Origin of the sequence: Mesorhizobium sophorae (genome assembly GCF_002270415.1) — a bacterium.
In the GTDB taxonomy this organism is placed as follows: domain Bacteria; phylum Pseudomonadota; class Alphaproteobacteria; order Rhizobiales; family Rhizobiaceae; genus Mesorhizobium; species Mesorhizobium sophorae.
Window position 1 is genome coordinate 114,944 of the sequence record NZ_NNRI01000007.1, and the last position, 57,671, is coordinate 172,614.

General features: G+C 62.2%; 51 protein-coding genes, 1 tRNA gene and 1 riboswitch (2 of these 53 running past the window's edge). Of the genes, 32 read left to right on the top strand and 20 right to left on the bottom strand.

The window, feature by feature from the left end:
• From CGZ66_RS05025 to CGZ66_RS05050, 5 genes are all read right to left on the bottom strand, one after another.
• On the bottom strand, positions 1–149 hold the start of the coding sequence (locus CGZ66_RS05025; protein ID WP_095082164.1) for an urea amidolyase associated protein UAAP1. 673 nt of this gene lie to the left of the window's left edge; only the first 149 of its 822 coding nucleotides appear in the window; it begins with the start codon at positions 147–149; the stop codon falls past the left edge of the window.
• Positions 136–969 carry an ABC transporter ATP-binding protein gene (locus CGZ66_RS05030; RefSeq protein ID WP_095082166.1) on the bottom strand — a complete coding sequence of 278 codons (834 nt, stop codon included), beginning with the start codon at positions 967–969 and terminating at the stop codon, positions 136–138. Before CGZ66_RS05030 ends, CGZ66_RS05025 begins: the two co-directional genes overlap by 14 nt.
• The gene (locus CGZ66_RS05035) at positions 966–1,784 is read right to left on the bottom strand and encodes an ABC transporter permease (protein WP_095082168.1); all 819 of its coding nucleotides are present in this window, start codon (positions 1,782–1,784) and stop codon (positions 966–968) included. Before CGZ66_RS05035 ends, CGZ66_RS05030 begins: the two co-directional genes overlap by 4 nt.
• A gap of 67 nt (positions 1,785–1,851) precedes the next feature.
• Complete coding sequence (locus CGZ66_RS05040; protein WP_095082171.1) at positions 1,852–2,925, bottom strand: putative urea ABC transporter substrate-binding protein; 1,074 nt, start codon at positions 2,923–2,925, stop codon at positions 1,852–1,854.
• Between the two features lie 75 nt (positions 2,926–3,000).
• Positions 3,001–3,110, bottom strand: a riboswitch (guanidine-I (ykkC/yxkD leader).
• 687 nt (positions 3,111–3,797) lie between these two features.
• Positions 3,798–4,778 (bottom strand): GlxA family transcriptional regulator, encoded by a 981-nt coding sequence (locus tag CGZ66_RS05050; RefSeq protein WP_095082173.1) that lies wholly within the window; start codon positions 4,776–4,778, stop codon positions 3,798–3,800.
• A 205-nt stretch (positions 4,779–4,983) separates the two neighbouring features.
• Between CGZ66_RS05050 and CGZ66_RS05055 the strand changes: the two genes are divergently transcribed.
• The 11 genes from CGZ66_RS05055 (at position 4,984) to CGZ66_RS05105 (ending at position 17,454) form a co-directional block, all read left to right on the top strand.
• Positions 4,984–5,670: a GntR family transcriptional regulator gene (locus tag CGZ66_RS05055; RefSeq protein WP_095082175.1), complete on the top strand. Its 687-nt coding sequence runs from the start codon at positions 4,984–4,986 to the stop codon at positions 5,668–5,670.
• Entirely contained in the window at positions 5,657–6,115 is a 459-nt protein-coding gene (locus CGZ66_RS05060; RefSeq protein ID WP_143748681.1) for a helix-turn-helix domain-containing protein, read from the top strand. Before CGZ66_RS05055 ends, CGZ66_RS05060 begins: the two co-directional genes overlap by 14 nt.
• Before the next feature lie 480 nt (positions 6,116–6,595).
• Positions 6,596–7,507, top strand: a complete 912-nt coding sequence (locus tag CGZ66_RS05065) for a dihydrodipicolinate synthase family protein (protein WP_095082179.1) — start codon at positions 6,596–6,598, stop codon at positions 7,505–7,507.
• Complete coding sequence (locus CGZ66_RS05070) at positions 7,500–9,017, top strand: aldehyde dehydrogenase (protein ID WP_095082181.1); 1,518 nt, start codon at positions 7,500–7,502, stop codon at positions 9,015–9,017. The genes CGZ66_RS05065 and CGZ66_RS05070 overlap by 8 nt, the downstream gene beginning before the upstream one ends.
• On the top strand, positions 9,014–10,345 hold the full coding sequence (locus tag CGZ66_RS05075) for an NAD(P)/FAD-dependent oxidoreductase (protein WP_095082183.1): 1,332 nt from the start codon (positions 9,014–9,016) through the stop codon (positions 10,343–10,345). The genes CGZ66_RS05070 and CGZ66_RS05075 overlap by 4 nt, the downstream gene beginning before the upstream one ends.
• Before the next feature lie 81 nt (positions 10,346–10,426).
• Complete coding sequence (locus CGZ66_RS05080) at positions 10,427–11,278, top strand: glycine betaine ABC transporter substrate-binding protein (RefSeq protein ID WP_095082185.1); 852 nt, start codon at positions 10,427–10,429, stop codon at positions 11,276–11,278.
• A gap of 91 nt (positions 11,279–11,369) precedes the next feature.
• Positions 11,370–12,449, top strand: a complete 1,080-nt coding sequence (locus tag CGZ66_RS05085; RefSeq protein ID WP_095082187.1) for a quaternary amine ABC transporter ATP-binding protein — start codon at positions 11,370–11,372, stop codon at positions 12,447–12,449.
• A gap of 16 nt (positions 12,450–12,465) precedes the next feature.
• Positions 12,466–13,314 (top strand): ABC transporter permease, encoded by an 849-nt coding sequence (locus CGZ66_RS05090; RefSeq protein WP_095082189.1) that lies wholly within the window; start codon positions 12,466–12,468, stop codon positions 13,312–13,314.
• On the top strand, positions 13,311–14,171 hold the full coding sequence (locus CGZ66_RS05095) for an ABC transporter permease (protein ID WP_095082191.1): 861 nt from the start codon (positions 13,311–13,313) through the stop codon (positions 14,169–14,171). The genes CGZ66_RS05090 and CGZ66_RS05095 overlap by 4 nt, the downstream gene beginning before the upstream one ends.
• 18 nt (positions 14,172–14,189) lie before the next feature.
• The gene (locus CGZ66_RS05100; protein WP_095082193.1) at positions 14,190–15,188 is read left to right on the top strand and encodes a 4-hydroxyproline epimerase; all 999 of its coding nucleotides are present in this window, start codon (positions 14,190–14,192) and stop codon (positions 15,186–15,188) included.
• Positions 15,189–15,618: 430 nt separating this feature from the next.
• Positions 15,619–17,454 carry a patatin-like phospholipase family protein gene (locus tag CGZ66_RS05105; protein WP_167392005.1) on the top strand — a complete coding sequence of 612 codons (1,836 nt, stop codon included), beginning with the start codon at positions 15,619–15,621 and terminating at the stop codon, positions 17,452–17,454.
• Between the two features lie 175 nt (positions 17,455–17,629).
• Here the strand turns inward: CGZ66_RS05105 and CGZ66_RS05110 are convergent, their stop codons facing one another.
• On the bottom strand, positions 17,630–17,950 hold the full coding sequence (locus CGZ66_RS05110) for a hypothetical protein (RefSeq protein WP_095082198.1): 321 nt from the start codon (positions 17,948–17,950) through the stop codon (positions 17,630–17,632).
• Between the two features lie 790 nt (positions 17,951–18,740).
• Here CGZ66_RS05110 and CGZ66_RS05120 point away from each other — a divergent pair.
• Positions 18,741–19,178: a hypothetical protein gene (locus CGZ66_RS05120; RefSeq protein ID WP_095082202.1), complete on the top strand. Its 438-nt coding sequence runs from the start codon at positions 18,741–18,743 to the stop codon at positions 19,176–19,178.
• Positions 19,179–19,772: 594 nt separating this feature from the next.
• Positions 19,773–20,027, top strand: a complete 255-nt coding sequence (locus CGZ66_RS41520) for a hypothetical protein (protein ID WP_206073701.1) — start codon at positions 19,773–19,775, stop codon at positions 20,025–20,027.
• 24 nt (positions 20,028–20,051) lie between these two features.
• On the opposite strand, the gene ggt is transcribed toward CGZ66_RS41520, so the two are convergent.
• The 3 genes from ggt to CGZ66_RS05140 all read right to left on the bottom strand — a co-directional run bounded on the left by ggt (position 20,052) and on the right by CGZ66_RS05140 (position 25,393).
• Positions 20,052–21,791 (bottom strand): gamma-glutamyltransferase, encoded by a 1,740-nt coding sequence (ggt, locus tag CGZ66_RS05130; RefSeq protein ID WP_095082206.1) that lies wholly within the window; start codon positions 21,789–21,791, stop codon positions 20,052–20,054.
• Positions 21,792–21,883: 92 nt separating this feature from the next.
• The gene (rhaI, locus tag CGZ66_RS05135; RefSeq protein ID WP_095082208.1) at positions 21,884–23,176 is read right to left on the bottom strand and encodes an L-rhamnose catabolism isomerase; all 1,293 of its coding nucleotides are present in this window, start codon (positions 23,174–23,176) and stop codon (positions 21,884–21,886) included.
• A 114-nt stretch (positions 23,177–23,290) separates the two neighbouring features.
• Positions 23,291–25,393, bottom strand: a complete 2,103-nt coding sequence (locus CGZ66_RS05140) for a bifunctional rhamnulose-1-phosphate aldolase/short-chain dehydrogenase (RefSeq protein ID WP_095082210.1) — start codon at positions 25,391–25,393, stop codon at positions 23,291–23,293.
• 185 nt (positions 25,394–25,578) lie between these two features.
• Between CGZ66_RS05140 and CGZ66_RS05145 the strand changes: the two genes are divergently transcribed.
• From CGZ66_RS05145 to CGZ66_RS05175, 7 genes are all read left to right on the top strand, one after another.
• Positions 25,579–26,388, top strand: a complete 810-nt coding sequence (locus CGZ66_RS05145; RefSeq protein ID WP_095082212.1) for a DeoR/GlpR family DNA-binding transcription regulator — start codon at positions 25,579–25,581, stop codon at positions 26,386–26,388.
• Positions 26,389–26,443: 55 nt separating this feature from the next.
• Positions 26,444–27,439 carry a rhamnose ABC transporter substrate-binding protein gene (rhaS, locus tag CGZ66_RS05150; protein WP_095082213.1) on the top strand — a complete coding sequence of 332 codons (996 nt, stop codon included), beginning with the start codon at positions 26,444–26,446 and terminating at the stop codon, positions 27,437–27,439.
• A gap of 114 nt (positions 27,440–27,553) precedes the next feature.
• Complete coding sequence (locus CGZ66_RS05155; RefSeq protein ID WP_245331026.1) at positions 27,554–29,110, top strand: sugar ABC transporter ATP-binding protein; 1,557 nt, start codon at positions 27,554–27,556, stop codon at positions 29,108–29,110.
• A complete protein-coding gene (locus CGZ66_RS05160; protein WP_095082215.1) occupies positions 29,107–30,087 on the top strand; it encodes an ABC transporter permease in 981 nt (326 codons plus the stop codon). Before CGZ66_RS05155 ends, CGZ66_RS05160 begins: the two co-directional genes overlap by 4 nt.
• The gene (locus CGZ66_RS05165) at positions 30,084–31,079 is read left to right on the top strand and encodes an ABC transporter permease (RefSeq protein WP_095082217.1); all 996 of its coding nucleotides are present in this window, start codon (positions 30,084–30,086) and stop codon (positions 31,077–31,079) included. Before CGZ66_RS05160 ends, CGZ66_RS05165 begins: the two co-directional genes overlap by 4 nt.
• On the top strand, positions 31,079–31,396 hold the full coding sequence (rhaM, locus tag CGZ66_RS05170) for an L-rhamnose mutarotase (RefSeq protein WP_095084255.1): 318 nt from the start codon (positions 31,079–31,081) through the stop codon (positions 31,394–31,396). Before CGZ66_RS05165 ends, rhaM begins: the two co-directional genes overlap by 1 nt.
• On the top strand, positions 31,393–32,769 hold the full coding sequence (locus CGZ66_RS05175) for an FGGY-family carbohydrate kinase (protein ID WP_095082219.1): 1,377 nt from the start codon (positions 31,393–31,395) through the stop codon (positions 32,767–32,769). Before rhaM ends, CGZ66_RS05175 begins: the two co-directional genes overlap by 4 nt.
• Here CGZ66_RS05175 and CGZ66_RS05180 read toward each other — a convergent pair whose 3' ends face one another.
• The 3 genes from CGZ66_RS05180 to galE form a co-directional block, all read right to left on the bottom strand.
• Positions 32,770–34,596 carry an alanine racemase gene (locus CGZ66_RS05180; RefSeq protein WP_095082221.1) on the bottom strand — a complete coding sequence of 609 codons (1,827 nt, stop codon included), beginning with the start codon at positions 34,594–34,596 and terminating at the stop codon, positions 32,770–32,772.
• Between the two features lie 2 nt (positions 34,597–34,598).
• Positions 34,599–35,849: a D-amino acid dehydrogenase gene (locus CGZ66_RS05185; protein ID WP_095082223.1), complete on the bottom strand. Its 1,251-nt coding sequence runs from the start codon at positions 35,847–35,849 to the stop codon at positions 34,599–34,601.
• 96 nt (positions 35,850–35,945) lie between these two features.
• The gene (gene galE / locus CGZ66_RS05190) at positions 35,946–36,941 is read right to left on the bottom strand and encodes a UDP-glucose 4-epimerase GalE (protein WP_095082225.1); all 996 of its coding nucleotides are present in this window, start codon (positions 36,939–36,941) and stop codon (positions 35,946–35,948) included.
• Positions 36,942–37,207: 266 nt separating this feature from the next.
• On the opposite strand from galE, the gene hemA reads away from it, so the two are divergent.
• Positions 37,208–38,485 (top strand): 5-aminolevulinate synthase, encoded by a 1,278-nt coding sequence (gene hemA / locus CGZ66_RS05195; protein WP_095084256.1) that lies wholly within the window; start codon positions 37,208–37,210, stop codon positions 38,483–38,485.
• Between the two features lie 30 nt (positions 38,486–38,515).
• On the opposite strand, the gene CGZ66_RS05200 is transcribed toward hemA, so the two are convergent.
• Positions 38,516–39,682, bottom strand: a complete 1,167-nt coding sequence (locus tag CGZ66_RS05200; RefSeq protein WP_095082227.1) for a pyridoxal phosphate-dependent aminotransferase — start codon at positions 39,680–39,682, stop codon at positions 38,516–38,518.
• A 112-nt stretch (positions 39,683–39,794) separates the two neighbouring features.
• On the bottom strand, positions 39,795–40,217 hold the full coding sequence (gene mscL, locus CGZ66_RS05205; RefSeq protein ID WP_095084257.1) for a large conductance mechanosensitive channel protein MscL: 423 nt from the start codon (positions 40,215–40,217) through the stop codon (positions 39,795–39,797).
• A gap of 281 nt (positions 40,218–40,498) precedes the next feature.
• Here mscL and CGZ66_RS05210 point away from each other — a divergent pair, with 281 nt between their 5' ends.
• The gene (locus tag CGZ66_RS05210) at positions 40,499–44,008 is read left to right on the top strand and encodes a PAS domain-containing hybrid sensor histidine kinase/response regulator (protein WP_095084258.1); all 3,510 of its coding nucleotides are present in this window, start codon (positions 40,499–40,501) and stop codon (positions 44,006–44,008) included.
• Between the two features lie 22 nt (positions 44,009–44,030).
• Here CGZ66_RS05210 and CGZ66_RS05215 read toward each other — a convergent pair whose 3' ends face one another.
• Together CGZ66_RS05215 and CGZ66_RS05220 are read right to left on the bottom strand one after the other, a co-directional pair.
• Positions 44,031–44,690 carry a response regulator transcription factor gene (locus CGZ66_RS05215; protein ID WP_095082229.1) on the bottom strand — a complete coding sequence of 220 codons (660 nt, stop codon included), beginning with the start codon at positions 44,688–44,690 and terminating at the stop codon, positions 44,031–44,033.
• A 122-nt stretch (positions 44,691–44,812) separates the two neighbouring features.
• A complete protein-coding gene (locus CGZ66_RS05220; RefSeq protein ID WP_095084259.1) occupies positions 44,813–45,241 on the bottom strand; it encodes a hypothetical protein in 429 nt (142 codons plus the stop codon).
• Between the two features lie 107 nt (positions 45,242–45,348).
• Here CGZ66_RS05220 and CGZ66_RS05225 point away from each other — a divergent pair, with 107 nt between their 5' ends.
• Entirely contained in the window at positions 45,349–45,699 is a 351-nt protein-coding gene (locus CGZ66_RS05225; protein ID WP_095082231.1) for a DUF952 domain-containing protein, read from the top strand.
• Positions 45,696–46,775 carry a quinone-dependent dihydroorotate dehydrogenase gene (locus CGZ66_RS05230; RefSeq protein ID WP_095082233.1) on the top strand — a complete coding sequence of 360 codons (1,080 nt, stop codon included), beginning with the start codon at positions 45,696–45,698 and terminating at the stop codon, positions 46,773–46,775. The genes CGZ66_RS05225 and CGZ66_RS05230 overlap by 4 nt, the downstream gene beginning before the upstream one ends.
• Here the strand turns inward: CGZ66_RS05230 and CGZ66_RS05235 are convergent.
• Positions 46,768–48,108 (bottom strand): MATE family efflux transporter, encoded by a 1,341-nt coding sequence (locus CGZ66_RS05235; RefSeq protein ID WP_095084260.1) that lies wholly within the window; start codon positions 48,106–48,108, stop codon positions 46,768–46,770. The genes CGZ66_RS05230 and CGZ66_RS05235 overlap by 8 nt on opposite strands.
• A 132-nt stretch (positions 48,109–48,240) precedes the next feature.
• On the opposite strand from CGZ66_RS05235, the gene CGZ66_RS05240 reads away from it, so the two are divergent.
• Positions 48,241–49,146 (top strand): histone deacetylase family protein, encoded by a 906-nt coding sequence (locus CGZ66_RS05240; RefSeq protein WP_095084261.1) that lies wholly within the window; start codon positions 48,241–48,243, stop codon positions 49,144–49,146.
• A gap of 55 nt (positions 49,147–49,201) precedes the next feature.
• Here CGZ66_RS05240 and CGZ66_RS05245 read toward each other — a convergent pair whose 3' ends face one another.
• Entirely contained in the window at positions 49,202–49,465 is a 264-nt protein-coding gene (locus CGZ66_RS05245) for a DUF6460 domain-containing protein (RefSeq protein WP_095082235.1), read from the bottom strand.
• Between the two features lie 592 nt (positions 49,466–50,057).
• Here CGZ66_RS05245 and CGZ66_RS05255 point away from each other — a divergent pair.
• The 7 genes from CGZ66_RS05255 (at position 50,058) to CGZ66_RS05285 (ending at position 56,533) form a co-directional block, all read left to right on the top strand.
• Entirely contained in the window at positions 50,058–50,459 is a 402-nt protein-coding gene (locus CGZ66_RS05255; RefSeq protein WP_245331027.1) for a sensor histidine kinase, read from the top strand.
• A gap of 121 nt (positions 50,460–50,580) precedes the next feature.
• On the top strand, positions 50,581–51,597 hold the full coding sequence (locus CGZ66_RS05260) for a glycosyltransferase family 2 protein (protein ID WP_206073702.1): 1,017 nt from the start codon (positions 50,581–50,583) through the stop codon (positions 51,595–51,597).
• Positions 51,590–52,291, top strand: coding sequence for a class I SAM-dependent methyltransferase (locus CGZ66_RS05265; RefSeq protein ID WP_095082237.1), 702 nt, complete (start codon positions 51,590–51,592; stop codon positions 52,289–52,291). Before CGZ66_RS05260 ends, CGZ66_RS05265 begins: the two co-directional genes overlap by 8 nt.
• A 10-nt stretch (positions 52,292–52,301) precedes the next feature.
• Positions 52,302–52,745, top strand: coding sequence for a GtrA family protein (locus CGZ66_RS05270; protein WP_280952789.1), 444 nt, complete (start codon positions 52,302–52,304; stop codon positions 52,743–52,745).
• Positions 52,746–52,783: 38 nt separating this feature from the next.
• Positions 52,784–54,265 carry a hypothetical protein gene (locus CGZ66_RS05275; protein WP_095084263.1) on the top strand — a complete coding sequence of 494 codons (1,482 nt, stop codon included), beginning with the start codon at positions 52,784–52,786 and terminating at the stop codon, positions 54,263–54,265.
• A 211-nt stretch (positions 54,266–54,476) separates the two neighbouring features.
• On the top strand, positions 54,477–56,366 hold the full coding sequence (locus CGZ66_RS05280) for an acyltransferase family protein (RefSeq protein WP_095082246.1): 1,890 nt from the start codon (positions 54,477–54,479) through the stop codon (positions 56,364–56,366).
• Positions 56,367–56,459: 93 nt separating this feature from the next.
• A tRNA-Gly gene (locus CGZ66_RS05285) sits at positions 56,460–56,533 on the top strand.
• Here CGZ66_RS05285 and CGZ66_RS05290 read toward each other — a convergent pair.
• Both CGZ66_RS05290 and CGZ66_RS05295 read right to left on the bottom strand, forming a co-directional pair.
• On the bottom strand, positions 56,522–56,773 hold the full coding sequence (locus tag CGZ66_RS05290; protein WP_095082249.1) for a hypothetical protein: 252 nt from the start codon (positions 56,771–56,773) through the stop codon (positions 56,522–56,524). The two genes, CGZ66_RS05285 and CGZ66_RS05290, sit on opposite strands and share 12 nt — an antisense overlap.
• Before the next feature lie 138 nt (positions 56,774–56,911).
• Positions 56,912–57,671, bottom strand: partial view of a LysR family transcriptional regulator gene (locus CGZ66_RS05295; protein WP_095084264.1) — the 3' portion only. 230 nt of this gene lie beyond the right edge of the window; only the last 760 of its 990 coding nucleotides appear in the window; its start codon lies off the right edge, out of view — the gene reads right to left on this strand; it ends in the stop codon at positions 56,912–56,914.

Consider the following 57,671-nt stretch of genomic DNA (forward strand, 5'->3'; position numbering starts at 1 on the left):
ATGATGACGGCCGGATCGATCGGAGGCGCGGGCATGGGGCTCGGCACGGGCAATGCCTTCGGTGCGAATTCAAGCCCTTTCTTCTGACGCTCTTCGTAGCGCTGCCGATTGACGGCGATTTCCTCTGGCGAACGTCTAATGTGCTGCATTGCTTTCTCCTGACAATGCCAAGTCGTCCCGGCGATGCCCCAGGAAAGCGACCGGGCCGTCCCGGTCGGGGCTGAAGATCGAAGGCACGCCCGCTTGCCGCGGCGGCCAGATGGAGATGTCGTTGGTGATCGTCGCGCCGTAGCGCTGCTTTTCCTCGGGGCGGTCGCGTCGCCGCTCGAAGGCAACGATGCGGCTGGCAAGAGTGAAAGCCTCGCGCATATCGTGCGTGACCATGACGATGGTCATTTGCGTTTCATGCCAAAGCCGCTTCATCAGCGTGTGGATCTCGGCGCGGATGCCGGGATCAAGCGCACCGAACGGTTCATCGAGCAGGAGGACTTTCGGCTTCATGATCAGTGCCTGGGCGAGCGCCAGACGCTGCTGCATGCCGCCTGAAAGTTGCACAGGGTATTTTTGTTCGGTACCCGAGAGACCGACTTCCGTTATGAGGTCGCGAGCCTCTTCGACAGCATTGCGTCGCGCGGCTCCGAAGAGCTTCGCCTTGTGGCGTGATTTGGAAAATTCTTTTCCAAGCAGGACGTTGCCCAGCACCGTCAGATGCGGAAACACGGAATAACGCTGAAAGACGATACCTCGATCCGGTCCCGGTTCCGCGGGCATCGGTTGGCCATCAATAAGGATAGTGCCCCTGGTCGGCTTTTCCTGGCCAAGCAACATGCGCAGGAACGTCGACTTGCCACAGCCCGATGCCCCAACAAGGGCGACGAAGGCGCGGGATGCGACTGTCAGCGACACATTCTCGAGGACGATCTGGTCGCCATACTCCTTCCAGACGTTCTGGATGACGAGTTCGCTCATCCCTGCGTCTCCAACTCCGACCACGGGAAGGCGACGATGCGGATCCGGTCGAGGGCGTAGTTGGTAACAACGGCAAGCAACGTGATCCAGACGACATAGGGAAAGATGACGTCCATCGACAGGTAGCGGCGGACCAGGAAGATGCGGTAGCCAAGTCCGGAGTCGGACGATATCGCCTCGGCGGCGATGAGAAACAGCCAGGCGGGACCGATCTGCAGCCTGAGGCACGTGATAAGCCGCGGCAGTATTTGCGGCAGCAGGACGCGTAGTGCGATCTGCCATGACGATCCACCAAGCGTCTCGGCTTTGATGATCTGCTCGCGGGGCAATTCCAGCACTCTGAGAGCAAGGTCGCGGATCATCGTTGGTGCTATGCCGATGACGATAAGCGCGATCTTGGAGGTCTCGCCCAATCCCATGACGATGAAGAGGATCGGAAGCAGCGCAAGGGGCGGAACCATGGAGATGACGGCGACAAAGGGGGAAAGCAACGCCCGCAAATAGGGCAGCATGCCGATAGCCATGCCGATCAGAAGCGCGATGACGGTGGAGATGCCGAGGCCGGCGAAAAGGCGGACGAGGCTCGCCCGTGTGTCCGACCAGAGCAGATAGTCGCCAGTGCGCTGATCGGCGACGAAGGCCATGCGGTCGATCGCATCGGCAAAGCCGGCCAGGCTCGGCAGAAGTTTGTCATTGGCGTTTTCCGCCAGGCGAGCGGCGGATCCGAAACCGTAAGCGACGGCCAGCAGCAGAAAGGGGAACAACATCAAGGCAAGCTGCGTGCCCCGGCCCGGTCTCGTGTTGATCCAGCGCATGAACAAAGCTCCGCTGATGAGGGGATGAGGCGGCGGCTTTCAACGCCGCCACCCGGTCAAGCGGTGCCTAGAGCGAGCCTTCGGCCGCGGCCTTCATATAGGCCCCGGTGAAGCGCAGCTTGACGTTGCCGCTGTCACCAAGAACCTTGCCGTCCGGCATTTCGATGCCGATGATGTCTGCAGACGGTGCCCCGTTGCCCAGCAGGCCCTTCGCGAAGAGGAAGTTGCGTACCAGGTCCATGGTCTTCGGCAGGCTTGGCGAAACGGTGAAGGCGACGGCATCCACGGGCTTGTCGAAGAGCTTGGTTGCCGCGAGCTGGCCTTCGAATCCCTTGAGATCGGTACCCGATGCGACGCCCATCGCTTCGCGAGCCGCCTTCCCCTCGTCGGTCTGGGCCGTCAGCAACGCCGCCGTCTCATACCAGATGCCGGCCAGCGCCTTGCCGAAATTGGGATTGTCCGTCAGCACCTTGGTGTTGGCGGCCATCAGGTCGATGATTTCGCCCGGAATCTGCGAGCTGTCGAAGACCTTCTTGGCGCTTGGATCTTCGAGAACGGTCGAAACCAGAGGGTTCCAGGTGACGACCGCGGTGACATCGGCGGTCTTGTAGGCGGCGACCATGTCGGCGTCGGAGGTGTTGACCACCTTCACATCGCGCTCGGTCGAGCCGATGCTTTCGAGCGCGCGGGTCAGCAGGTAATGCGACACGGAATATTCGACGAGATTGACGTTCTGGCCTTTGATGTCCGCAAGATTGCTCTTGTTCTTGAGGATGACGGCATCGTTGCCGTTCGAGAAGTCGCCGACAAGGACCGCTGTCGTATCAACGCCGCCGGCAGCAGGGATGGAGAGGCCGTCCATGTTGGTGAGCGTCACCGCATCGAAGGCGCCCGCCGTGTATTGGTTCATCGACTCGACATAATCGTTGAACTGTGTGACCTCGATCTTGAGGCCATATTTGTCCGCCCATTTCTTGACGATGCCATGATCGGCGGCATAACCCCACGGCATCCAGCCGACATAGATCGACCAGGCTACTTTGAAGTCAGTCTTCGGTGCGGCCGTGGCAATGGACGTCGCTCCAAACGCCAGCAAGGCGGCTAGTGCAGCAGTCGAGAGCATTCTTGAAAAAGTCTGCATAGAAATTCCCCTTTTTGCGTCTCTCAAAAAGGGATCGGCATGGACCATCGCGCCGCCAATCCCTTGGCTAACGAGGTCTCCCGGGCTTTTGTCCCGCCGTGCACCCGGTGGGATGTCTCCCGCACCGGTGGCAGCTCTCGGACCAGCACGCTCAAACGAACGCCGGAACCCTAGCCACCAACTCTAATTTTGATAAAGCAATGTCCGTGCCAATTCCCAACCCTATGTTTCGGATCAGAAAAAATTCGGCCGCAGTCCCACATGCCCAAAAAAGTGTGCGCACTGTGCAAAAGAATTGAGCATTGCGTCGCTCCCCTGTTGCGTTTTTTCGAACCCACCAACAGAGACAGAGGCGAACCTCATAGCACATGCCCTTGTAGGCAACTCGCTGCAATTCAGCGATGTGGCCTACCTCGGAGCTGAGGCTGTGGTCCTGGCTGCGCTCGGCCGAAGCAACGAAGCCGGAATTGGTAGTTCGATGAGTGTGGAGAAAGGCGGTAGCGGTCTCCCGCTACCTCCATTCCCCCACTCCTTTGACACCGTGGGGAAGGCACCCTCGCCCAAGAGTGCCGTTAGCCGCCCAGCGATTTCGACTTCCATCCCGCCGATCCTCGGTGGATCTCGAAACACCGTGACGGTTTCGATCAAGTCCCGCATCGCCTCTGCAGATTCGGAATCGCCAAAAGCAATGCCCTTGGCAAGCCCTGTCTGAAGCTGGTTCAATTGTTCCTCATAGCGTGCCAGCACCGCAGGATGCAGCGCGATCACTCCGGTCGCGGCGGGCACCAGATGCATCCAGGGCGGCACCAACCGCTTTGGGTCCGGCATAGGGATTTGCAAACTGCACGTTCCCAGCAGCGATGGGCTTGAAATTATGCGTCGACAGGCCTGCTGACCGATCGGCTCGGATGCCTGAGGTGCGTCGGCGTGATGCCAGTGTGCTGGCGGAAGACACGGCTGAAATGCCCAGCATTTTCGAAGCCGCATCTGTAGGCGATGTCGCCTATCTGCAGGTCGCTGCCTTCCAGCAGCGACTTCGCGTAATGCACCCTGAGGGCGAGATAGGCGGCCATCGGGCTGGTGCTCAGCTCCGTCGCGAACAGGCGCTCGAGCTGGCGCCGCGAGCAATTCAATCGGCTTGCGATCTCGGTGATCGATACCTTCTCCTGGAGATTGCTCTCCATCAGGAGCAAGGCGCGCTTGACCGCGCGGCTCGCGGCTTCGGGAAACAGGTCGCCGACAGGCTGCACGTCCCTGATGTTGCGGATTCGATCGAGAACAAGGATCTTGGCTGCCTTTTCCGCCGCCTTCTGGCCGATGAACTGGGATACGAAATAGCCGGCGAGATCAGCCGCACCCGTGCCGCCGGCGCATGTCGAGCGACCACGGTCGACGGAAAACAGGCTGTCGGCATGGGCGTTGACATCAGGAAACTGGCTGCGGAAGTCCTTGATGTGGAACCAGCTTACGGCGGCACTGTAGCCATCGAGCAGGCCGTAGCGCGCCAGCACGAAGCTTCCCGTGCAAAGTGCTGTCAGCGGCACCCCCTTCTCGGCGGCCCGCAATAGAAACGCTTCCTTATCCGAGCTGAGATTGCGGTTGGTGTCGAGCAGGCCGCCTACCACGACGATGTTGTCGAAATCCTCCGGATTGCCGATCCCCCTGGTCGGCAGCAATTCGACGCCGCAACTCGCCCGGATCGGCAGGCCGCGTTCGCCGACGATCTCCCAATCAAACTCAATCCTTCGGCTGCGGTCGCCCTCATCGCCGGCGAGTCGCAACGTGTCGATAAACAGCGACAGCGGCGACAGCGTAAAATCGCGCACCAGGAGAAACGCAAACTTCTTGGCCATTCGTTTCCCGAATTGTCCCCTCGCGTTATCCGAAGCTCGCTGAGACAGGATCGTCTTCCTGCCTCTCATGTGGCGGGCCATCGATCATCTGCTCATACATTGTGTACCATGAAAATACAATCCGTTGACTCACCTGCGGGCGCATGCAACTCTTCCAGTTGTGCCAGGTATGGTCGATTGGCAGAGATGATTCCGAAGGTGCGCTATGAAGGGAAGCAAAGGTAATCTTTACGACGATCTGAAGCGTCGCATCCTGACGATGGAGCTCGATCCTGACGAGGACCTGGACGAGGTGGCGCTGAGCGAGCGCTATGGCCTGTCGCGGACACCGGTCAGGGAAATCTTTCGCCGGCTGGAAGGCGAAGGCTACATCGAAATTCGCGCGAACCGTGGGGCCAGGGTTGTGCCGATGAACCATTCGACCCTTCGGCAATTCTTCCTGGTCGCCCCGATGGTATACGCCGCCATCGGCCGACTGGCGGTTCAGAATTTCAAGCCTTCACAGATGTCGGACTTGAAGGACACCCAGGAGCGTTTCCGCGCCGCGAGCAAATCGGGCGACGCGCTTTCCATGGTGGTCGAAAACAACAGGTTTCACGAGATCATCGGCGAGATGTCTGCGAACGCCTATCTTCAACCGAGTCTCGGCCGTTTGCTGATCGATCACGCCCGTATCGGCCATACCTTCTTCCGGCCGCGCAACGACGACATGCGCAAGCGGCTCCAGACGGCGGTCGAACACCATGACGGCTTCATCTCGGCCATCGGTGCGCATAACGAGGATACCGTTGTCGACCTGGTGTTCGAGCACTGGGAGCTGTCGCGCGAGAATATCGAGATGTTCATCGCGCCCCAGGGAATGAAAGCGGACGCCCTGGTTGGCGATTCCTAACAGCCGCACCCGGGCCATCCGGGAGGCGCTGGCGGCCAAGACAAGGGAAGCGCCTGAATCCCGGGCCAGTGGCGGCCCCGAAATTCCTTCTGAAGAGGAAACTCCGCAGCCACCGCTCGTCCGTGGGCTTATGCAATGTCGCCCAAAAGTGCGCGGCGGTTTCGGAGAACGACATGCATCAAAACAAAGGCTTAATGCGCGTCGCCTGAATCCGTTTAAAGCGCGCCTGAGCCGAGCCTTCCTGGCAAACATCCAATCCGCGCCAGCCGTGTTCTGGCGGCGGATACGTCTCCTCGCCGCGCGTGAACTCTTGGCCAGCCGGCAGCGCGGCGCCACCGAGATTGCCTATGAAACCGGATTCAGCGACAGCGCACATTTCTGCAGCACATTCAAGAAGCACTTTTCGATGACGCCCAAGCAGTTCAGACGAATTGGAAAGCGGTGATGCGGCTCGTCTGCCGTTGAGCCAGGCGGCGACCTGAGCAGGCGTTTGCCCCACATCGAACCTGTCGGTCCGCTACGGCAGCGCCTTGCTGACTGAGACCTGTCCCACAATCGTAGTGGCGCGCGCCAGGCATAGAGTGGCCTAATTCCCCTCTCGCCACTGATCCGCCACGCCGCTCCGATCGCGCACTGCCGCTGTTGCTGGCAGTTTCGCCGTCGACAGGGCGCCTGTCGCATTTGCGCTGCCGGACGACGCTTCGGTGCATGGCCTTTGGGGCGGGTGTGTTTTATGCGTATAAAATTTGTGTACTCAGATAATACAATCTGTTGACTCCGGCCCGCCGGTGTGCAATTTTCCGTGCCATCAAATCCGACCGACTGGTTCCGGCACTGAGAATTCTCGCACGAGAGTTCGCGGAGGGTCCCCTTTGGCCGGATGACCAGATGGTCGAAACGGCCACTCCAGGGACGGAGAACTGTCTTGAAATTCGAGGGCATCTCCACGCCGGCGGTCACACCGCTCGACCCGGACGGCCAGATCGACAACGCCGCTTTCGCGGACGTTCTCGAGTCACTCATTGAAGCCAAGGTGCACGGCATCATCGTCGGCGGATCGACGGGTGAATATTACGCCCAGAGCGCCCAGGAGCGCTTTGATCTCGGCGCCCTCGCCAAGCAGGTGATCGGCACTCGCCTGCCCCTCATCATCGGCACGGGCGCCACCAGGACCGAAGATTCGGTCGAATACGCCAAGGCGGCGAAAGCGATCGGCGCCGACGCGATCCTTGTCTCGTCGCCGCCATACGCCTTGCCGACCGAGCGCGAGAATGCGGTTCACGCGCTGACGATCGACCGCGCGGCGAACCTTCCGATCATGCTCTACAACTATCCGGCCCGGATGGGAGTGACGATGAGAGAGGACTATTTCTCCCGCGTCGGCAAATCCCGCAACGTCGTCGCCATCAAGGAGAGCTCCGGCGAGATGGGCAACCTCCATCTGCTGGCGCGGAAGTTCCCTCACATCGCGCTGTCCTGCGGCTGGGACGACCAGGCGCTCGAATTCTTTGCTTGGGGCGCCAGGAGCTGGGTCTGCGCCGGTTCCAATTTTCTGCCACGCGAACATGTCGCGCTCTACGAAGCCTGCGTGCTCGAAAGGAATTTCGACAAGGGCCGCGCCATCATGACCGCGATGCTGCCGCTCATGGATTTCCTCGAATGCGGGAAGTTCGTTCAGTCGATCAAGCACGGATGTGAGCTGATCGGCCTGAAGGCAGGCTCGGTGCGGGCGCCGCTGCGTCCGCTCAATTCCGAAGAAAAGCGAACTCTTCAGACTGTCGTCGCCACCTTGAAGCGCACGGTCGCCCAGATCACGTCGGGAGCAAACCATGCATGAACCTTTGACTGCTGCCGAATACAAGGCGATTGCCGCAGGCCTTCAATTTACGACAAATGCCTTCATTGACGGGGCGTTCCGTCCGGCGAATTCCGGCAAGACGTTCAAGACGACCAATCCGGCGACGGGCGACACACTTGCCGAGATCGCGGCATGCGACGCCAGCGATGTCGATTTCGCCGTGGCCAAGGCCAGACAAGCCTTCGACGACGGCCGCTGGCATCTCCGCTCGCCCGGCGAGCGCAAGGCCGTGCTCATCAAGTTCGCCAAGCTTCTGGAGGACAACCGCCACGAGCTTGCTGTCATGGAGAGCCTCGACAGCGGCAAGCCGGTCCGCGAATGCCAGACCGTCGATGTTCCGGACACGATCCATACCATCCGCTGGCATGCCGAGCTGATCGACAAGCTCTATGACAACACCGCACCCGTGGGCTCGAACGCGCTGACCATGGTCGTGCGCGAACCGGTCGGTGTCGTCGGCTGCGTCCTGCCCTGGAACTTTCCGCTGCTGATGCTGGCCTGGAAAATCGGTCCGGCGCTCGCCGCCGGATGCTCGGTGATCGTGAAGCCCGCCCAGGAGACAACGCTGACCACGCTTCGCGCCGCCGAACTCGCGCATGAGGCGGGTATCCCGGCTGGCGTCTTCAACGTCGTCACCGGCGGCGGCAAGGAGGTCGGCGAACCGATCGGCATGCATATGGGCGTCGACATGGTGGCGTTCACCGGATCAACGCCGACAGGCCGCCGCTTCCTGCGCTACGCGGCCGACTCCAACCTCAAGCGCGTCGTCCTCGAATGCGGCGGCAAGAACCCGGCGGTGGTTCTCGATGATGCCGAAGATCTCGACCTTGTCGCCGAACAGGTGGTCAACGGTGCGTTCTGGAACATGGGCGAGAACTGCTCGGCCACGTCACGGCTCATCGTCCACGCCAGCATCAAGGACGAGTTGCTGCAGCGCATCGGCGCCTACATGCGCGAGTGGAAGACGGGCGATCCGCTCGACCCGGAAAATCGCATCGGCGCGCTGGTCAGCAAGAACCATTTCGAGAAGGTGAAATCCTTCCTCGGCGACGTGAAGACCGAAAAGCTCACCATCGCCCACGGCGGCGGCACGCGTAAGGGTATCTACATCGAGCCGACCGTCGTCGACGGTGTTACGCCTTCGAGCCGTCTCTTTCAGGAGGAGATTTTCGGACCGATCCTTTCGGTCACGACGTTCAATTCGCTTGCCGAGGCGATCGCTCTCGCCAACGACACGAACTACGGCCTGACTGCGTCCGTCTACACCGGAAGCCTGCGCAAGGCGATCAAGCTTTCACGCGAGATCCGAGCCGGCGTCGTCACCGTCAACTGCTTCGGCGAAGGCGACGCGACGACACCATTCGGCGGCTACAAGGAATCCGGTTTCGGAGGTCGCGACAAGTCGGTCTTCGCGCATGACAACTACTGCGAATTGAAGACTGTCTGGATCGACGTCTCGGATCGTTCGGTCGACGAGACCATCCGGTGAACGAAATCGTCGTCAAGCGCCTTCCGGCGGAATCCGGAACCTCGGGTTGGGAGGCGATCAGCAGACGCGGCTTCCCCGTCCGGACGCTCGACGGCGACATATCGGCCGACTGGCTGATCATCGGTGCCGGCTTCGCCGGCCTCTCCGCCGCGCGGCGGCTGTCGCAACTGCGGCCCGGCGACAAGATCGTTGTGCTTGAAGCGGGAGAGATCGCCAAGGGCACCGCAGGCCGGAACTCCGGCTACATGATCGACGTCCCGCACAATCTGTCATCGGGCGAATATTCCGTGGCCAGCGAGGCCGCGACAAAGACGGAGATCGCCCAGAACCGTTTTGCCATCTCTTTCGCCGCCGACGCCGCGGCGGAATACGGAATGTCCGTGCGCACCTTCGATCCGTCGGGCAAGATCAATGCCGCGGCGACCGGGCGCGGCATGAAGCTCAATGCAAGCTATGGCCGCTCGCTCGCCGGCATCGGTGAGAAGCATCGCTTTGTGGATGCGGGCGAGATGCGGGAGATCACCGGATCGTCCTACTATCTGGGAGGCCTCTACACGCCGGGCGCGGTGTTGATCCAGCCCGCCGACTATATCCGCGGCTTCGCCGCCGGGCTGGCGTCGAAGGTCGACTTATTCGAGCACTCGCCGGTGCTTAAACTTGAGCGTCTAGGCCGGATGTGGAAGGCCCTGTCGCGCGGCGGCAGCGTGACTGCTCCGAAAGTCATCCTGGGCGTCAACGGCCACGTCGAGGATTTCGGCCACTTCCGCGGCCGTCTGATGCACATCTTCACCTATGCATCGATAACCGCGCCCTTCACGTCGAGGTCCACGGGCAAGGACAGGTGGGCGTTGCTCCCTGCCGATCCAATGGGTGCGACCGTGAGGAAGATCACCACCGATGGGTCCTCGCGTATCGTGATCCGGACCCGCTTCACCTACGACTGGAGCATCCAGGTCGGCGCGAAACGCCTGGCCGGGATCGCCGCTGAGCAGCGCACTTCCCTGGACGCCAGGTTTCCGGACCTCAAGGACGTGCCGTTCGAGCATGTCTGGGCCGGGCGACTTTGCCTTAGCCGCAACCACGTGCCCGCCTTCGGCGAAATCGAAGAGGGCCTCTACTCGGCGTGCTGCGAGAACGGCCTTGGGACCGTGAAAAGCACGCTCGCGGGGGTCATGGCCGCCGATCTGGCGACCGGCACCCGCTCGGACATGCTCGACGAATTCTCGGATCAGCCAGAGCCCGCGAGGCTCCCTCCGGAGCCGCTCGCATGGCTCGGCGTCAACACCGTGATCCGATTGCAGGAATTGCGTGCAGGCCGCGAGGGATGAGCCCTCGCCGCGCAATATGAGGACTGAGCCGACCGCAAGGTCTTCAGATGAGAATGGGAACAACAATAAGGAGTGAGTAAAATGAAGACGTTGTGGAAAGCGCTCTGCGCTGCCGCGATGGTCGGTATGACCATGCTGTCCGCTCAGGCGGAAGAAAAGACCATTACCGTGGGCACGATGTCCTGGGAGGACCTCACCCCCATCACCGGCATCACCAAGAAGGTGCTCGAAGATTCCGGCTACACCGTGAAGGTGGTACCCTTCTCCGAATGGGGCATCGCCTACGCCGCGCTGACCAAGGGCGACATCCAGATCCTTGCCTCGCAGACGGACTACGTCGCCCAGGACTATTGGGACAAGAACAAGAAGAAGCTCGAGAAGATCTCGCCGGTTTCGCATGGCCTGTTCCAGGGCGTGGCGGTGCCGAAATACGTGACGATCGACTCCATGGACCAGCTGAATGACAACGCCGACAAGTTCGGCGGCAAGATCGTCGGCATCGAGCCCGGTTCGGGTCTCATGCGCGATACGGCAAACTCGGTGAAGGCATACGACCTGAAACTGCAGCTCGTTGATGGTAGCACCGCCGCCATGACCGCAGCGCTCAAGTCGGCAACCGACCGCAAGGAATGGATAGCCGTCACGATGTGGGAACCGTCGTGGATGATGCAGAAGTACGACGTCAAGTTCCTCAAGGACCCGAAGGCTGTCTTCCCGCCGCCGCAGAGCTACTACTGGATCGGGAAGAAGGGCTTCTCCGCCGACAATCCGCATGCACGCGAAGTCATCGCCAGTGTCTACGTGCCGCTTGCCGACATCACAGCAATCAATTCTGCCGTCAACGAAGGCAAGTCGATGGATGACGCCATCAAGGCATGGACCGACAGCCATGCCGACCTCCTGAAGCGCTGGGAGAACATCAAGACCCAGTAGTCGTCGAAACGGCGGGCCGGCGACATCGGCGGCCCGTCCCGGAGCAACGAAAACATGAAGGCCGCCGCCAAGCCGGCCCGTGGGGAACGCGATGAACACTGCGATGAACGGTACCAACGAAGTGCTGGTCGACTGCCAGTCGGTATGGAAGATCTTCGGCGCGCGCGCCCAGGCCGCTGTCAAGGCCATCTCCGAACGTGGACTATCCAAGAAGCAGGTGCTGCAGGATTTCGACTGCGTTGTCGGTGTCTCCGACGCCAGCCTGCAGGTCCGCCGCGGCGAGATTTTCTGCATCATGGGGCTCTCGGGTAGCGGCAAGTCGACGCTGATCCGTCTCCTCAACCGCCTGATCGAACCGAGCCTCGGCAAGATCACGGTCAAGGGAAAGGAAATCGCCAGGCTCAATCCCGGCGAGCTGCGCGAAATGCGCTCCCGCAACATCGGCATGGTGTTCCAGAGCGTGGCGCTTCTCCCCAACCGGACGGTTCTCGAGAACGCCGGCTTCGGCCTCGAGGTGCGCGGCGTCGCCAAAGACGAGCGCAACAGGACTGCCCGCGCTGCGCTCGAAAAGGTCGGACTTGGCGACTGGACCTCGCGCTATCCGAAAGAGCTGTCCGGCGGCATGCAGCAGCGCGTCGGCCTCGCCCGGGCGCTGGCGGCAGACCCCGAAATCATCCTCATGGACGAGCCGTTCAGCGCCCTCGATCCGCTGATCCGGCGCCAGCTGCAGGACGAATTCCGACAGCTGACGAAGTCGCTGGGCAAGTCGGCCGTCTTCATCACCCACGACCTCGAGGAGGCCATCCGCATCGGCGACCGCATCGCCATCATGAAGGACGGTGTCATCGTCCAGGTCGGGACGGCGGAGGAGATCGTAACCAGACCCGCCGATGATTACGTCTCCGATTTTGTGGCGGGCATCTCACGGATCCATCTGGTCAAGGCACACTCCGTCATGCGCCCTGTTGCCGAATTCAAGGCGGCGGAGCCGCATTGCGACGTGAACGCGCTTCTTCGCACGTCGCCAGAGGCCGATATCGCTGCGCTCATCGATCTCACCATGCAGTCCGATCGCGATGCGATATCGGTCGTCGAGAATGGGGCCGTCATTGGTGTCGTGACCATTCGTGGCTTGCTCCGGGGCGTCGCCGGCACGCCAACCGCCGCCTAGGCTCGGGAGAAGCGCAATGGACATCTCGACCATCACGGATACTTTTGACAGCTGGACGGACAATGCACTTGGCTGGATCAGCGACAACGGCGAGTGGCTATTTGACTCTGTCAGGGCCGTGCTCGAAGGCACCTATGACGGCGTCCTCTGGCTTCTTCAGCTCGCACCGTTTTACGTGATCGCGATGATCGCAACCCTGCTTGGATGGCGCTTGATCGGCGCCTTCGCCGGGATCCTGGCGGGGCTCGCCATGATCTTCTGCGCGGTCATGGGACTTTGGAGCGAAACCATGAGCACATTGGCCCTGGTGATCACTGCCACGATCCTCGCTCTTCTTTTCGGCATTCCAATTGGAATCGTTGCTGGCTTCGTCAGGGCGTTTGACCGCTTTCTCGAGCCGATACTCGATCTGATCCAGACCATGCCGCCCTACATTTATCTGCTTCCGGCGATCGCGCTGCTCGGCTACGGCGCTGCGACCGCGCTCGTCGCCACCTTTATCGTCGCGATGCCTCCCGCCATCCGGCTCACCTCTTTGGGCATCCGGATGACGCCGCACGAATTCATAGAGCTTGGCCAGGCAAGCGGCCTGACACCGTGGCAGATGTTCACCAAGATCAGGCTCCCTTTCGCCATCCCGAGCATGATGGCCGGGGTCAATCAATGCCTGATGATGGCTTTCGGCATGGTCGTCATCGCCGGCATCGTCGGATCTGGCGGTCTGGGTGAGACAATCTATTCGGCGGTGCGCACGCTCGACATCGCCACGTCGATCAACGCCGCGATCGCGATCGTCATCCTGACCATGGTGCTCGACAGGCTCACGCAGAGCGTGGCACGCCGCACCGAGGGAGACGCACGATGAATCCCGATATCCTCAAGTTTTCGCCGGGCGCTTACCTCGCCCCTGCCGTGGATTGGCTGAACAAGAACTTCCATCCGTTCTTCGACGCGGTGACCAAGCTGATCGAGGCGGTGCTGGGCGCCATCGAAACCGCCCTGCTCTACCCGCCGCCCTACGCAACGATCGTCATTGCAGTCCTTCTCGCCGGGTTCTTCGTTAGTGTCAGGGTCGCTGTGGTGACGGCCATTGCACTCACCTTCTGCCTGCTGGCGGGTTTCTGGGCGGCTTCGATGCAGACGCTGGCGCTGGTGACCGTGGCGGTGATCATTTCCGTCGCGGTTGCGTTCCCGCTTGGCGTCCTGGCATCACGCTACCGCAAGTTCGAGGCCACGATCCGACCCGTGCTGGACATCATGCAGACGGTGCCGCCATGGGTCTATCTCATTCCCGCCGTGATGATCTTCAGCCTCGGCCGCGTTCCGGCGATCATCGCCACGATCGTCTACGGCATCCCGCCGATGTTGCGCCTGACAACGCTCGCCTTCAACCAGGTACCGAAAGACCTGCTGGAGCTCGGCCAGGCCACCGGCGCCTCGCCGCGGTCGATCCTGTTCAAGATCGAAATCCCTTCGGCCACCCCGACACTGCTGGTCGGTCTCAACCAGTGTATCCTGCTGTCGCTGGCCATGGTCGTCCTGGCCGGCCTCGTCGGAGCAGGCGGTCTTGGCGCCGAGGTGACGCGGGGATTGACGCGGATGGAGATGGGCCTGGGCCTCAGGGCCGGCCTGTCGATCGTCGCAGTCGCCATCCTCCTCGACCGGGTTTCCAGAGGCGTGCTGCAGCGCAGCCAGGCGCCTGGCACAGCAAAGCCCGCGTGAATCGCAAAAGGAATTCCCATGCGCCGCAGTTTCTTCTGCATCGACTCCCACACCTGCGGCAATCCGGTGCGGCTGGTCGCCGGAGGCGGCCCCCTGCTGCCTCATATTCCCATCGCCGAGCGACGCGACCTGTTCGTACGCGACCATGACTGGGTCCGGCAGGCGCTGATGTTCGAACCGCGCGGACACGACATCATGTCGGGCGCGATCATCTATCCCGCCTACCGCCAGGACTGTGATTTCGCCGTGATCTTCATCGAAGTCAGCGGCTGCCTGCCAATGTGCGGTGCCGGCACGATCGGCCTCGTGACGGCGGCAATCGAGGAAGGCCTGGTAACGCCCCGGGTTCCGGGCGAACTCTCGATCGAGACTCCGGCCGGCAGGGTTGATATTGAATACGAAAAGCCGGGCGAGTTCGTGGACTCCGTGCGGATGTTCAACGTTGCCAGCTATCTGCATGCCGCCGACGTCGCCGTCGATGTGCCCGGTCTCGGTCGGCTCGTCGTCGACATCGCCTATGGCGGCAACTACTACGCCGTCGTCGAGCCGCAACAGTCATGGCCGGGCCTGGACGGCATGTCCGCGAGCGACATCGTCGACCTCAGCCGTGGTCTGCGCGAAGCGCTCAAACCTGTCTGCGATCCAATTCATCCCGAAGACGAAAGGATACGCGGCGTGGACCACGCCATCTGGTGCGACACGCCCTTAAGCAGCGATGCTGACGGCCGTGGCGCGGTCTTCTACGGCGACAAGGCCATCGACCGCTCGCCTGGCGGGACCGGAACGTCGGCTCGTATGGCGCAACTCCATGGCAAGGGGCGGCTGAAGCTCGGCGACAGCTTCCGCCAGGAAAGCCTGATCGGCACAGTGTTCGAGGGCCGTGTCGAGGCCGAGACCGACATAGGCAACTTCAAGGGCATCAAGCCCAGTGTCGGCGGCTGGGCGCGGATCATCGGCCACAATACAATTTTCGTCGACGATCGCGATCCGTTGGCCCACGGGTTCCAAGTGCGGTAACGACAGCGGCTATGCCAGGAATTCCCCGCGGGCCAATACGCTGACCTACAGCTCTTCCATGGGATGACGTCTGGTTTTAAGCGGCGGCCAAGATACTCTGCTGTGGGCATCGGCTTGGTGGCTTTCGCAATGTTCGGGCTGTGGCTGCACGGCTGGCTGTTCGGAGTCTCGCCCTTCGCTTGAACGTCCGCAGCGACGGCGCGCCTTCAAAATGGCCTGGCGAATCCCACCAGTTGCCGCGGATCGAGCGCCTCGCAGACGCCACAGTGAACCAATGCTTGGCATAAGGTTGGCACATCAGAATTTTGATCCATAGACGGACTCCAGCCGGCAACGTTGCGGTTCGGCTCGGATCGAGCCTTGTGACGCTGCAAACACGAGCGGTACAGGATACAATCACCGGAGCGAACGTGTCCCCGGGATGGCTCAAATGTCCTCCGTCGATTCTCTCGCCGCGAGAATATTGTCGGCGACATTGATGTTCGATCGGGCGTCGTTGCTGGCGCTCGAGGCTTTGGCTGCCGAATCCGACCGTCGGGTCCTGAGGCGCGGTGAGGTCTTGGTTCGCGAAGGCGATCCATCGGACAGGTTCTTCGTCGTGCTGTCCGGTCGCTTTACGGTACACAAAGGAGATCCGATTGGCTCGGTCGCCGAGATCGCACAGGGCGAACTAGTCGGCGAAATTGGTTTCTTTGCAGGACTGCCACGTACGGCCACTGTCCTTGCAGCGCGCGATTCGATCGTCCTTGAAATCAGTCGTAATCATTTCGAGAAGGCGGCAGAGGCTTTGCCGAACCTGAGAGAGGCGGTCACAATATTTCTGGCGCGCCGGTTCGCCACGCAATCTCCGATTTTGTCACGTCCCCAGAATCCTGCCAAGATCCGAACGCTTGCCATCATTGCAGCCGGCGGAAGTCGCATCTCACCGGTTTTCATCGGGCACCTACAGCAAGAGTTCGGCGCGGTCACGCGCGCTCAGTTCGTTTCCCGGCTTGACGTCCACGCGAAGTTCGCAGGTCGTCCGATCGACGGCCAGCCGGTCCTTAACTGGTTGAACGAACTGGAGGCGCAAGCTGAATTCGTTGTCTACGTCGCCGATGAAGAACCTAATGAATGGACCCGAGTCTGCATTCGCCAGGCCGATACCGTCCTGTTGCTGGCGAACGCGTCCTCCTCGCCTCGCTTGAACGCGTCCGAGGAATTGGCGCTATCGGTCCATCCACCAGCGACCGGTCGGCTTGTCCTAATTCACGACAATCGCTCGGCTGCGGTCTCCGGCACCTCTGCGTGGCTCGATGAGCGTCCCTATGTCGGCCAGCATCATCATGTTGCGCTGGAGGACGGGGCTGATATCCAGCGCCTGGTTCGATTTATTTCCTGCAAGGCACGTGGCTTCGTGGCGGCGGGGGGTGGGTCCCTGGGCAGCGCCCATTTGGGCGTCTACAAGGCCTTCTTCCAGGCGGGCGGGCGCTTCGACTATCTCGGCGGGACGAGTTCCGGAGCGGCGATGATGGCCGGCTTCGCAAGAGGATTGGACGCGGAGCAGATCGACCGCGGCACGCACAACATATTTGTCAAGAGTCGGGCGTTTCGGCGCCCCACCTTGCCGCGTTTCGCGCTTCTAGATCACAAAACCTTCGATCGAGCCCTTCGGGCGGAATACGGCGACGTTCTGATCGAAGATCTTTGGCTTCCGTTCTTTGCACTTTCGACCAATCTGAGCAGCCGTCAGCCCCATGTCCACCGTCGTGGAAAACTCTGGCAAGCCGTTCGGGCATCCGGCTCGATCCCGGGTGTCCTGCCGCCGTTCTTTACGGCTGACGGCGATATGCTTGTAGACGGCGCCATCATGAACAATTTGCCGCTGGAACAGATGAGGGAACTCAAGACCGGCCCCAATGTCGTCGTGAGCTTTGGGTCCAGTGGACCGCAAAAATACCCCATCGACTATGACCGTATCCCCGGAAGATCGGAACTTGCGGTCGCCCTGCTGAACCCTTTCGGCCGTGCCCGCTTGCCGCAGGTTCCGAGCATGCTTCAGGTTATTACCGCGAGTATGCTGACACACGGGCCGCAGGACATTGCCGTCGGCGACGAGGATGTCTTGGTCTGTCCGCAGGTTTCGAGCACGATCAGCTTCATGGATTGGAGTCGGCATTCCGAGTTGTTTTCGGACGCCTACGACCGCACGGCCCAATGGATAGAGGAACGTCTCCGCCAGAACGACTCAGGGCTCCGGGCGGTGCTCGGTAACGCACATACTTAGCGCATCACAGCCTGACTTGACCAGGTCGTGACCAGGTCTGATTTCGGCGGGCGGACTTTCGCCAAGGCACGCGTGGCCCGCCAAATGTGCCGCATCTAGGCAAAGGCGGATCGGCGAGACCGCGAACACAAATCTTCGGTGTCTTCGTTACAAGTAACCCGGCATCGGGGGAGACCTATTGGGCGGCCTTGGTTGACGCGGACGGTTCCGCGCCGCAGTCCTTACGTGCCGCCGCCGCCAGGATCTTCTCCAGCGGGATCGTCACGGTCTTGTGGCTTTCCATCTGGTTGAACAGGTCGGTGAATCCATCGGCCGGAGTATTCGCGTCCTTGGGGGTCACCAGCTTCGCCAGAATGCACTGGGAATAGGGCTCATTACCCTGGGTATGGGCACGCAAGGCCTGCATTCCCAAAGCCATGCTGAGGACGCGCGCTTCGGCAAGGCTGTCGGGAATGAGCGTAAAAAACTCATTGATCGGCGTAAAGTTTTGAACCACAGGCGCCGTTGTCGCGTTTTGAGCGCTGCTGGCGCTGCATTTGGCATTAATGGCCGCCCGATCCCATGAAATTCCCCGACGCTTTTTGAATTTACGGCAATGATCGTCGCATTGATGGATATGGTACCGATTTGCCAGCCATGGCCTGCTAAGAGTACGCGAAAACAGATCAATAAATCTCTACCCCCCACTACTACCTTTAGACATGATGTCCCACCTCCCAATATCCGTTAAATTCAAGTACGCCGCAGCGTTGCTTGGCATTCAAGCTTCCGCTGGACTAAAGGGGCGCGTTATGCACCAAGTCAAAGTCGTTTGCCCTAATTGCCGGATGCAGGGCGCTGGACCCCTGAGGATGAACTGCACAAAATGCGGCGGAACCGGCTTTGTCTACGAGTCGAGAATGGATCCCGGTCCAGCTAGGGGCTTCCTCCGGCTGGTTGTTATCGGCGCCGCTATCATGCTGACCTATTGGTACGTTACCGGCATCACCTACCATGGGTATTAAACCGCCAAGCCGCCTTCCGCCTGTGCGCTATCGCCCTTGACGGTCGGGGTGCGTTTCCCCTCATGCGCGCGATCCCAGACTGACGCGCGAAAAATCCGCCTGACTTGGGCGGGTTCGCGGCCCATCTCTACACTTTAACGGAGACGCGGAAGCCTGCCCGTGACGTCATAGCACGTCGTCGAGTGAAACAACTTTGCGCTCGGCGGCCTACCAGCGGATTTGATTTGCTTGGTGATCCCCCAACCTTAGGGCAAACTGCGTGTCGGGGCTCCAGGAGGAGAAATGAGAGCACGCGCTGCAACGCTCGGGGATCTCGAGGATGTCTTTCGCGGCCTGTCGAAGCGGATGTCGGATGAATACGTCGCTGCCGGCAAGGACAGCAAGATCGCTTACGACAATTTGATGATGAACTTGAAGGAAGGCCGTGCGCATGCGCTTGTCGAGGGCGACAAGACCGTGGCGATCATCGCCTGGCATGAGAACAGCGACGCTGCCAATACGCTGTTCGCCGCACAAGAGGATTTCTTCCGTGCCGCGACCATTCGCTTCTGCAAACGGCATATCAGGCACATCCAGGCACTCGCCGGCAACCTGCCCATCCACTCGCGCAGCTGGCTGCAGGGGTCGGATGTCGCAAGATGGTTTCACCTAATCGGCTATGTCGAGCGCGGCCAGGAGAACGGCGCCACTGTCTTCGAGCTGCCGCCGGCTCGCGGATAGAAATCGCGGTGTCGGGACAGAAGTTTGGCCGCATGCCTTGGCGATCAATGGATACGTTCACATTTCGTCATCCTGGGTCGGAGCAACGAGCAAAGCGACGCGGCGCAGGCCATCAGCGGCTTGAAACGCGCCGCATGAAACTGTGGCGATGCGAAGTCCCGAGCGATCAGACTGTCGGCGAGCGACGGCAAGGCGATTCGGCCACGCTACGCACAGTGCGACGTCACGTCCCACCGAAAATCGCCGCACGGATGACCAATCCATGTTCAGTATCATTTTTCCTCCACTAATTCGTTCCATGACAGGATGGTCCACGGCAGCCTTCGGGCAGGTGTGCCCAGGATTATCCGAGATCAAAGACGGCCAAGGGCACGAATCAAAAAAGTCGGCGGCACGCTGCGGCGGAAAGGTGTAGAAGACCGTGGCGAACGCATCGAGGGCAGTGCGATCGGGTTGCGCTCGGCAAGGCTTGATGATTTGTTGCCGCTATACGGAGAACGAGTAATGCGTGAGCCTGCCGGTCAAGACGAATATGGGTCTACCAATCCCTTCGACCCGGACGATCTGCCGACGTTGAATGCGATAGGTCCAAGCATGGGAAGCGGCAACGACTTCGAGAAATATGCGGTTGCCGTGATCATCGTGTTCGGCGCGCTGATCATTGGTGGGTTGATGGCCGCGTCGATGACCTTCGGGCACCGCAATGGGTTCCTCTTTGCACTTGGCGGCGCCACATCGGCCTGGATATCGGGAAACGCGCTGCTGCTCGACCGGCCGCGCATCTACGCGCTGTTTGTCGGCATCGCCGCCTTGTTGCTGATAGCGTCGACCGTCACGCTGATTTCGTGACGGTCCGGCTTGTGAAATAAGACATCAATATCCGAGCGCTTCGCCCGATGCGGCACGGCTGTCGATAGCGCCATTGTAGCGCGCGCCGCCGCCCTTCTCGATCTCCGCCAGGCTCTTGCCACCGACCAGGATGCCCGCAGCCTGGCCCCAGGTCTTATCACCCAGATCGAGGTGGTAGCCCATGCCGGCCAGCAGTTTTTCGGTATCCGGCGACAGGCCGAACGGCTCGATGTAAACCGTGTCGGGGAGCCATTGGTGGTGGATGCGCGGCGCGTCGATTGCCTCCTGGATGTTCATGCCATGGTCGACGACGTTGACGATGGCTTCCAGCGTGATGGTGATGATGCGCGAACCGCCCGGGCTGCCGATGACCATGAACGGCTTGCCGTCCTTGGCCACGACGGTCGGGCTCATCGACGACAGCGGCGTCTTCTTCGGCTGGATGGCGTTGGCCTCGCCCTGGACCAGACCATAGAGGTTGGGCACGCCGGGTTTCTGGGTGAAATCGTCCATCTCGTTGTTGAGCAGGATACCGGTGCCGTCGGCGACGACGCCGGCGCCGAACGAGCCATTCAGCGTATAGGTAACGGCGACCGCATTGCCGTCATTGTCGATGATCGAATAATGCGTCGTCTCCTTGCTCTCGCCAAAGCCCTTCGGCATCAGGTCCTGCGACACGCCGGCCCGGAACGGATCGATCTTGTCGCGAATGTCCTTGGCATAGGCCTTGTCCAACAGTTTCGAGACCGGGTTGTCGACGAAATCGGGATCGCCGAGTGCTGAATTGCGGTCGACATAGGCATAGCGCATCGCCTCGACCATGACATGGACCGTCTCGGCGGAACCGGCGCCAAGGTAAGACAACGGATAACCTTCCAGCACGTTGAGGATTTCGCAGATGATGACGCCGCCGGAGCTTGGCGGTGGCGACGATGTGATCTCATAGCCGCGATAGGTACAGGTCACCGGCTTCAGTTCGCGAACCGCATATTGCTCGAAGTCCGGCTTGGCCAGGATGCCGCCCTTGGCGCCGCTTGCCTTGACGATGGCGTCGGCAATGGCACCTTTGTAGAAGGCATCAGCGCCTTTCTCGGAAATGGCGGCCAGCGAGGCGGCAAGGTCCGGCTGGATCAGGCGCTCGCCGATGCCATAGGGCTTGCCATCGGGTTTCAGGAAGATGGCGGCAGCCGCCGGGTCTTTCGCCAGCCTGTCGGCGCTGCCGGCAAAGGAGGCGGCGTCGCCCTGATTGAGGACGAATCCGTCCTTGGCATAGCTGACCGCCGGCGCCATCAGATCCTGTCTGGACAAGGTACCGTATTTTTCGCGTGCCATCTCGAAGCCGGCGACGGAACCAGGCACGCCGACCGCGAGGTAGCCATCGAGGCTGGCGCCCTTCACCGGATTGCCGTCCTTGTCGAGATACATGGTCTTGGTCGCCGCCAGCGGCGCCCGCTCGCGAAAGTCGAGGAAGGTCGATTTGCCGTCCTTGAAGCGGATGGTCATGAAGCCGCCGCCGCCGATATTGCCGGCATTGGGGTAGACGACGGCGAGCGCATAGCCGACGGCGACTGCCGCATCGACCGCATTGCCGCCCTTCTTCAGGATCTCGACACCGATTTCCGACGCCAGATGCTGGGCTGTCACCACCATGCCGTGCTCGCCCTTGGCCGGCGCGGGTGACGCGGCGAAGGCGTTCGTCAAGGGCGCCAGGACGAAGGTGATGGAAAGACTGGCGGCGATCAGTGTTCGACGGTTGAGAGGCATGGCGGTTCTCCGGGCGGGGGGACGCCTAGAAGAACCCGTTGGGATCGCCGAGTCCACCCGTCAATGATGGACCAGACGGATCAATTGAGATGTCAGACAATGCCACCCGAGCCGCCGGCGACAGCCGGGCGTTCCGCGGCCACCTTGGCGCGGTAGCCTGCCGCCCGGTAGGCGGCGACCGGATCGATGGCGCCACCGGTCTTCAACCGCGCCATGGCGAGGATAGGCTCGACATCGGTGCGGTAGGCGGCTTTCAGCGTCTGCGTCGCCATCAGCGCGTCATTGCCGTCCTGATAGACTTCCAGCGCCCTGCGGTCGACCAGCAGCGCCTGCGCATAGGCGCGCTGGACCTCGACCGCCGACAGCATCAGGCTTTCGATCGGATCGGTGACGTTGTGGCTCTGGTCGAGCATATGGGCCGGGTCAAAACCCTCGGCGCTTGAAAGCTCGGCATCGACCAGTTCGTTGAAGACGAGGAACAGCCGGTAGGGATCGATCGAACCGGCATCGAGGTCGTCGTCGCCATATTTCGAATCGTTGAAATGGAAGCCGCCGAGCTTCTTGAACTGGATCAGCCGCGACACGATCATCTCGATGTTGACGTTGGGCGCGTGGTGACCAAGGTCGACGAGGCAGAACGCCTTGTCGCCCAATTCCTTGGCGATCATGTAGTTGGTGCCCCAATCCTGCACGACGGTGGAGTAGAAAGCCGGTTCGTACATCTTGTGCTCGGTGAACAGCTTCCAGCCGTCCGGCAGTCCGGCATAGACCTCTTTCATGGCGTCGAGATAGCGCTCGAAGGCTTTGGCGAAATTGACCTGGCCGGGGAAGTTCGAACCGTCGCCGATCCACACCGTCAGCGCCCTGGAGCCAAGCGTCTTGCCGATCTCGATGCATTCGAGATTGTGCTCGACCGCTTGCCGGCGCGTGCCGGCATCGGCGTGCGACAGCGAGCCGAATTTGTAGGAAAGCGCCTGGTCCTTCGCATCGGAGAAGGTGTTGGAATTCATGGCGTCGAAGCCGAGGCCGAAGCGCGAGGCCGCCTGCTTCAGCCGGTTCGGGTCGGCCTTGTCCCACGGAATGTGCAGGGACACCGTCGGCGTCGCCTGCGTCAATTGCCTGATGACGGCGCAGTCCTCGATCTTGTCGAAAATGTCACGCGGTTCGCCGGCACCAGGGAAACGAGCAAAGCGGGTGCCGCCGGTGCCGACGCCCCAGGACGGGATCGCCACGGCGAATTTCTCGACCTTGTCGCGGATGGCGTCGATGGCGATGCCGCGACGGTCGAGGCGTTCGCCGAGCGAGGCGTAGTCACGCTCGAGATCGGCCTTGCGCGCGGTGTTGTCCTTGTCGACGAGGTTGGCGGAGATGATGGATTCGGACACTGTTGTTTCCTCCCAAATGCGTTCGGTAGGCGCTGCCCCTCATCCGCCTGCCGGCACCTTCTCCCCGTATAGAGACGGGGAGAAGGGAAGCGCTCCGGCACCGACTTCAAACGATTATCGCGTAAAGCTTTGGGCGTTGCCGGCGTCGACATTGATGATGTTGCCGGTCGACTTGGCCGACATGTCGGAGGCGAAGAAATAGATGGCTTCGGCGATGTCCTCGGGAAACACCGAGCGCTTCAGCATCGAGCGCGAGCGGTAATGCTCCTCCAGGTCGTCGGTCGACATCTTGTAGGCGGCGGCGCGCTGTTCCTTCCACTCGCCGGTCCAGATTTTCGAGCCGCGCAGCACGGCGTCCGGGTTGACGACATTGACCCTGATCTGCGCTTCCGCGCCTTCAAGAGCCAGGCAGCGCGCCAGGTGGATCTCGGCAGCCTTGGCCGTGCAGTAGGCTGCGGCATTGGGCGAGGCGGCAAGGCCGTTCTTGGAGGCGACGAACACGACGTTGCCGCCGATCTTCTGCATCCTGAACAGCCGGAATGCCTCCCGCGAGACCAGGAAATAACCGGTCGACAGGATGTCCATGTTTTTGTTCCACAGCGCCAGTGTCGTCTCCTCGATCGGCGCCGAGGACGCCAGGCCGGCATTCGACACCAGAATGTCGATGCCGCCGAATTCGACCGCGGTCTCGGCGAAGCCCGCGATCACTTGATCCTCCGAGGTGACATTGATCAGCACCGGCCGGACGAAATCCTTGCCGTAGGCCTTGGCCAGTTCGTCATTGGCGCTGGCGAGCGCTGTCTCGTCGATGTCGGCCAGCACGACGCAGGCGCCTTCGCGCAGCAGCCGGTTGGCGGTCGCACGGCCGATGCCGCCGGCGCCACCGGTGACCAGCGCGATGTGGCCAGCGAGCGCCTTGGGCTTCGGCATGCGCTGCAGCTTCAGGTCCTCGAGCAGCCAGTATTCTATATCGAAGGCTTCCTGTGCCGGCAGGCCGACATAGGACGAGACCGTCGAGGCGCCGCGCATGACATTTATGGCGTTGACGTAGAATTCGCCCGAAATGCGAGCCGTCGCCTTGTCGCCGGCGAAGGTGAACATGCCGACACCAGGCATCAGGTAGACCACCGCATTGGGATCGCGGATGGCGGGCGAATCGGGATGCTTGCAGCTGTCGTAGTAGGCCTGGTAGCCGACGCGATAGGCGGCGATGTCGTCGGCAAGGCGCGCGATCACGGCATCGACATCGGGCTTTGCGGGGTCGAATTCGATCACCAGCGGCCGGATCTTGGTGCGCAGGAAATGGTCCGGGCATGAGGTGCCGAGCGCTGCCAGCGGGCGCAAATCCCTGGAGTTGACGAATTCGAGTACGGCGGCCTGGTCGTCGAAATGGCCAAGCTTGTGGCTCTTTTCCGAAATCAGGCCGCGGATTTTTGGCATCAGCTTGGCCGCGATGGCTCGGCGTTCGGCGGCGTCGAGCGACTTGACCGCTTCACCCCCGAAGATGGCGAGGCCTTCGGAGCGGCGCTCGAACCATTCGATCGCCTGATTGATCACCGAGATCGTCGTCTCGTAGCATTCCCGAGGGGTGTCGCCCCAGGTGAACAGGCCGTGGCTTTCCAGGATGACGCCCTTGGCGGCGGGGTGTTCGAGGCAGAACTTCTCCAGCCATAGGCCGAGTTCGAAGCCCGGCCGCTTCCACGGCAGCCAGCCGATGGCGTCGCCGAAGATCTCCCTGGTCAGGGCCTTGGAATCCTTCGCGGCGGCGATGGCAATGATCGCGTCGGGATGCATGTGATCGACATAGGGTTTCGGCACGAAGGCATGCAGCGGCGTGTCGATCGAGGCCGCGCGTGGGTTCAGATTGAACGTGCAGTGCGGTAGGAAGCCGACCATCTCGTCTTCATGCGCGAGGCCGCGGTAAAGCCCCTTCAACGCGCGCAGCTTGTCCATGTAGAGCGTGGCGAAACCATCTGTTTTAATCGAGGCGCTGTCGCCGCCCGAACCCTTGACCCAGAGCACTTCGACGTCCTCGCCGGTGAGCGGATCTTTCTGCCATATCTTCGAGGAAGTGTTGCCGCCGCCATAATTGGTGACGCGTTTATCGGAACCGAGCGTGTTCGAGCGATAGACCAGCCGCTCCGGCTCGCTCATCGATTGGGCCTTTGCCTCGTCCCACAGATTGGCGAGGCGCGCGCCGGTGCGCTTGTCGAGCATGGATGATCCTCCCGAAGGCACGCAAACGGTGCGGCCCATTTGGTCCGAATTTCCACGGAAGCGTCCGACTTGTCAATCACAAACGATCAACATCGATCATATTGCACTGCACAATGAAATTATATGATTGGAAATGATTGACACTGCGCGCTTTGGGTGCCTAGATGTTTGGGCAGGGAGGAACCATGCACGAAAAAGAGCGCCACAGGATCATTCTGTCCGCCGTCCAGGAAAAGCCTGTGGTGACGGTGCAGGAAATGGTCGACCTGACGGAGTCCTCCGAGGCGACGATCCGGCGCGACATCGCTGCACTCCACGTGCAGAAGCGCCTGCGCCGTGTGCGCGGCGGCGCCGAGGCGATCTCGCCGCCGCAGTTCATCGGCCTTGCCGGCCGGCCCTTTTCCGTCAACGAAACCCTCAACGCCGCGCAGAAACGGGCGATCGCCCGCGAAGCGGTCGAGCTCTGCAAGGACGGCGAACCGATCATCATCAATGGCGGCACCACCACCTTCCAGATGGTGCATTTCCTGACCGGCCGCCGCATGCCGATCTTCACCAATTCCTTCCCGATCGCCGAGCATCTGCTCAAGCATTCCAAGAACACGGTCATGCTCTCGGGCGGCACCATCTACCGCGAACAGAACATCATCCTGTCGCCCTTCGACAATGACGTGACCCGCAATTTCTACGCACGCCGCATGTTCATGGGCGCGCAGGGGCTGGGGCCGCTCGGGCTGATGGAAGGCGACCCGCTGTTGATCCAGGCGGAGCAGAAGCTGATCGACCAGGCCGACGAACTGGTGGTGTTGGTCGATTCCTCGAAATTCCGCAAACGCTCCAGCCTGATCCTGTGCGGCCTGTCGCGCATCGCCACCGTCATCACCGATGACGGCATCGAGGATCGTGAAGCAAATATGCTCGAGACCGCCGGGGTGGCGCTGATCGTCGCCCGCAAGTCGGCAACCAACAAGGAAGAATCTTCACTGCAGGCCTGACACAAACTCACGCCCGCAGCGGCGATGGAATGCAACGCTCAAGGGAGGATATTCGATGAGCTTTTTGAAGAAATTGATGGTAACGGCGGCGTTCTCGGCCGCCATGTTCGTGAATGCAGCCTACGCTGAAAACGTCAAGATCGCGCTGGTGGTGAAGTCGCTCGGCAACGGCTTCTTCGATGCCGCCAACAAGGGCGCCGAAGAGGCGGCCAGAGAACTCGGCGGCGTCGACATCATCTACACCGGCCCGACCAAGGCGACCGCCGAGGCCCAGATCGAAGTGGTCAATTCGCTGATCGCCCAGAAGGTCAACGCCATCGCCATTTCGGCCAATGACGCCGACGCGCTGGTGCCGGTCCTGAAGAAGGCCATGGAGCGCGGCATCACCGTCATCTCCTGGGATTCGGGCGTCGCCAAGGAAGGCCGCCAGCTTCACCTCAACCCGTCCGACACCGGACTGATCGGCGAGACCATCATCAAGCTTGCCGCCGACTATCTGCCGGAAGGCGGCGACGTCGCCATCCTGTCGGCGTCGTCCACCGCGACCAACCAGAACGCCTGGATCGACGCGGCCAAGAAAATCCTGCCGGAGAAGTTCCCCAAGATCAAACTCGTGGCCACCGTCTATGGTGATGACGATTCGGCCAAGAGCACGGACGAAGCCAAGGGCCTCCTGAAGTCCTACCCGAACCTCAAGGCGATCATCGCACCGACCACCGTCGGCGTTGTTGCCGCCGCCCAGGTGGTCACCGACGAGAACCTGATCGGCAAGGTCAATGTCACCGGTCTCGCGCTGCCGTCCGAGTTCAAGAAGTTCATCGACAACGGCGCCTCGCAGGCGGTTGCGCTGTGGAACCCGATCGACCTCGGCTATTCGGCCGTCTACCTCGCCCATGATCTGGCGGTGAAAAAGGAAGAGGCCAAGCCTGGCGCCACGCTCTCGATCGGCCGCGTCGGCAAGGTCACGCTCGACGACACCAACTCGGCTGCGATGGCTCCGCCCTTCCAGTTCGACAAGAGCAACATCGAGAAGTTCTCCAAGATCTATTGATCTTGGACGCTTGCACCCTCCCCCTTGTGGGGAGGGTCGGCGAGCCGGCCTTGCGCAGCAAAATCGGCGAGACGGGGTGGGGGTGGCGACATCTCCACACACCAGGACCTTGATATGCTAGACAACACCCACCCCGCTCAAATTGTTCGCGACCTTCCCCACAAGGGGGTGGGTCACGCAACCCCTCGCCTGACGCTGTCCGGCGTCTCCAAGAGCTTTCCCGGCGTGCGCGCATTGCACGATGTCAGCCTGTCGCTATATCCGGGCCAGGTGACGGCGCTGATCGGCGAAAACGGCGCCGGCAAGTCGACGCTGGTCAAGATCATGACCGGTATCTATCAGCCCGATACGGGAACCGTCAGCATTGACGGCCAGGCCGTAACTCTGCCCAGCGCGCACGCCGCCTTCGGCTATGGCGTCACCGCCATCCATCAGGAAACCGTGCTGTTCGACGACCTGACAGTGGCTGAAAACATCTTTCTCGGCCACGCGCCGCGCACGCGCTTGGGCACTATCGACTGGCGCACGATGCGCAAAAATGCGCGCGAAGTGCTCGATGCAATGCACGCCGGCCATATCGACGCCGACACAAGGCTGAAGGACCTCGGCATCGCCAACAAGCATCTTGTCGCCGTCGCCCGCGCGATGTCGATCGACGCCCAGATCGTCATCATGGACGAGCCGACGGCCGCGCTTTCGATGAAGGAGATCGAGGAGCTTTTCCTCCTCATCGAGTTCCTCAAGAGCGAAGGCAAGGCGATCCTGTTCATCAGCCACAAGTTCGACGAGATCTACCGCATCGCCGACCGCTACACGGTGTTTCGCGATGGCGAGATGGTCGGCGAAGGGTTGATCAAGGATGCGGGGCAGAGCCAGATCGTGCGCATGATGGTCGGTCGCTCCGTCGACCACATCTTTCCGCAGCGCAAGGCCGAGATTGGCGCGCCGGTGCTTTCCGTTTCCGGCTTGTCGCACCCGACCGAATTCAACGACATCGGCTTCGAATTGCACAGGGGCGAGATCCTCGGCTTCTATGGCCTTGTCGGCGCCGGGCGCAGCGAGGTGATGCAGGCGATCTCCGGCATCACCCGCACCACAGGCGGCACGATCACCCTGGAAGGCAAGACGATCGCGCCGAAATCGGCGGCGGATTCGATCGATGCCGGCATCGTCTACGTGCCGGAGGAGCGCGGCAAGCAAGGCGTGGTGATCGGCCTGCCGATCTTCCAGAACGTCTCGTTGCCCTCGCTCAAGCGCACCTCCAAATCCGGCCTGCTGCGGCTGTCGGAGGAGTTCGCGCTCGCCCGCTCCTACACCGAGCGGCTCGACCTGCGCGCCTCCTCGCTCAGCCAGGATGTCGGCACTTTGTCGGGCGGCAACCAGCAGAAGATCGTCATCGCCAAATGGCTGGCGACAGCGCCCAAGGTGATCATCCTCGACGAGCCGACCAAGGGCATCGACATCGGCTCCAAGGCCGCCGTGCATGGCTTCATGGCCGAGCTGGTGGCGCAAGGCCTGTCAGTGATCATGGTGTCGTCCGAATTGCCCGAAATCCTCGGCATGTCCGACCGCGTCGTCGTCATGCGCGAGGGCCTCGTCGCGGCCGTCTACGACAACAAGGAACTGGACGCCGAAACGCTGGTCCGGACGGCAGCGGGGATCGCGACATGAAAGCCTTTCTCAAATACCGCGAAATCTGGCTGCTTGCGGCGACCGTTGTGCTTATCGGACTGATCTCGACGCGCTTCCCGGCCTTCGCCGACCCCGGCAATCTGCGCCAGGTGTTCAACGACACCTCCATCCTGATGATCCTGGCGCTTGGCCAGATGGTGGTGATCCTGACCCGGTCGATCGACCTGTCGATGGCGTCCAACCTCTGCTTCACCGGCATGGTGGTGGCGATGCTGAATGCCGCGCACCCGGCAATCCCGATCCCGCTGCTGATCGTCATTGCACTGGTCGTCGGTCTGGTGCTCGGCGCCATCAACGGCCTGCTGGTCTGGCGGCTGAACATACCCTCGATCGTGGTGACATTGGGCACGCTGACCATCTATCGCGGCGCCACTTTCGTCCTGTCCGGCGGCGCCTGGGTCAATGCCGACAAGATGAGCCCCGACTTCATCGGCTTTCAACGCGCGGCCTTCCTCGGAATTCCCGTGCTGTCGTGGATCGCCATCCTGGTGATCGCGCTGTTCTTCGTCCTAATGACGCGCACAGCACTCGGCCGCTCGATCTACGCCATCGGCGTCAACCCGACGGCATCGGTCTATGCCGGCATCGATGTTGGCCGGACGAAATTCATCGTCTTCTGCATCTCCGGCATGATCGGCGGCCTTTCCGGCTACCTCTGGATATCACGCTACGTGATCGCCTCGGTCGAAGTCGCCAATGGCTATGAGCTCAACATCATAGCCGCCTGCGTCATCGGCGGCATTTCGATCGCCGGCGGCATCGGCTCGGTCGGCGGCGCGGTGCTCGGCGCGTTGTTTCTCGGCATCATCTCCAACGCGCTGCCGGTCATCAACATCTCGCCCTTCTGGCAGATGGCGATTTCGGGCAGTGCCATCATCCTTGCCGTCGTGCTCAACGCGCGCAGCGAACGCCAGCAGGGCCGCATCATCCTCAGAAAAGTGGAGGCGGTGACATGACCGAAATCCCTGCCCCGCGCCACATTCCCGACCGGCTCGACAAGCCGCTGAGTTCGGCGATCTTCTCCTGGGAAGCGCTGCTGGTCGTGGTGGCCGTCGCCATCTTCGCCATCAACAGCTTCTCCTCGCCTTATTTCCTCGATCCTTATTCGCTGTCGGATCTCACCTTCAACTTCACCGAGAAGGGTCTGATCGCCTTCGCCATGGCGCTGCTGATCATTTCCGGCGAGATTGATCTCTCGGTCGCCGCCATCATCGCGCTGGCGTCGACCATGATGGGCATGGCGGTACAGGCCGGCGCCGGCACGCCAGTGCTGGTGCTGATCGGCATCGTCGTCGGGCTCGGCTGCGGCGCCTTCAACGGCCTGCTGGTCACAAGGCTGGGATTGCCGTCGATCGTCGTCACCATCGGCACGATGAGCCTGTTTCGCGGTATCGCCTTCATCATCCTCGGCGACCAGGCCTACAAGGGTTACCCTGAAAGCTTTACCTTCTTCGGTCAGGGCTATGTGTGGTGGGTGGTGTCGTTCGAGCTGGTGCTCTTCCTCATCGCGGCTATCGTCTACTGGCTCGTGCTGCACCGGACGAGCTTCGGCCGCCGCGTCTTTGCCATCGGCAACAATCCGGTCGCGGCCCAGTTTTCCGGCGTGCGCGTCAGCCGCATCAAGTTCATCCTGTTTTGCCTGACCGGGCTGATGTCTGGCATCGCCTCGGTGCTGATCACCTCGCGGCTCGGCTCGACGCGGCCGTCGATCGCTCAGGGCTATGAGCTCGAAGTCATCACCATGGTGGTGCTTGGCGGGGTCAGCATCCTGGGCGGCGCCGGCAGCATTTTGGGCGTCGTGCTTGCCGCCTTCATCATGGGACTGGTGACCTTCGGGCTTGGCCTGCTCAACGTGCCCGGCATCGTCATGTCGATCTTCATCGGCCTGCTGTTGATTATCGTCATCGCGCTGCCGATCGTCTGGCGGCGGCTGCACGGAGGACGATGATGGCTGAGAAATACGCGTTCAAGATGAAGCTCAAGCCGGGCATGAAGGCCGAATACAAGAAGCGTCACGACGATATCTGGCCGTCGCTGGTCGCTCTCCTGAAGCAGGCGGGCGTTTCCGATTACTCGATCCACGTCGACGAAGAGACCAACATCCTGTTTGGCGTGCTGTGGCGGCGAGACGGCCATGGCATGGGCGATCTGCCGAGGCATCCGGTGATGCAGCGCTGGTGGGCTCACATGGCCGACATCATGGAGACCAAGCCGGACAACGAGCCGGTGGCCGTGCCGCTGGAAACCGTGTTCCACATGGCATGAGCGCGATGCGCCACATCGCCGTCATCGACATCGGCAAGACCAATGCCAAGGTGGCGCTGGTCGATCTCGCGACGTTGAGTGAGGTCGCGCTGCGCCGCATGGCCAATGCGCCGGTGCGGCAGGGGCCCTATCCTCATCACGATGTCGAGGCGTTGTGGACGTTCATCCTCGACAGCCTCGCCGACATCAACCGCGAACAGCGCATCGACGCCATTTCGATCACTACGCATGGCGCGACGGGCACGCTGGTCGACGCCGTGGGCGAACTGGTGCTGCCGGTGCTCGACTATGAATTCGACGGCCCTGACAGGCTGGCAGCGGACTATGATGCGATCCGCCCATCCTTCGCCGAGACCGGCACGCCGCGGCTGCCGCTCGGCCTCAATCTCGGCGCGCAATTCTTCTGGCAGCAGAAAAGCTTCCCGGCGGCGTTCGCCAAGGCCGCCGTGATGCTGACGTATCCGCAGTACTGGGCCTTGCGCCTGACTGGCGTCGCCGCCAACGAGGTGACCTCGCTCGGCTGCCACACCGATCTTTGGAACCCGTGGACAGCCGACTTTTCATCGCTGGTCGACCGCCTAGGTTGGCGCGAGCTGATTGCGCCGGTGCGGCCAGCCAAAGACCGCCTCGGCCCGATCCTGCCTGCGCTCGCCGCGCGGACCGGGCTCGCTCCGCGGACGCCGGTGTTCTGCGGCCTGCACGATTCCAACGCCTCGCTGCTGCCGCATCTCCTGTGCGACGCGCCCCCCTTCTCCGTGGTCTCGACCGGCACCTGGGTGGTGTCGATGGCGGTCGGCGGCAAACAGATCGTGCTGGACGCGGCCCGCGATACGCTGGTCAATGTCAGCGCATTGGGCGATCCCGTCCCTTCGGCGCGCTTCATGGGCGGCCGCGAGTTTTCCCTGCTGACGGAAGGCCAGCCGGACAACTGGACCGAAGCTGACGTCGGCGCCGCGCTGGCGCAAAAGACGTTGCTGCTGCCCTCGACCCAGCAAGGGTCGGGGCCGTTCCCGCACCATGCCGCGACATGGCTCAACACCGAAGGCATGAGCAATGGGCAGCGCTTTGCCGCCATCTCGTTCTATCTGGCGCTGATGACGGCGGCCTGCCTCGACCTGATTGGCGCCGACGGACCGACCACGGTCGAGGGGCCCTTTGCCCGCAACGGGCTCTTCGTCGGCATGCTGGCGGCCAGCACGGCGCGCGCCGTTGTCGCGTCAGAGGCCGCCACCGGCACCAGCATCGGCGCCGCGTTGCTGGCAACGGACCGGGTAACGGCCCACGGTAAAGGCGAGAGAATGGGGCCGCCGACCGATCCGGCCTGGGCTGATTATGTCAGTGCATGGCGGGCAGCGGTCGAAGCGCAATGCTGATCACAATATCCGCTTGCCGAAGGCCGACATCACGAGGTTGACCGTATCGGTGCCGATCCGCGGCTCCAGATCCACGGTCAGGCCCGAAACATCCATCGACAACAGCCCGCCGGAGAGCGCGATCGCCTCCATCGCCTGATGGGTTTCCCGTAAGGTGAGGCCACCGGAACCTGCCGCCCAGCCAGCGAATTCGGTGACATCAGGCGAATAGCTGACATGAAAACCCTGCGTGCCCGAGGTGGCGATGCGGATCGCTTCGTGCATCAGGTCGCGCATGCCCATGGCGTCGATGTCGGTCATGGTGAAGGCCGAGACGCGCGAATCCTTGAGCACCCGCGCTTCCGCCGGATCGGCGTGGCGCAGGCCGATGATGACGACATTTTCCGGCGACAGCTGCGGCTGCAGCGCGCCCGCCTTGTGGTCGAGGCCGAGCGCGCGGGCCAGCACCGAGCGTTCCGGCAGATCGACGCCGTCCTCGTCCTCGGGCATCAGGGCGGCGATGGAATCGATCCAGATCAGGCCGAAGGAGTGCGTCGCGCGCGCCGTTGCGGTCAGCGCCTTGTGCGCGATGCGACGGTCGGCACCGGCGGCCAGCCGTATCAGCCCCGATGGCGGCCGCTCGATATCGGCCAGTTCGACGACATCGAAATTCATCGCTTCGAGCCGCGCGCCGGTTCCTTCCCGAGCCAGGATACCGGCGGCGCCCTGTTCCGCCAGTATCGACACCATCTTGCGGCCGGAAAAGTCCTCGACATCGTGCATCGGGGCCTTTTCGACATATTCCGAGGTCATCGCCAGCAGCATGGCGCCATAGCTCATGCGGAAGGCGACGCGGTCGCCGACGGCCGGCGGCGGGTCGGCGTCGGCCACATCCAGCAGCAGATGGTCGCTGGAGGCGCCGAGTACCCGTACCCCCTTGGCGATCGGCGTCAGTCCCTCGACCAGCACGTCCTCGCGGCCGATATTGGCGATGGCGCGCAGCCTGTCGCCCTCGTCGGGGAAGACCGGCTGGTTGCCGAAGGCGTCGTAGCCGGATTGCCCGATCGGCCGTGACGGCTTGAGCTTGACCTCGATGAGGTCGCTGGTCAGGCGGCAGGCGTCGGGTTCGAGTTCAGCCCACGGCACATCGCGGAAGGTTTCGACGCCGCCTTGCAGGATCGCCTCGCCGACGCGCAGGTTGTTGATGCCGGCGGGCAGTTTGCCTTCGAGCAGCAGCGGCAGCGATGACGAGGCGCCGCCGGAAATCCAGTCGAGGCTTTTGCCGGACAGGCGCTCGGTCTTGTAGGCGTGGGCGACGAGCTGGCCGAGATTTTCCTGCGTCGGCATGATGGCGCCGAAACAGCCGAGATTGGTGCCGATGCCGGCGATGCGCACGCCCTTGAACTGCAATATCTGCTCGACCGTTGGGATCAGATCGCTTGGCCAGATGCCTTCGCGGAGATCGCCGAGGTCGATCATCAGCATTATGTCGTGGACGCGGCCCATGCGCTCGGCGATGCGTGAAATCTCGCGGATGATCGTCAGTTCCGACTGCAGGCTGATGTCGACTGTGCGCACCACCTCCTCGACACGCGCCATCGGTGGACTGCGCAGCAGCATGATCGGCGCGTTGATGCCGCTGTCACGCAGCCGGCGGATGTTCTCGAAGCGCGATTCGGCGATGCCGGCGACACCACCGCGCAGCATGGCGCGCGCCACTTGCGGCATGCCGCAGGTGCCCTTGGTGACGCCGAACACCTTGATGCCCGACAGCGCGCAGCGCTCGACGATCGTGCGCGCATTGCGCTCGATGCGGCCAAGGTCGATGGCGACTTGCGGTCCCGACATTCCTAGCCTCCGTAGACCAGTCCCTGCGGGTCGATCTCCGGCTTGCGGCCGGCGACCAGATCGGCAAGGAATTTCCCCGAGCCGCAAGCCATGGTCCAGCCGACATGGCCGTGGCCGGTGTCGAGATAGAGGTTCTTGTAGCGCGCCTGGCCTATGACCGGCACGGAGTTGGGCATCATCGGCCGCAGACCCGCCCAGAGTTCGGCCTTCTTCTCGTCGAAGGCGCCCGGGAAGAGATCCTTGCCCGTTCTGAACATGGCTGCGAAGTCGCTTGGCTTGTGGGTGCGGTCGAAGCCGGTGAATTCCGCGGTCGAAGCGAGCCGCAGCCGGTTGCCCAGCCTGGAATAGGCGATCAGCTGGTCCTCGTCGGCGCCGCCCATGGTCGGACCCTTGCTCTCGTCCTCCAGGGGAATTGTCGCCGTATAGCCCTTCACGGGATAGACAGGCAGGTCGATGCCGTAACGGCGGCCGAGCAGGCCGCTCTCCGGTCCCATCGAGATGACCACGGCATCGCCGGCAATCGGACCGGCAGAGGTCATCACCGCACGCACCCGGTCGCCCTCGATGCCGAGGCCTTCGACCGTCGTGCCGCAGAGAAATCTCACACCGAGCTTTTCGGCAGCATGAGCCGCCAGCTTTTCCACGAACTGCCGCGAATCGCCGGTCTGGTCGATCGGCGAATAGACGCCGCCGGCGATCTTTTCCTTCACGCCGGCAAGACCTGGTTCAAGCTCGATCAGCCGGTCGCGGCCGACGATCTCGATCGGCAGCCCATGCTCGGCCAGATAGCGGTAATTGTCGGTGCCGGTGTCGAGGCTGTGCTGCGAGCGAAAGAAATAGAGGATGCCCTTCTTGCGCTCGTCATAGCCGATCCCGGTATCGGCGGAGATGGCGTTGATGCAGTCGCGGGAATAGAGCGCGAGGCGCAGCTTGACCCGGCTGTTGGCGCGCAAGCGCTCTTTCGTGCACTGGCGCAGGAAGCGCAGGCTCCAGGCGAGGAAATAGGGATCGAAGCGCAGCCGCACCTTGATGCCGAGATCATGGTTATAGAGCGCTCGCAGGAATGTCTTCAGCGCCGCCGGCGATGCCCAGGCGGTGGCGTCGCCCGGCGATACCAGGCCGGCATTCGACTGGCTGGTGCCGCGCGCCGGTGCCGGATGGCGCTCGATCACGGTGACCTCGTGGCCGTCGCCGGCCAGATAGTAGGCGGCCGCCGTGCCGACGACGCCGGCTCCAAGCACCGTTATTTTCATGCCATCCCCCAAAGCTCTTCGCGGCGCAGCGCCCTGCCGCGAATGCCTTCAATAGCGCTTCGCTGGCCGCCTTGCGAGCCCTGGGGAGGACCCGGCTCAGCCCCGTGCGGAGTTCTTGCCAGTCAGGATGCGCTCCCAGGCGAGCGCGTCGGCAACGATCTGATCGAGATCGTCGCGTTGCGGGGTCCAGCCGAGTTCCGCGCGGGCGAGATCCGAATTGGCGACCACCGCCGCGGCGTCGCCGGGACGGCGAGCGCCCATCTTCACCTCGAAATCATGGCCGAAGGCGCGGCGCACGCTATCGATGACCTCGAGCACCGAATAGCCATGGCTGTAGCCGCAATTGGCGACGAGGCTTTGTCCCCCGTCGCGCAGCCGCTGCAGGGCAAGGCGATGCGCCGCCGCCAGATCGCTGACATGGATATAGTCGCGCATGCAGGTGCCGTCCGGCGTCGGATAATCGGTGCCGAACACCTGCATGAACGGGCGCTTGCCGAGTGCCGTTTCGCAGGCGACCTTGATCAGATGGGTGGCACCCGGCGTCGACTGGCCGGTGCGGCCCTTCGGGTCGGCGCCGGCGACGTTGAAGTAGCGCAGCGCGGTGTAACGGAGCCCATGCGCGATCGCCGCATCGCGCAGCATCCATTCGCTCATCAGCTTGGACAGGCCATAGGGTGACTCGGGAGCCAGGCGGGCATCTTCGCGCACCGGCTCCAGCCCGGCGCCGCCATAGACGGCCGCGGTCGAGGAGAAGATGAAATTGGACACGCCCTCGCGCACCGCGGTCTCGATCAGCGTGCGCGTCTTGCAGGTGTTGTTCTCGTAATAGCCGAGCGGATCGGCGACCGATTCCGGAACCACGATGGAGCCGGCAAAATGGATGATCGCGTCGACCTTGTTGTCCCTGATGATCGAGCCGACAAGTTCCCTGTCGGCGACATCGCCGACCACCAGCTTCGCCTCCGGCGCCACTGCCCATTCGAAGCCAGTGGAGAGGCGGTCGAGAACGACCACGCTCTCGCCGGCATCCAGCAACTCCCAGACCATATGACTGCCGATATAGCCGGCACCGCCTGTTACCAAAACCGTCATCCCAGTCCTCGCATCTCAAGATTTATCGGAAACTGTCTCAACCACCGCCTTACTGGAAAGCCTGCCGCATGGCCATTACAACCCTTGGTAACCGGCATCATCGGCATGTGGCATCATCCTGAAACAAAATTGATCCACATCAATGGAATAGGCCACGATCCGTGGTCGTTAGGAACAGGTCCGGGGCGTGGCATTTTGACCAAAGAGGCCCGGTGGACGACCAATGGGCCAATGATTATGATCCCGCGCAAAATTGGGAAGTCGACATGAACTATCAGCGGTTCTTCGAGGAAGCGATCGACCAGCTCCATGCCGAGCGTCGCTACCGCGTCTTCGCCGACCTCGAGCGCATTGCAGGCAAGTTTCCGCGCGCCATCTGGCGTTCCAATGGGCGCGCCGAGGAAATCACCGTCTGGTGCTCCAACGACTATCTCGGCATGGGCCAGCATCCCGATGTCATCGCCGCGTTCCAGAATGCGGCGGGCAAGATGGGCTCCGGCGCCGGCGGCACCCGCAACATTTCCGGCACCAGCAACCCGCTGGTCGAGCTGGAACTGGAGCTTGCCGACCTGCACGACAAGGAAGCAGCCCTCGTCTTCACCTCCGGCTTCGTCTCCAACGAAGCCTCGATCTCGACCATCGCGCGGCTTTTGCCCAATTGCCTGATCATTTCGGACGAGCTGAACCACGCTTCGATGATCGAAGGCGTACGGCGATCGGGTGCGGAAAAGAAGATCTTCCGTCACAATGACGTCGCGCATCTGGAAAGCCTGCTGCAGGCGGCGGGCCGCGAACGCGCCAAGCTGATCGTCTTTGAAAGCGTCTATTCGATGGATGGCGACATCGCGCCTATCAAGCAGATCGTCGAGCTTGCCGAACGCCACAACGCCATGACCTATATCGACGAGGTCCATGCCGTCGGCATGTACGGATCGCGCGGCGGCGGCATCACCGAGCGCGAAGGCCTGGCCGACCGCATCGACATCATCGAAGGCACGCTGGCCAAGGCGTTCGGCACGCTGGGCGGCTACATCACCGGCACCAGTGCCGTGATCGACGCCGTGCGCTCCTATGCGCCGGGCTTCATCTTCACCACGGCCCTGCCGCCGGCGATCGCCGCCGCCGCGACCACCTCGATCCGCCATCTCAAGCGCTCGCAGGCCGAGCGCGACGCGCAGCAGCGGCAGGCGACGCGAACCAAGCAGATCCTTTCGGCCGCCGGCCTGCCGGTGATGGAGTCGCCGACGCATATCGTGCCGTTGCTGGTCGGCGACCCGGAACTCTGCAAGATGGCCAGCGACCGCCTGCTTGGCGTGCACGGCATCTACATCCAGCCGATCAACTATCCGACCGTGCCGCGCGGCACGGAGCGGCTGCGTATCACGCCGACACCGTTTCATTCCGATGCGCTGATCGCCGAACTGCAGGACGCGCTGGTCGAGACCTGGGATGCGCTGGGCATACCCTATGGCTCTGCTGGTCGCCCCTCCGTCGCCAAGAGCGACCGGATCATTCCACTGCTGGTGCCCAAGTCAGGCGGTTGAAGCCCGTTTGAACCTCGGTCCGATCGCGGCTCAAATAGTCTTCATCCACTTCGCCAGCCGGTGCGCCGCTTCCTCGACCTGGTCGAGGCGGCGGTGGAAGCACAGTCTGAGGAAAGCTTCGCCGCCGGAGCCGAAGGCCGTGCCGGGCGCCAGGCCGACATTGGCCTTGTCGACGATGTCGAAGGCGGCGCTCCGTGAATCGGTGATGCCGTCGACCGTGAAGAACAGATAGAACGCCCCTTGCGGCACGGTGAACCGGGCGCGGCCGGTGGCACCGAGAATGCCGCAGACCAGGTCGCGCGCCTTCCTCGCCCGCTCGACCTGTTCGGTAATGAAACCATCACCCTCATCAAGGGCGGCGACCGCGCCGCGCTGCATGAACTGGGCGACGCCCGAGTTGGAATACTGGATCAGGTTCTCGAACACCTGCTGCAAGGCAGGATGGGTCTTGATCCAGCCAACGCGCCAGCCAGTCATCGCCCAGTTCTTGGAGAAGCTGTTGACGAACAGGATGCGATCCTCAGCCGTCGCGATGTCGAGGAAGGAGGGCGCACGGCCATGGCCGTAGTGGAACAGCGAATAGATCTCGTCGGCGATGATCCAGAGATTTTTGGCGCGGGCGAGATCGAGGATCGCCTGCAAGGTCTCGTGGTCGGCGGTCCAGCCGGTCGGGTTCGACGGCGTGTTGATGAACAGCGCCTTGGTGCGCGGCGTGATCGCCGCCGCGATCTTCTCGACGTCGCAGGACCAGCCATTGCCGGAATGATCCAGCGTGACCGGCACCGGTGCGGCTCCCGATATCGCCGCGGCAGCGTCGAAATTCGGCCAGGCCGGCGACAGATAGACAACCTCATCGCCGGCGCCGGCGAGCGCATCGAGCGCCAACTGGATGGCGTGCATGCCGGACCCGGTGACGATGAATTGCTCCTCGGGGAAGGTCTTGCCGAAATGCCTGGCATAGTAGCGGGCAAGCGCCTGCCTGAGATCGGGGATGCCCCTTTGCCAAGTGTAGAACGTCTCGCCCCCGGCCAGAGCCTTCGAAGCGGCATCGGTGATGAGGGCGGGCGTCGGCAGGTCGCCCTCACCGGCCCAGAGCGGGATCATGCCCTCGCGCAGGCGGCCGTAATTGACAACGGCGACAATGCCGCTTTCCGGCGCGGCACGGGCTTCCGCGCGCAAGCTGTCGATCAAGGTCATGGCGGGTCCGTTCCAATCTCGAGCGTCAATCAGCGCTCCATACCAGATGCGAAAACAGAAAACCCCGGCCGCAAACGACCGGGGTTTTGGTCCAGCGAAGCTGCCCGAGAGGTCAGCGCTTGGCGAGCAGATCGCGAATTTCGGTCAGCAGCGCAACGTCGGCGGGCGGCGGCGCGGCAGGTGCCGCAGGCTTCTCGGCCTCAAGCCGCTTGCGCATGTTGTTCACCGCCTTGACCATGAGGAAGATGATGAAGGCAAGGATGAGGAAATTCAGCACCGCGGTGATGAAGCTGCCATAGGCGAAAACAGCGCCTTGCTTTTTGGCGTCCGCCAGCGCGGTGGCGTTGACTGCCGAGGACAGTCCAAAGAAATAGTTGTTGAAGTCCAGTCCGCCGAAGATCGCGCCGACGATCGGCATGATGACGTCGTCGACCAGCGAAGTGACGATCTTGCCAAAGGCCGCGCCGATGATGACGCCGACCGCAAGGTCCATCACATTGCCCTTGGAAATGAATTCCTGGAATTCCTTCAGCATTCGACCCTCCTTGTCGTGACCGGCCGCTCTGCCGTTCCGTCCTTGCGGCATCGACCCGAGGGCAACATAACAAAAACCTGGGGTTGCAACATGGGCAAAAAGGAGAAAGCAACCGGTTTCTCCTTACCTGGCGGAAACCTTGGGCGGCGCCTTGGACGTCAGCTTGGTTGCTGTTTGAATGTCGCCACCATGCTTCCAAAGCCGCAATGGACTCGGACGCCAAGCTGTGATTGCGTTCGGACAAGCCGGATAGAAAGACGGCAAAGGAGGAAATTCCAAGCGTGCAGGGCTTGTTCATCGTCATCATCGCGATCGCCTATGTGACGCTGCTGTTCGCCATCGCCAGCCTGGGCGACCGCCGCTCGGCGATATCCGGGCCGAGCCGGGCGCGACCGTTCATCTATGCGCTCAGCCTTGCCATCTACTGCACGTCCTGGACCTTCTTCGGCTCGGTTGGCCTCTCCTCAGAGCGCGGTCTCGAATTCCTCGGCATCTATACCGGCCCGGTGCTGGTGTTTGTGTTCGGGTTTCCGCTGCTCAACCGCATCGTGCGGCTGGCCAAGACGGAGAAGATCACCTCGATCGCCGACTTCCTCGGCGCCCGCTATGGCAAGAGCTTCACGGTCTCGGCGATCGCGACGCTGATCGCGACCATCGGTGCGGTGCCCTATATCGCGCTGCAGTTGAAGGCGATCTCCGGTTCGGTCAGCCTGATGGTCGAGCATTACACCGGCTCGCCACCCTCTTTCGATCCGTTCGTCAGCGACATCTCGCTGGTCGTTGCCATGCTGCTGGCGCTGTTTGCGGTGCTGTTCGGCACCCGCCATGCCGATGCCACCGAACACCAGGACGGGCTGGTGCTGGCGGTGGCGGTCGAGACCGTGGTCAAGCTCGCCGCTTTCCTGGCGATCGGCCTGATGGTCACCTTCCTGATTTTCGGCGGCCCTGGCGACATGTTCGACAAGTTGGCGCAGAACGCACAGGTCCGGCAGGCGATGGGCTACAACACCTCCCTTGCCACCTGGCTGGTGCTGACTTGCCTGAGCGGTTTCGCCATCATCATGCTGCCGAGGCAATTCTACGTCACCATCGTCGAGAACCGCGGCGAGGCCGAGTTACGCACCGCTACATGGGTGTTTCCGCTCTATCTGGTGGCGATCAATTTGTTCGTGCTGCCGATCGCCTTTGCCGGCCTGTCGCTGGTCGGCACCGGGACCAGCAGCGATCTCTACGTGCTGTCGCTGCCCTTGTTCAGCGGCCATGATCTGCTGGCGATGGCAGCCTTCATCGGCGGCCTGTCGGCGGCAACGGCCATGGTGATCGTCGAAAGCGTGGCGTTGTCGATCATGATCTCCAACGACCTCGTCATTCCGCTGTTCGTGCGCCGCCTGCTCAAGACCTCGACCTCCGAGAACGAAGACTGGTCGACGCTGATCCTCAATGTGCGGCGCGGGGCGATCTTCATCCTGCTGTTCATCGCCTTCCTCTACTACCGCGAGAGCACCAACAGCGCGCGGCTGTCGTCGATCGGCCTGATGTCGTTTGCGGCCATTGCCCAGTTCGCGCCCGCGCTGATCGGCGGACTGATCTGGCGTGGCGCCAACGGCCGGGGTGCTGCACTCGGCATGGTCGCCGGCATCCTCGTCTGGGGTTACACGCTGCTGCTTCCATCGCTTGCCGCACCCGACACCGACATCATCGCGCACGGGCTGTTCGGCTTCGAGGCGCTGCGGCCGCAGGCGCTGTTCGGCACAGTCGCCGAACCTCTGAACCATGGCGTGTTGTGGAGCCTGTCGATCAATGCGGTGTTCTTCGTGCTCGGCTCCCTGTCGCGCGCGTCGGTGCCGTTGGAGCGCATCCAGGCGTCGATCTTCGTGCCGCGCGATGCCGGGCCGATGCCCAGCCTGCGCCGCTTCCGCACCGCCATCACCGTCAACGACCTCAAGGACACGATCTCGCGCTATCTCGGCGTCGAGCGCACCGAGCGCTCCTTCCAGTCGTTCGAAAAGACCAACGGCGCCTCGCTGCACGGCAAAGAGCAGGCGAGCATGGACGTCATCCGCTTTTCCGAGCAATTGCTGGCCAGCGCCGTCGGCTCTTCCTCGGCGCGGCTGATCCTGTCGCTGCTGTTTCGGCGCCACGACCGCGAATCCAGGGATGCCTTCCGGCTGCTCGACGACGCCACCGAGGCACTGCAGCACAATCGCGACCTCTTGCAGATCGCGCTCGACCAGATGGAGCAAGGCATCACCGTTTTCGACCGCGATTTCCGCCTGATCTGCTGGAACCGCCAGTACCGCGCGCTGTTCGACCTGCCCGACGAGATGGGCCAGGTCGGCGTCTCGCTCGACCGCATCCTGCGCCATCTTGCCGAGCGCGGCGACATTCCACCCGACCAGCGTGTGGCCATGCTCAACCGGCTGACCAGCTTCGTCAGCCCGTGGCAGATGGAGTTGAAGACCAGCGGCCGCATCCTGGAGCTGCGTTCCAACCCGATGCCGGATGGCGGCATCGTCGCCACCTATGCCGACATTTCCGGACGCGTCGAACAGGACCTAGCGCTGAAGCGCGCCAATGAATCGCTGGAGCAGCGCGTCAGGACCCGCACCATCGAGCTGACTAGGGTCAACGAGGAGTTGACCCGGGTCAACGAGGAGCTGGCGCAGGCACAGATGCTGGCCGAGGAAGCCAATCTCGGCAAGACACGCTTCCTTGCCGCCGCCGGCCACGACATCCTGCAGCCGCTGAACGCTGCCCGGCTCTATTGCTCGTCGCTGATCGAGAAGGCCGGCAAGGGCCCCGCCGGCAAGGCAGCGGTCAATATCGAATCCTCGCTGGAATCGGTCGAGACCATTCTCGGCGCCGTGCTCGACATCTCCCGCCTCGATGCCGGCGCGATGAAGCCGGACGACACCGCATTCAACCTCGACGGATTGCTGCGCCAGATCGGTAACGATTTTCGGCCACTGGCTGCCGAAAAGAAACTCGGCCTGACGATCATGCCGTCGTCGCTGACCGTGATGACGGACCGCAACCTGCTGCGCCGCCTGATCCAGAATCTCGTCTCCAATGCCATCAAGTACACGCGGAACGGCCGTGTGCTGGTTGGCGTTCGCCGGCGCGGCGACCTGGCCGAAATCCAGGTGATCGACACCGGCATCGGCATCGCCGGCGACGAGCTGAACACCGTCTTTCACGAATTCACCCGGCTGGACGAGGGCGCGCGCGAAGCCGAGGGCCTCGGTCTCGGCCTTTCCATCGTCGATCGTATCGCCCGGGTGTTGCGCCTGGAGATCCGGATCTTTTCCAATCCGGGCAAGGGTACGCGCTTCTCCGTCATCCTGCCGGTCGCCGCCGTGCAGGAACCGCGACGCGAGATCGAAACCAGGGCCCCTGCCCGCGCGACAGCTTCGCTTGCCGGCCTGCATGTGCTCTGCATCGACAACGATGCCCGCATCCTCGAAGGCATGCGGCTCCTGCTCGAGGGCTGGGGCTGCAACGTCGACACGATGTCAGGCTCGAGGGATCTGGCGGGTGCCACGATGCACCGCCCGGACATCGTCCTTGCCGACTACCATCTCGACGGTGAAACCGGCCTCGACATCATCGTCAGGCTGCGCGCGATCCATGGCGACGCCCTGCCGGCCGTGCTGGTCACTGCCGACCGCTCCAACGAGGTGCGCACGGCCGCGGGCGGGCTTGAGATTCCGGTGATCAACAAGCCGCTGAAACCGGCTGTGCTGCGTTCGATGATGGCCAGGGTCAGGCCGCTGGCATCGGCCGCCGAATGACGATCCCGACGAGACCCGCGTGTCAGCCGGCCGGCTGCAGCGGGTCGCTGCCGATCTTGGACAGCAGGATCACTGCCTGGGTGCGGCTATCGACGCCGAGCTTCTGCAAGATAGCCGACACATGCGCCTTGATCGTCGCCTCGGAGACGCCGAGCTCATAGGCGATCTGCTTGTTGAGCAGGCCCTCGGCCAGCATGCCAAGGACGCGGGTCTGCTGCGGGGTCAGCGCCTGCAGGCGCTTGATCAGGTCGGAAATCTCGGGATCGCGCTCGACGCCGAGATCGATGCCGACGGGCGCGGCGATGTCGCCTGCAAGCACCGACTGCACGGCGTCGCGGATCTCCTCCATACTGGCCGACTTGGAGATGAAGCCCGAAGCGCCGAGATCGAGCGCACGCCTGATGGTCGCCGGATCGTCATGCGCCGAGACCACGACCAACGGCACCGCCGGATGGATGCCGCGAAGCGAGATCAGGCCGGAAAGGCCGCTGGCGCCCGGCATCGACAGATCTAACAGCACCAGATCGACATCTTCGTTGGCCACGACCAGCGCCTTGGCGCTCTCGAAATCACCGGCCTCGTGGATTGCCGCGACATTGCCTATGCCGGCGAGCGCTTCGCGCAGCGCACCGCGAAACAGCGGGTGGTCGTCGGCGATGACGAAAGAATAGCCTGACGGCAAATGTCCCTCCCCGAATCCCGATGGTTTTTTAGCTCTTTGCGGGACCAGTTGGACGATTATGAGGGGCTGCGCGCTGTTTTCAAGCGGCAAAGCCAGCGCGCCGCGTTTCCCTGTTCGAGCGCTCAGGTCTTCTGCGAGTTGAGCTCAGCGCCGTTGTCCTTGTCCATATCCTTGACGATGCCCATGAAGCCACGCAGGAAACGCTCCATGTAGCTCATCGTCTTGTTGAAATCCTCCTCGCTCGGCAATTGCGATTCGAGGCGGGCGGAGAGCGAATTCTCGAGCTTGGTGACGCGCTCGTCCATCGCCTTCATCGAGGTCTGGAGGCGGTCGACCTCGTCCTGGAAAGCGGCGCGTTCGTCGGCCGCCATCTTGCAGACGAGCTGACCGGAGCGTTCCTCGCAGATCGACATCGCACCGGTCTGCGTGTCCATGCGGACGTAGCCGTTATCAGACTTCTCCAGCCGGTAGCGATCGGTTTCTTCCGAATAAGCTGAAGCCGCGACCAGCGAAACGAGCGCGGCGGGGATCAAGATGTGCTGCAGACGCATGTTGTCCTCCATGGCCAAAGCCTGATTTATCGCATGTTTGCGCCGGAATTGGGGAAGACCCTTGGCGTGGTCTTTCCCGCGTGGCTGGTTCGGACTATAGCGCAACCATGTCTCAGTTTATCTACAAGATAACCCCGGAAGGGCCTTGGCGCGAGGCCGAAGCGATTGGCCGCTTCACCGGCGCGCAGATCGATGTCGCCGACGGCTTCATCCATTTCTCCACGGCAGGGCAGGTCAGGGGAACCGCGGCGAAGCATTTTGCCGGCCAGACCGGCCTCCTGCTGGTCGCCATCGACGGCTCGCGTCTGGGCGCCGCGCTGAAATACGAGGTCTCGCGCGGCGGCGCGCTGTTTCCGCATCTCTATGGCGTGCTGGACCTGAAAGCTGTCCTTTGGGTCCGACCGCTGCCGCTTGGCGCCGACGGTACCCACCTGTTCCCGGCACTGGAGGCCGAATGAGCGTGCTCGACAGGCTCGGCCAGAAACTGCTGTTCACATTCGATCCGGAAACCGCGCATGGCATGTCGATCGCGGCGCTGCGATGCGGCCTGCCGGTCGGCGCGCGGGCAACGCACGATGCGCGGCTGAAGGTGACGGTCTGCGGCCTCGATTTCCCCAACCCGCTCGGCATGGCGGCCGGCTATGACAAGAACGCCGAGGTGCCCGATGCGCTGCTTGGGCTCGGCTTTGGCTTTGCCGAGGTCGGCACGGTCACCCCGCTGCCGCAGGCCGGCAACCCGAAACCGCGCATCTTCCGGCTGACGGCGGATGAGGCGGTGATCAACCGGCTGGGCTTCAACAATGAAGGCCACGCGGCCGCCGAAAAGCGCCTCACCGCCCGCAAGGGGCGCGGCGGCATCGTCGGCGTCAACATCGGCGCCAACAAAGACAGTGCCGACCGCATCGGCGACTATGAGCGGGGCGTCGCCCGCTTTGCGCCCTACGCCAGCTATCTGACGGTCAACATCTCCTCGCCCAACACGCCAGGGCTGCGCAACATGCAGGCGCGCGAGCAGCTCGGCGAGCTTTTGTCACGCGTCGTGGCCGCGCGCGCCGCCGCAACGGCGCAGCCGCCAGTCTTCCTCAAGATCGCGCCGGACCTGCTCGAGGCCGAGCTGAAAGACATCGCCGCCGAGGTGACCGAGAAGCGGATCGACGGTGTCATCGTCTCCAACACCACCATCTCCCGGCCAGGGCTGCGCAGCGGCGACGCCGCGCGCGAGACAGGCGGGCTCTCCGGCAGACCACTGTTCGAACGCTCGACCATCGTGCTGGCCAGGATGCGCAAACTGCTCGGGCCAGAGCTCGCCATCATCGGCGTTGGCGGCGTCGATTCGACCGACGCGGCGCTGGAAAAGATCCGAGCCGGAGCCGATCTCGTCCAGCTCTATACCAGCATGATCTATGCCGGCCCCGCACTGCCGGGCCGGATCGTCGCCGGGATGGCACGCTTTGCCAAAACGGGGCGCTTCAGATCCATTCGCGATTTGCGCGACAGCCATCTCGATCAATGGGCGTCGAAACCGCTCAGCTGAACGCCGTCCGCAGTCGCAGCCGCAAAATCGTCAGCAGGCTGAAGCCCCGCGCCAGCAAGAAGACGTGCAACGCCGCCCACAGGCCATGGTTGCCGAAGGCAGGCGCCAAGGTGAGCAACGCGACTACAAAGACCAGGAACGACAGCAGCATCATGTTGCGCATGTCACGCGACCAGGTCGCGCCGATGAAGACGCCATCCATCTGGAATGCCAGCACGCCGCTCAACGCGGTGAACGCTGCCCATGGCAGGTAGATATCGGCCACTGAACGGACCTCCACCGACGTCGTCACGAGAGCAACCAGATTGGCGCCGGCCAGCAACAGCACCAGGGTCGTCGCGCCCGCCAGCCCGAACCCCCAAAACAAGGTGAGCCGCACGGCCTGCCGGAACGGTGTTGCCGCACGCGCGCCGACGGCACGGCCGGCCAGTTGTTCGGCGGCGGTGGCAAAGCCATCGAGGAAGTAGCCGGCAACGAGAAAGAAATTCATCAGGACGGCGTTGGCGGCCAGCGTCACCGTGCCGAACTGCGCACCCTGGCGGGTGAACAGTGCGAAGGCGGCCAGCAGCGAGAACGAACGGATCATGATGTCGCGGTTGAGCGACAGCATGCGCAGGAAGGCGGCCATGTCGAGCAGGCGGTGGCGTGGCAAGGACGGCGCCACCCGGAACCGGCGAACCACGATCGCCAGGCCGAGCAGCATGGCAAGGAACTCACCGGCGACGGTAGCCCAGGCGACGCCTGCCACGCCCCAGCCAAGCTTCAATCCAAGCAGGAAGCAGAGCGCGATGTTGATGCCGTTCAGCACCAATTGCAGCATCAGCCCGAGCCCGCCCTCGCCGCGCCCCAGGACATAGCCGAGGATGGCATAGTTGATCAGCGAGAAGGGGGCTGCGAGCATCCTGATGTGGATATAGACGGCCATTGCCTCGCTGACGCGCGGTTCGGCGCCCATGAACTTTTGCCCGGCGATGGCAACCAGCGGCGCAAGTGCGGCGAGCACGAAGCCGGCTACAACCGCGATCAGCACGGCGCGCCAGAAGACCGCCTGTTCCTCCAGTTCGTCGCCGCGCCCGAAGGCCTGGGCGACGAGGCCGGTGGTACCCGAGCGCAGGAAATTGAAGGTGGTGAAGACGACGTCGAAAACAAGTGCGCCTGCCGCCAGGCCGCCGAGCAAGGCGGCGTCGCCGAACTGGCCGACAACCGCAGTGTCGACCAGGCCAAGCATAGGTGTCGTCAGATAGGCAAGCGTCATCGGCACCGCGATGGCGAGCACGGACCGGTTGGTGACGACAAAGTATCTGGCGTCGGCTGAGGTTGCACCCTTGTCCAAAGGATTGCTGCCTTGCTGATTGCGGCTTGATCGAACAGCCGGTGTGCCCCATTTTGCCGGCATCGCGCAATCACCCATCCCGTGACGGCCAACCGAATCCCCGGTCTGGCGCGAGCCCGCCGGACCGAGTTCATGCCCCTACAGATCGTCCACCATCCCGACTACGACGCCGGCTTCGCCGTCAATCATCGCTTTCCGATGAGCAAGTATCCGCTGCTGATGGACGCCTTGCGCGCACGCGGTCTGGCCGGGCCCGGCGCGCTCAACATCGCCGAACCGGCGCCGGCATCATGGCTGAAACTTGCCCACGCGGCGGAGTATGTCGACCAGGTCATCAACTGCTCGGTGCCTGAAAAAATCGAGCGCGAGATCGGTTTTCCGGTTGGCCCACGTGTCTCCTTGCGCGCACAGCTTGCCACCGGCGGCACGGTACTGGCGGCGCGGCTCGCCTTGCGCCACGGCATCGCCTGCAACACCGCCGGCGGCAGCCATCACGCGCGGCGCGCGCAAGGCGCCGGCTTCTGCACCTTCAACGATGTCGCTGTCGCCGCGCTGGTCCTGCTTGCCGAGGGCGCCGCACAAAACATCCTGGTCGTCGATCTCGACGTGCATCAAGGCGACGGCACGGCCGACATTCTCGCGGGCGATCCGCGCGTGTTCAGCTTTTCCATGCATGGCGACCGCAACTACCCTGCGCGCAAGATCGCCTCCGACCTCGATGTCGCGCTGTCCGACGGCACAGGTGACGCTGCCTATGTCGAAAGGCTCGCCGCCATCCTGCCGGAATTGTCGGCCCAAGCGCATTGGGACATCGTCTTCTACAATGCCGGCGTCGACGTCCATGCCGAGGACAGGCTTGGACGGCTGTCGCTATCGGATGACGGCCTGCGCGCCCGCGACGACATGGTGATCCGCCATTTTCGCACGCTGGGCATTCCCGTCTGCGGCGTCATCGGTGGCGGTTATTCAACCGATGTGGCAACGCTCGCCGCTCGCCACGCCATCCTGTTCGAGGTGGCGTCAAGCTATATCAGATAATCCTTTTACGCATGATCTTGTCCGAAAACCGGTTCCCACTTTTCAGGATCATGCTCTACTTCCGGTAGCTGGCGATCCTGAGCAGGATGAAGGCAGGGACGACGATCGCCGCACCCAGCAGGATGTAGCCGAGAAAGCGATCGATGGCGTGGAAGCCGAGATTCCAGAGATCGGTAAAGAACTTCCGGATGCCATAGAACACGTCCATCGGCGACCAGCCGAAGGCATTCATGACCAGGCCGACGAGGAACGACACCACCAGCAGCTTCAGGATCACCCTGAGCGGCGAGTCGCCGAGAAAGCGCGTCAATGCGGACAAGGCCCGTCGTCTCCCGATTGAGGTGCCCAGACTCGAGGGCGTCGGCCCAGACATACGCACTTGGCTTCCCGGCTTCAAGCCGACAGGTTTGCCTGGATAGCCTAGGCCTTGGGCGAGACAGAGCGCGGCCCTGTCGTGCGAATGATACTGATCGAGCCCATGCCGGTTTGCTAAGAATCGGTAAACAGCACCTATCTAATTTGTTGAAAATAAACCGAAAAATCTTCATTTTTCGATTTCTCGCAATGTGCGTGCAATTTTCGCCTGCGAGATAATCCACGTCTTTCAGGCAGAGGTTGCGCGAAAGATCCGGTCACCCACCACGACTGCCTTGCGTCAGTTCCCGTGACCAGCGCGACCGTTCCCGGCGAGACAAGTGAGCGGCAGCGCGACCGTCCCAATGGTCAGGCTCCCAAGAGATCAACCTGCGTATCGTCGGATGCGCGTGCGTGTTGGAGTAGTGCAATGTCCCCCCAAGCAATGATGCTGCTGACGGCAAGTGCGCTTGCCATGTGCCTGAACGGCTCGGCAATGGCTGCCGATCTTGCGCCGGCCTACAACGATCCTCCCGCCTTTCAGTGGAGCGGCGCCTATGTCGGCGTACATGGCGGCACGGCATTCACTGGGATGCCGAACCCGTTTCGAGCCCTCGCCCGACGAGGCCCATGTCGAGGTCAACGTTTTGCAAATCGAGGGGGCGCTCGCAAATCTCGTGCGCAATGCCATCGACCATGGCGGCGGCAGCGGCACGATCACCATAGCCATCGACGAGTCCGGCGGCGTCGAAGTGCGCGATGAAGGCCCGGGAATTCCGGCGGAAGAGCACGAGAATGTCTTCGAACCCTTCTACCGCTTGCACCCGCAGTCGCGCGGGGCGGGACTGGGTTTGAACCTTGCCCGCCAGATCGCGTTGCTGCACAATGGCACCATTCGGATATTGACCGGGCCCTGGCGGGGCGCCCGCATTCGCATGGAACTGCAGGTTCGGCCGTGATTTTAGCGGCTGTTGGCAGAAGGGCAGGCCAACCAAAGGCTGTGGCCGCTGGTTTATCTGTTTTCTAACCAATTCCCGCTATTGCAATTCCAATAGCGGGAGCAAGGGGCTTTTGGTGGAGATGGAGAAAAACGCGCGAAGCGCCGTCATGTTGTCGGTGGTCGTCCCATGCTACAATGAGCTGGATGGGGTGGCCGAACTTCATCGACGGGTGACGGATACATGCCTGGAACAGGGCTCCTCCTATGAGATCGTCCTTGTCATCGACGGCGCGACTGACGGCACGCGCGAGGCCATTTTCCAATTGGCCGAAAAGGACGACCATGTCGTCGCCATCGACCTTGCCCGCAACTACGGCCACCAGATCGCCTTGAGCGCTGGGCTCGAATTCTGCCGCGGCCAGCGCATTCTCATTCTCGACGCCGACCTGCAGGATCCGCCTGAGCTGCTCGGCGCCATGATGGCGAAGATGAATGAAGGCTTCGATGTCGTTTACGGCCAGCGGCAGAGCCGCGACGGGGAAAGCTGGTTCAAGCTCGCCTCCGCCTCGATGTTCTACCGCTTGCTCCGCCGCATGGTCGATGTCGAGATCGCTTCGAATTCAGGGGATTTCCGGTTGATGAGCCGCCGCGCGCTCGACCATCTGAACGCGATGCCCGAACGCTACAGGTTCATTCGCGGCATGGTGAGCTGGATCGGGCTGAAACAGGTGGCCTTCCCCTATGAAAGACACCGGCGCTTTGCCGGCACCACCCACTATCCCCTGAAGAAGATGGTTCTTCTGGCGGTCGACGCGATGACCAGCTTTTCCATCGCGCCACTGAGGTTCGCCTCGCTGCTCGGAATGCTGTTCGGGCTTCTTGGGCTGGTTGTGCTCTGCTACACCCTCATCGAATGGTCGGTCGGAAACGTGTTGCCCGGCTGGACCAGCCTTGCCGCGATCGTGCTGATCCTGGGCAGCGTCCAGCTGATGGTGCTTGGTATTTTCGGCGAGTATCTCGGACGCATGTACATGGAGACAAAGCGGCGGCCGCTTTACTTCGTCAATGAGATCGTTTCGCGCAGCCGGGCTGTCAGCGACAAGGATCTGCCTGTCCACCGCCTGCAGAAGATGGCAAAGAGGGCCGCACGTGCTTGAGGCGGAGTTCGACCAGTTTGCGCGGGAATACCAGGAACAGCATGCCGCGAGCATAAAGCTGAGCGGTGAAACGCCGGACTTCTTCGCCAGGTACAAGATCGACGACATCGCCGCGACGCTGCGGCGGGCCGGCGTGACACCGCGACGAATACTCGATTTCGGCGCCGGTGTCGGCAATTCGCTCGGCCATATGCGCAACGCCTTTCCCGACAGCGAGATCACCTTGCTCGATCCTTCGCGGGAATCGCTCGATATCGCCAGCAAGCGCTTTCCCGGCCAGGCTGCCTTCACGCATTTCGACGGCGAGACAATTCCCTTCGCCGACGGCAGCTTCGACTTGGCCTTCGCGGCTTGCGTCTTCCACCACATTCCCGAGGATCTGCAGATCGGACTGCTCGCGGAGATCGGCAGGGTGCTGGCCGAAGGCGGCAGCTTCTTTGTTTTCGAGCACAATCCGTGGAACCCGCTGACCACGCACGCGGTGCGAAATTGCGCCTTCGACGAGAATGCGGTCTTGATAAATGCGCGCGAGATGCGCAGGCGCATGGCCGCGGCGGGTCTAGCCAAAACCCGGATCGTCTATCGGATTTTCTTTCCCCGGCTGCTAGCGAGGCTGAGGCCATTCGAGCGTTTCCTCACCAAGATACCTGTCGGAGCCCAATATTTTGCGCATGCGGTCAAACCTGCCATTTGACTATCCGAGGATGCTGCGATTTGGCGCCGTGGGTCTGTTGAACACGGCGCTGGGATACGCGGTCATTCTGACTGGGCTTGCGCTGGGTCTTGGCGACATCCTCGCCAACGCCACGGGCTATGCCGCCGGCCTAGTGCTCGGCTTCTTCCTCAACCGCCAATGGACCTTCACACGAGTCGATGGCTTCCGGTCAGGTACGCTGTTGCGGTATGGGGGGGTCTTCCTGGTCGCCTACAGCATCAATCTAGCAGTCGTGATCGCCGCCCGCTCAGCAGGCATCACCGAAAGCCCTCTGGTTCACCTCGCGGGAATCTGCGTCTATTCGATCGTCTTCTACTTCGGTTCGGCTCACTTCGTGTTTGTGGGGCGCGGAGGTCGCGGAGACGACAAAGCCGACCGGAACCTTCCGGTGACCGATGGGCCTCGGCGGATGCCGACCAGTCGAATTCCTTGAACCAAACTGTCATCGCAAACGATCAAAGGCGGCGCACCATGGACAACGCCCAGGCCAGTGTGGAGGCCGCAACGGATGACGAGCGGATCCGCCTGACATTCTGCCTGTTCACGGCCTGTGTCGCGGCGGCGTTGATGGTTGCCTTTGCCAATTCCGTCCTGCAGGATCCCGACAGTTGGTGGCAGGTAAAGGTCGGGCTGGATTTCCTGGCAAACCGGACATTTCCGACGACCGACCCTTACTCCTACACTTTTGCCGGCCAGCCATGGATCGCCAAGGAGTGGCTGGGGCAGGTCCTGCTGGCTCTTGCCTACCGGGCCGGAGGCTGGAACGGCGTGGTCACGCTGATCATCGCCACGATTTCCCTGACGGTTTTCCTGATGGGGTGGTTTCTGAGCACATGGCTGAAGCCGATCCTGGCGGTTACGGTGGCCTTTGTCGCGGCGGTCGCGATCGGCCCGATCTATACCGGGCGCCCACATATCTTCACCCTGCCGATCATCGTCATCTGGACGGCGGTGCTCTTTCGTGCGGCAAGGGAAGAACGGGAGCCGCCCTGGTGGCTGCTTGTGCTGGTTGTGTTGTGGGCGAACCTGCACGCGACCTTCACGCTGGGCTTCGTCATCGCAGCTTTCGCCGGTCTTGATCTGCTGACGCGCACAGGTTTCTCGAAACCGACCCTCGTGGCGAAATGGATCGCATTCGGTCTGCTTTGTCCGCTGGTCAGCCTGATCCACCCCTACGGTGTCCACGCCATCCTGGCGACCTTCGCCGTGGCCTATGGCAATGAGGCGGTATCGTTGATCGTGGAATGGCGACCGTTCAATGTGCAGGATTCACCTCTCCAGGAAGTTGTGATGCTGCTGGCGCTGTTCGGGCTGCTGGTGTCGCGGGTGCGAATTGGCTGGGCCAAGGCGTTGTTCATCGTCTTCACCTTGCATATCTTTCTCGCCCATCTGCGTTTCATGTATTTGTTTTTCCTCCTGGTCCCGTTGGTGACCGTGATGGAGGTCGCGCAGCAGTATCCCTCGCTGTCGGTCACCGCATGGCTGTCTGAAAAGCGCGACGGACTGGAAAATTTCGTCGCCAGGCGGTTCTACGCGATTTGCGGCGCGGCAGCTGTTTTTCTGATCGGCGCGGCTGCCGTGTTAGGTAGCGTCTATCAGGTCGCACCGAGCCCGAATACGTCGGCCAGCGGGGCGCTGGCATTCGCCGAAAGCCATCATCTGTCCGGCAACGTGCTGAATTCCTACAATTTCGGTGGCACGCTGATTTTCCACGGGATCAAGACCTATATCGACGGTCGGACGGACCAGCTGTTCCTGGGCGGTTTCACAAAAGCCGATGACGAGACGGGACACAGCAACGGCAAGCCGCTCCTCGAAGCCCAGTTGAAGAAATACGCGATAGGCTGGGCGCTGGTTGCAGCCGACGACAATCGCATTCCCTTCTTCGACCAACTGGGCTGGAAGCGGGCCTATTCGGACGATCATGCGGTGATCTACCTGCCCGGCGCTTGAACCGCGGCGCCGGCGCGCACCAGCTTCGCCGGCATTCGAACTGGCATATGCCTTGACACTCATGTTGCGGTGCAGCAAAGTTGCACCGCAGAGGATAGGCATGTGGGACCGACGAGCCGGAATTTTTTGCACGAGCGGGACATCGCCGTATGAGCGGCGTCTTGAACTCGCGGAGCCAAAGCCTCCGGCCGCGGCGCGCGAGCCTGCCCGGATGAACTACAGGCGCGACATCGATGGCCTTCGGGCCGTGGCGGTGCTGCCCGTCCTGCTCTTCCACTTCGGCGTCTCCGCCATTCCCGGCGGCTTCACCGGCGTCGACATCTTCTTCGTCATATCGGGCTATCTGATCAGCGGCAGCCTGCTCGACGATCTCGAGCGCGGCGAGTTTTCGATCGGTCGCTTCTATTGGCGCCGTGCACGGCGCATCCTGCCGGCGCTGATCTTCGTCATCCTGCTCGCCAGCATTGCCGCCTGGTTCATCCTGCTGCCGTCGGACCTGCACGAATTCAGCTTTAGCGTGATCGCCGCCTCGACCTTCTGGTCGAACATCTATTTCTGGAAGACGACGAACTATTTCTCCATCGATGCCGAACTGCGGCCACTGCTTCACACCTGGTCGCTTTCTGTCGAAGAGCAGTATTATATCTTCGCGCCGATCCTGCTCTATTTGATCTACCGATATGTCTCGAAGCGCTGGCTGACGGTACTGCTGCCGATCGCCATCGGCAGCTTTGCCGTGGCGGTCATGGCAACGTCGCTGGCGCCGACCGCCGGCTTCTATCTGTTGCCGACGCGCCTCTGGGAACTGGCGCTTGGCGCCATGCTGATGCTGAAAAAGCCACCGGCACTTGCCAGCCGGCCGGCGATGGAACTGATCGGCCTCGCCGGCTTTGCCTTGATCGCCTTCGGTTTTCTAACGATTTCAGAGAGCGATCCGTTTCCGGGCTACAATGCCTTGTTCCCCTGCATCGGAACCGCCCTGCTCATCTATGCGGGTCATGATCATCCCGGCGCCGACAGGCCGGCACCTGTTGCGACCCGCGTCCTTCGGTTTGCGCCGCTGGTCTGGGTTGGCCTCATTTCCTATTCGCTCTACCTCGTTCACTGGCCGATCAATTCGTTCGTCCACTATCTCTCGCTGAAGGCCATCGGCGTGCCGACGGTCATCGCGATGATGGTGGCCAGTTTCGCCCTGGCGACATTTTCCTGGAAGTATGTCGAGCAGCCTTTTCGCCGGAAACGGGCGTTCACCGCCCCCCTGCCGATCTTCGCCTTTTCGGCGACGGCGATCGCCCTACTCTGTGTCGGCGGCTTGGCCGGCGCGCTGGGTCGTGGTTTTCCGCAACGGTTCCCGGACTTCTCAACGGAGCCGATCCGGGTCGGCGACTGGCGCAACGGCGTCTGCTTCAACGAAGGGGCCGGCATCGACACCTGGAAGCTCGCCGACTGCACGCGCACGCAGGGCTTTGCCACCAACGTGCTTTTGTGGGGCGATTCCTTCGCCGCCCACTATGTTTCGGGACTCGACGCCAATGCCCAGAAAATCCAGGCCAATGTCATCCAGTACACCTATGCCGGCTGCCCGCCCGACCTCACCTATTTTTCCTATGCCCGGCCAAGCTGTACGCTTTTCAACGAACGGGCCCTGTCGATTATCCGCGACGCCAACATCCGGGCGGTGATCCTGAGCGGCCGATGGACCGACTACCAGGTCAGGGGCTTCGATGGCCTGCAAAAAACGATCGATCGGCTTCGCGACATGGGCGTCAAGGTCTATGTCATCGGCCAGTCACCGGAATTCATCGCCGACGTCCAGAAAATCGCTTTCTTCGCAAGACGGGAGCATGCCGGGAATACGTCCTGGCCGACGGCCATGGATCCGGGCATCAACAAGCGGGTGCTGCCGTTCGCCAAAGGGGCGACATTCATAGATCCGCTGGCATATCTGTGCGATGCGGCCGGCTGTTCGTACGCCGATGCCGACAGCAAGCAATTTCTCTATTTCGATTATGGTCACTTCTCTTCCGCCGGCGCGACACTGGCCATCTCAAAGTACTGGCCAAGCTTTGCCGCCGGCAACAAACTCGCCAGGGCAAGATAGCGATCGCAGGTCGATACGCATCGCCGCAGCTTGCGGTGTAAAAGCCGCTTTGCGATTGCCCGAAGGCCAACCCGCATGGTAACGAGGGATCGCGCGGGTATGATGTAATGGTAGCTTGTCAGCTTCCCAAGCTGAACGCGAGGGTTCGATTCCCTCTACCCGCTCCAGCCCATGGCGCCAGAAACAAATTCGGCGCCCGCCTGTTCGTCGAACACAACCGAGCAGCCTCGTGCAAGTGCTACCGTTGCAAGCGCGTTTGCCACCACGTCATCCGATGAGACGAAATCGCCGGTCAGTACCCGCAATTCTTCCACGCCTTCAGCCATCGACACGAAATTCCCGACCGATCGTTCGTGCTTGCAGGCCTCGACTACGCAAAGCAGGTCGATCATTTCGAAGCTGCGCATGTTCAGCCTCCTGAAGAAACATCCCTTGCAGAGGTATGAACGCATCGGCAGGAGATAATGTTCCCGGCTTGCGGTTCGCCAGAGCGGCTCTTTCGTGTGCTTTACGTGCCCGATCGAACTCGACGCCTGGCCGAGCCGTCATCCCACCTCTCGCAGGATGAAGTCGTGCAGCATCTTGGCGGCCGGCGACAGCACACGGTTCTTCACCGTAATCAGGCTGTAGGGCCTGACCTCGATGTCGAATTCGGTCTGGACGACGTCGATGGCGCCGGCCAGCCCGTCGGGATTCTGGATGAATTTCGCCACCTGGACCGATACCGGTGCAATCGCATCGGAATGTGCGACCATGACCAGGGTCAAGAGCAGCGAGCTGGTGTTGAGGATACGGTCCGGCAAAGCGATGTTGCGGTTGAGGAAATTGCTCTCCATCGCCTGGCGCAAAGGCGACCCGCCCGACTGGAAAACCCAGTCGTAGGCTGCGGTGTCCTCCAGCCGCACCGCCTCGCCCTTGGTGAGCGGATGGCCCCTGCGCACGATCAGGCAGGCCTTCTCGACGCCGATCACGCGCGACTCGAACAGCCGTGGATTGAGATCGTCAGGGATGCGCGCGATGATGAAATCATGGCGCGTTGCGATCAATTCGCGTGCCAGCACGTTGGAGGTCTCGACCTGCATGGTGATCTCTATGCGCGGATAGATGCGGCGGATTTCGCGAATCGCCGGCACCGCCAGCTCGATCGCCGGTGCGGTCACAGCGCCGAGGAACACCGAGCCGCCTTTGCCCGCCTTGAGTTCGGAAATTTCGCGGTCGACCTCGCGCATTTCCAGGAGGATCGAGCGCGCGCGCCTGGACAATGCCTTGCCGAAAGGCGTCAAGGTGATACCGCGCGGCAGCCTT

Excerpts from the sequence above, each read along its gene's own strand:
- CGZ66_RS05290 (WP_095082249.1), bottom strand. The coding sequence starts at position 56,773 with ATGCGCAGCTTCGAAATGATCGACCTGCTTTGCGTAGTCGAGGCCTGC.
- CGZ66_RS05140 (WP_095082210.1), bottom strand. The coding sequence starts at position 25,393 with ATGCTCGACAAGCGCACCGGCGCGCGCCTCGCCAATCTGTGGGACGAG.
- CGZ66_RS05255 (WP_245331027.1), top strand. The coding sequence starts at position 50,058 with ATGTCGGCGTACATGGCGGCACGGCATTCACTGGGATGCCGAACCCGT.
- CGZ66_RS05120 (WP_095082202.1), top strand. The coding sequence starts at position 18,741 with ATGAGAGCACGCGCTGCAACGCTCGGGGATCTCGAGGATGTCTTTCGC.
- CGZ66_RS05260 (WP_206073702.1), top strand. The coding sequence starts at position 50,581 with ATGGAGAAAAACGCGCGAAGCGCCGTCATGTTGTCGGTGGTCGTCCCA.
- CGZ66_RS05070 (WP_095082181.1), top strand. The coding sequence starts at position 7,500 with ATGCATGAACCTTTGACTGCTGCCGAATACAAGGCGATTGCCGCAGGC.
- rhaM (WP_095084255.1), top strand. The coding sequence starts at position 31,079 with ATGGCTGAGAAATACGCGTTCAAGATGAAGCTCAAGCCGGGCATGAAG.
- CGZ66_RS05090 (WP_095082189.1), top strand. The coding sequence starts at position 12,466 with ATGGACATCTCGACCATCACGGATACTTTTGACAGCTGGACGGACAAT.
- rhaS (WP_095082213.1), top strand. The coding sequence starts at position 26,444 with ATGAGCTTTTTGAAGAAATTGATGGTAACGGCGGCGTTCTCGGCCGCC.
- CGZ66_RS05105 (WP_167392005.1), top strand. The coding sequence starts at position 15,619 with ATGTCCTCCGTCGATTCTCTCGCCGCGAGAATATTGTCGGCGACATTG.
- CGZ66_RS05155 (WP_245331026.1), top strand. The coding sequence starts at position 27,554 with ATGCTAGACAACACCCACCCCGCTCAAATTGTTCGCGACCTTCCCCAC.
- hemA (WP_095084256.1), top strand. The coding sequence starts at position 37,208 with ATGAACTATCAGCGGTTCTTCGAGGAAGCGATCGACCAGCTCCATGCC.
- CGZ66_RS05055 (WP_095082175.1), top strand. The coding sequence starts at position 4,984 with ATGAAGGGAAGCAAAGGTAATCTTTACGACGATCTGAAGCGTCGCATC.
- CGZ66_RS05180 (WP_095082221.1), bottom strand. The coding sequence starts at position 34,596 with ATGTCGGGACCGCAAGTCGCCATCGACCTTGGCCGCATCGAGCGCAAT.
- CGZ66_RS05270 (WP_280952789.1), top strand. The coding sequence starts at position 52,302 with ATGCTGCGATTTGGCGCCGTGGGTCTGTTGAACACGGCGCTGGGATAC.
- mscL (WP_095084257.1), bottom strand. The coding sequence starts at position 40,217 with ATGCTGAAGGAATTCCAGGAATTCATTTCCAAGGGCAATGTGATGGAC.
- CGZ66_RS05100 (WP_095082193.1), top strand. The coding sequence starts at position 14,190 with ATGCGCCGCAGTTTCTTCTGCATCGACTCCCACACCTGCGGCAATCCG.
- CGZ66_RS05280 (WP_095082246.1), top strand. The coding sequence starts at position 54,477 with ATGAACTACAGGCGCGACATCGATGGCCTTCGGGCCGTGGCGGTGCTG.
- CGZ66_RS05220 (WP_095084259.1), bottom strand. The coding sequence starts at position 45,241 with ATGCGTCTGCAGCACATCTTGATCCCCGCCGCGCTCGTTTCGCTGGTC.
- CGZ66_RS05275 (WP_095084263.1), top strand. The coding sequence starts at position 52,784 with ATGGACAACGCCCAGGCCAGTGTGGAGGCCGCAACGGATGACGAGCGG.
- CGZ66_RS05225 (WP_095082231.1), top strand. The coding sequence starts at position 45,349 with ATGTCTCAGTTTATCTACAAGATAACCCCGGAAGGGCCTTGGCGCGAG.
- CGZ66_RS05160 (WP_095082215.1), top strand. The coding sequence starts at position 29,107 with ATGAAAGCCTTTCTCAAATACCGCGAAATCTGGCTGCTTGCGGCGACC.
- CGZ66_RS41520 (WP_206073701.1), top strand. The coding sequence starts at position 19,773 with ATGGGAAGCGGCAACGACTTCGAGAAATATGCGGTTGCCGTGATCATC.
- CGZ66_RS05035 (WP_095082168.1), bottom strand. The coding sequence starts at position 1,784 with ATGCGCTGGATCAACACGAGACCGGGCCGGGGCACGCAGCTTGCCTTG.
- ggt (WP_095082206.1), bottom strand. The coding sequence starts at position 21,791 with ATGCCTCTCAACCGTCGAACACTGATCGCCGCCAGTCTTTCCATCACC.
- CGZ66_RS05030 (WP_095082166.1), bottom strand. The coding sequence starts at position 969 with ATGAGCGAACTCGTCATCCAGAACGTCTGGAAGGAGTATGGCGACCAG.
- CGZ66_RS05095 (WP_095082191.1), top strand. The coding sequence starts at position 13,311 with ATGAATCCCGATATCCTCAAGTTTTCGCCGGGCGCTTACCTCGCCCCT.
- CGZ66_RS05040 (WP_095082171.1), bottom strand. The coding sequence starts at position 2,925 with ATGCAGACTTTTTCAAGAATGCTCTCGACTGCTGCACTAGCCGCCTTG.
- CGZ66_RS05085 (WP_095082187.1), top strand. The coding sequence starts at position 11,370 with ATGAACACTGCGATGAACGGTACCAACGAAGTGCTGGTCGACTGCCAG.
- galE (WP_095082225.1), bottom strand. The coding sequence starts at position 36,941 with ATGACGGTTTTGGTAACAGGCGGTGCCGGCTATATCGGCAGTCATATG.
- CGZ66_RS05050 (WP_095082173.1), bottom strand. The coding sequence starts at position 4,778 with ATGGCCAAGAAGTTTGCGTTTCTCCTGGTGCGCGATTTTACGCTGTCG.
- CGZ66_RS05230 (WP_095082233.1), top strand. The coding sequence starts at position 45,696 with ATGAGCGTGCTCGACAGGCTCGGCCAGAAACTGCTGTTCACATTCGAT.
- CGZ66_RS05200 (WP_095082227.1), bottom strand. The coding sequence starts at position 39,682 with ATGACCTTGATCGACAGCTTGCGCGCGGAAGCCCGTGCCGCGCCGGAA.
- CGZ66_RS05240 (WP_095084261.1), top strand. The coding sequence starts at position 48,241 with ATGCCCCTACAGATCGTCCACCATCCCGACTACGACGCCGGCTTCGCC.
- CGZ66_RS05185 (WP_095082223.1), bottom strand. The coding sequence starts at position 35,849 with ATGAAAATAACGGTGCTTGGAGCCGGCGTCGTCGGCACGGCGGCCGCC.
- CGZ66_RS05175 (WP_095082219.1), top strand. The coding sequence starts at position 31,393 with ATGAGCGCGATGCGCCACATCGCCGTCATCGACATCGGCAAGACCAAT.
- CGZ66_RS05165 (WP_095082217.1), top strand. The coding sequence starts at position 30,084 with ATGACCGAAATCCCTGCCCCGCGCCACATTCCCGACCGGCTCGACAAG.
- CGZ66_RS05080 (WP_095082185.1), top strand. The coding sequence starts at position 10,427 with ATGAAGACGTTGTGGAAAGCGCTCTGCGCTGCCGCGATGGTCGGTATG.
- CGZ66_RS05145 (WP_095082212.1), top strand. The coding sequence starts at position 25,579 with ATGCACGAAAAAGAGCGCCACAGGATCATTCTGTCCGCCGTCCAGGAA.